The sequence below is a fragment of the Zeimonas arvi genome (assembly GCF_008039575.1).
Taxonomy (GTDB): Bacteria; Pseudomonadota; Gammaproteobacteria; order Burkholderiales; family Burkholderiaceae_E; genus Zeimonas; species Zeimonas arvi.
Genome location: NZ_VDUY01000005.1, coordinates 334,467 through 389,086, shown reverse-complemented (window position 1 = coordinate 389,086; position 54,620 = coordinate 334,467). Strand labels below are relative to the sequence as shown.

51 protein-coding genes, 1 tRNA gene and 1 pseudogene (1 of these 53 only partly in view) are annotated in these 54,620 nt (G+C 70.3%); 18 read left to right on the top strand and 35 right to left on the bottom strand.

Annotated elements, in window-relative coordinates; all coding sequences use genetic code 11:
* Positions 1–88: 88 nt before the first annotated feature.
* Both FHP08_RS14265 and FHP08_RS18830 read right to left on the bottom strand, forming a co-directional pair.
* The gene (locus tag FHP08_RS14265; protein WP_147705133.1) at positions 89–829 is read right to left on the bottom strand and encodes an arginase family protein; all 741 of its coding nucleotides are present in this window, start codon (positions 827–829) and stop codon (positions 89–91) included.
* A gap of 1 nt (position 830) precedes the next feature.
* Positions 831–1,205 carry a TY-Chap domain-containing protein gene (locus tag FHP08_RS18830; RefSeq protein ID WP_407704036.1) on the bottom strand — a complete coding sequence of 125 codons (375 nt, stop codon included), beginning with the start codon at positions 1,203–1,205 and terminating at the stop codon, positions 831–833.
* Here FHP08_RS18830 and FHP08_RS14260 point away from each other — a divergent pair.
* A pseudogene (locus tag FHP08_RS14260) lies at positions 1,161–1,340 on the top strand (ATP-binding protein); the annotation flags it as partial. The gene FHP08_RS18830 and the pseudogene FHP08_RS14260 overlap by 45 nt on opposite strands.
* A 117-nt stretch (positions 1,341–1,457) precedes the next feature.
* Here the strand turns inward: FHP08_RS14260 and FHP08_RS14255 are convergent.
* The 3 genes from FHP08_RS14255 to FHP08_RS14245 all read right to left on the bottom strand — a co-directional run bounded on the left by FHP08_RS14255 (position 1,458) and on the right by FHP08_RS14245 (position 7,290).
* Complete coding sequence (locus FHP08_RS14255; protein WP_147705132.1) at positions 1,458–5,063, bottom strand: DUF3427 domain-containing protein; 3,606 nt, start codon at positions 5,061–5,063, stop codon at positions 1,458–1,460.
* Positions 5,060–5,473: a SprT-like domain-containing protein gene (locus FHP08_RS18825; RefSeq protein ID WP_225879149.1), complete on the bottom strand. Its 414-nt coding sequence runs from the start codon at positions 5,471–5,473 to the stop codon at positions 5,060–5,062. The genes FHP08_RS14255 and FHP08_RS18825 overlap by 4 nt, the downstream gene beginning before the upstream one ends.
* A 224-nt stretch (positions 5,474–5,697) precedes the next feature.
* The gene (locus FHP08_RS14245; RefSeq protein ID WP_147705130.1) at positions 5,698–7,290 is read right to left on the bottom strand and encodes a DUF2779 domain-containing protein; all 1,593 of its coding nucleotides are present in this window, start codon (positions 7,288–7,290) and stop codon (positions 5,698–5,700) included.
* A 161-nt stretch (positions 7,291–7,451) separates the two neighbouring features.
* Between FHP08_RS14245 and FHP08_RS14240 the strand changes: the two genes are divergently transcribed.
* The 4 genes from FHP08_RS14240 to FHP08_RS14225 all read left to right on the top strand — a co-directional run bounded on the left by FHP08_RS14240 (position 7,452) and on the right by FHP08_RS14225 (position 9,091).
* Positions 7,452–7,667 (top strand): helix-turn-helix domain-containing protein, encoded by a 216-nt coding sequence (locus FHP08_RS14240; RefSeq protein WP_147705164.1) that lies wholly within the window; start codon positions 7,452–7,454, stop codon positions 7,665–7,667.
* A 6-nt stretch (positions 7,668–7,673) separates the two neighbouring features.
* Positions 7,674–8,381, top strand: coding sequence for an HAD family hydrolase (locus FHP08_RS14235; RefSeq protein ID WP_147705129.1), 708 nt, complete (start codon positions 7,674–7,676; stop codon positions 8,379–8,381).
* 207 nt (positions 8,382–8,588) lie between these two features.
* Positions 8,589–8,831, top strand: a complete 243-nt coding sequence (locus FHP08_RS14230) for a type II toxin-antitoxin system Phd/YefM family antitoxin (protein WP_147705128.1) — start codon at positions 8,589–8,591, stop codon at positions 8,829–8,831.
* On the top strand, positions 8,828–9,091 hold the full coding sequence (locus FHP08_RS14225; RefSeq protein ID WP_147705127.1) for a Txe/YoeB family addiction module toxin: 264 nt from the start codon (positions 8,828–8,830) through the stop codon (positions 9,089–9,091). Before FHP08_RS14230 ends, FHP08_RS14225 begins: the two co-directional genes overlap by 4 nt.
* Here the strand turns inward: FHP08_RS14225 and FHP08_RS14220 are convergent.
* From FHP08_RS14220 to FHP08_RS14205, 4 genes are all read right to left on the bottom strand, one after another.
* Positions 9,039–9,677, bottom strand: coding sequence for a 3'-5' exonuclease (locus FHP08_RS14220; RefSeq protein WP_147705126.1), 639 nt, complete (start codon positions 9,675–9,677; stop codon positions 9,039–9,041). The genes FHP08_RS14225 and FHP08_RS14220 overlap by 53 nt on opposite strands.
* A 47-nt stretch (positions 9,678–9,724) precedes the next feature.
* Positions 9,725–10,114: a type II toxin-antitoxin system death-on-curing family toxin gene (locus FHP08_RS14215; protein WP_147705125.1), complete on the bottom strand. Its 390-nt coding sequence runs from the start codon at positions 10,112–10,114 to the stop codon at positions 9,725–9,727.
* Positions 10,111–10,341, bottom strand: a complete 231-nt coding sequence (locus FHP08_RS14210; RefSeq protein WP_147705124.1) for a hypothetical protein — start codon at positions 10,339–10,341, stop codon at positions 10,111–10,113. The genes FHP08_RS14215 and FHP08_RS14210 overlap by 4 nt, the downstream gene beginning before the upstream one ends.
* Positions 10,342–10,407: 66 nt before the next feature.
* Entirely contained in the window at positions 10,408–11,835 is a 1,428-nt protein-coding gene (locus FHP08_RS14205) for a CoA transferase (RefSeq protein ID WP_147705123.1), read from the bottom strand.
* A gap of 45 nt (positions 11,836–11,880) precedes the next feature.
* Here FHP08_RS14205 and FHP08_RS14200 point away from each other — a divergent pair, with 45 nt between their 5' ends.
* Both FHP08_RS14200 and FHP08_RS14195 read left to right on the top strand, forming a co-directional pair.
* Positions 11,881–13,119 (top strand): MFS transporter, encoded by a 1,239-nt coding sequence (locus tag FHP08_RS14200; protein WP_456119747.1) that lies wholly within the window; start codon positions 11,881–11,883, stop codon positions 13,117–13,119.
* Between the two features lie 5 nt (positions 13,120–13,124).
* Positions 13,125–14,948 carry a nuclease-related domain-containing DEAD/DEAH box helicase gene (locus tag FHP08_RS14195; protein WP_147705122.1) on the top strand — a complete coding sequence of 608 codons (1,824 nt, stop codon included), beginning with the start codon at positions 13,125–13,127 and terminating at the stop codon, positions 14,946–14,948.
* A gap of 163 nt (positions 14,949–15,111) precedes the next feature.
* Here FHP08_RS14195 and FHP08_RS14185 read toward each other — a convergent pair whose 3' ends face one another.
* The 4 genes from FHP08_RS14185 to FHP08_RS14170 are packed head-to-tail and all read right to left on the bottom strand — an operon-like array spanning position 15,112 to position 19,826.
* Positions 15,112–17,001, bottom strand: a complete 1,890-nt coding sequence (locus FHP08_RS14185) for a TRAP transporter permease (protein WP_147705121.1) — start codon at positions 16,999–17,001, stop codon at positions 15,112–15,114.
* Between the two features lie 49 nt (positions 17,002–17,050).
* Positions 17,051–18,016 (bottom strand): TAXI family TRAP transporter solute-binding subunit, encoded by a 966-nt coding sequence (locus FHP08_RS14180; RefSeq protein ID WP_147705120.1) that lies wholly within the window; start codon positions 18,014–18,016, stop codon positions 17,051–17,053.
* Positions 18,013–18,405, bottom strand: a complete 393-nt coding sequence (locus FHP08_RS14175) for an AtuA-related protein (RefSeq protein ID WP_222707899.1) — start codon at positions 18,403–18,405, stop codon at positions 18,013–18,015. The genes FHP08_RS14180 and FHP08_RS14175 overlap by 4 nt, the downstream gene beginning before the upstream one ends.
* The gene (locus FHP08_RS14170) at positions 18,402–19,826 is read right to left on the bottom strand and encodes an acyclic terpene utilization AtuA family protein (protein WP_225879142.1); all 1,425 of its coding nucleotides are present in this window, start codon (positions 19,824–19,826) and stop codon (positions 18,402–18,404) included. The genes FHP08_RS14175 and FHP08_RS14170 overlap by 4 nt, the downstream gene beginning before the upstream one ends.
* A 125-nt stretch (positions 19,827–19,951) precedes the next feature.
* On the opposite strand from FHP08_RS14170, the gene FHP08_RS14165 reads away from it, so the two are divergent.
* A complete protein-coding gene (locus FHP08_RS14165; RefSeq protein WP_187272308.1) occupies positions 19,952–20,866 on the top strand; it encodes a LysR family transcriptional regulator in 915 nt (304 codons plus the stop codon).
* Here FHP08_RS14165 and FHP08_RS14160 read toward each other — a convergent pair.
* The 6 genes from FHP08_RS14160 to FHP08_RS14135 all read right to left on the bottom strand — a co-directional run bounded on the left by FHP08_RS14160 (position 20,799) and on the right by FHP08_RS14135 (position 26,500).
* Positions 20,799–21,239, bottom strand: coding sequence for a type II toxin-antitoxin system VapC family toxin (locus tag FHP08_RS14160; RefSeq protein ID WP_147705118.1), 441 nt, complete (start codon positions 21,237–21,239; stop codon positions 20,799–20,801). The genes FHP08_RS14165 and FHP08_RS14160 overlap by 68 nt on opposite strands.
* Positions 21,236–21,574 carry a ribbon-helix-helix domain-containing protein gene (locus FHP08_RS14155; protein ID WP_187272307.1) on the bottom strand — a complete coding sequence of 113 codons (339 nt, stop codon included), beginning with the start codon at positions 21,572–21,574 and terminating at the stop codon, positions 21,236–21,238. Before FHP08_RS14155 ends, FHP08_RS14160 begins: the two co-directional genes overlap by 4 nt.
* 78 nt (positions 21,575–21,652) lie before the next feature.
* Positions 21,653–22,861 carry an ABC transporter permease gene (locus tag FHP08_RS14150; RefSeq protein ID WP_147705116.1) on the bottom strand — a complete coding sequence of 403 codons (1,209 nt, stop codon included), beginning with the start codon at positions 22,859–22,861 and terminating at the stop codon, positions 21,653–21,655.
* A complete protein-coding gene (locus tag FHP08_RS14145) occupies positions 22,861–23,715 on the bottom strand; it encodes an ABC transporter ATP-binding protein (protein WP_147705115.1) in 855 nt (284 codons plus the stop codon). Before FHP08_RS14145 ends, FHP08_RS14150 begins: the two co-directional genes overlap by 1 nt.
* Entirely contained in the window at positions 23,715–25,007 is a 1,293-nt protein-coding gene (locus FHP08_RS14140) for an efflux RND transporter periplasmic adaptor subunit (RefSeq protein WP_407704033.1), read from the bottom strand. Before FHP08_RS14140 ends, FHP08_RS14145 begins: the two co-directional genes overlap by 1 nt.
* On the bottom strand, positions 25,004–26,500 hold the full coding sequence (locus FHP08_RS14135) for an efflux transporter outer membrane subunit (protein WP_147705113.1): 1,497 nt from the start codon (positions 26,498–26,500) through the stop codon (positions 25,004–25,006). Before FHP08_RS14135 ends, FHP08_RS14140 begins: the two co-directional genes overlap by 4 nt.
* Before the next feature lie 128 nt (positions 26,501–26,628).
* Between FHP08_RS14135 and FHP08_RS14130 the strand changes: the two genes are divergently transcribed.
* A complete protein-coding gene (locus FHP08_RS14130; protein ID WP_147705112.1) occupies positions 26,629–27,978 on the top strand; it encodes a lytic murein transglycosylase in 1,350 nt (449 codons plus the stop codon).
* Positions 27,979–28,162: 184 nt separating this feature from the next.
* A complete protein-coding gene (locus tag FHP08_RS14125) occupies positions 28,163–28,561 on the top strand; it encodes a type II toxin-antitoxin system VapC family toxin (protein ID WP_225879141.1) in 399 nt (132 codons plus the stop codon).
* Positions 28,562–28,600: 39 nt separating this feature from the next.
* Here the strand turns inward: FHP08_RS14125 and FHP08_RS14120 are convergent, their stop codons facing one another.
* On the bottom strand, positions 28,601–29,260 hold the full coding sequence (locus tag FHP08_RS14120) for a YceH family protein (protein WP_147705110.1): 660 nt from the start codon (positions 29,258–29,260) through the stop codon (positions 28,601–28,603).
* A gap of 76 nt (positions 29,261–29,336) precedes the next feature.
* Positions 29,337–29,600, bottom strand: coding sequence for a DUF4242 domain-containing protein (locus tag FHP08_RS14115; RefSeq protein WP_147705109.1), 264 nt, complete (start codon positions 29,598–29,600; stop codon positions 29,337–29,339).
* Between the two features lie 222 nt (positions 29,601–29,822).
* On the opposite strand from FHP08_RS14115, the gene FHP08_RS14110 reads away from it, so the two are divergent.
* On the top strand, positions 29,823–30,698 hold the full coding sequence (locus FHP08_RS14110; RefSeq protein ID WP_147705108.1) for a LysR family transcriptional regulator: 876 nt from the start codon (positions 29,823–29,825) through the stop codon (positions 30,696–30,698).
* Between the two features lie 29 nt (positions 30,699–30,727).
* Here the strand turns inward: FHP08_RS14110 and FHP08_RS14105 are convergent, their stop codons facing one another.
* Positions 30,728–32,788, bottom strand: a complete 2,061-nt coding sequence (locus FHP08_RS14105; protein WP_147705107.1) for a hypothetical protein — start codon at positions 32,786–32,788, stop codon at positions 30,728–30,730.
* A 246-nt stretch (positions 32,789–33,034) separates the two neighbouring features.
* On the opposite strand from FHP08_RS14105, the gene FHP08_RS14100 reads away from it, so the two are divergent.
* Together FHP08_RS14100 and FHP08_RS14095 are read left to right on the top strand one after the other, a co-directional pair.
* Positions 33,035–33,598, top strand: coding sequence for a LemA family protein (locus FHP08_RS14100; protein ID WP_147705106.1), 564 nt, complete (start codon positions 33,035–33,037; stop codon positions 33,596–33,598).
* Positions 33,599–33,623: 25 nt separating this feature from the next.
* Positions 33,624–35,645, top strand: a complete 2,022-nt coding sequence (locus tag FHP08_RS14095; protein WP_147705105.1) for a DUF2207 domain-containing protein — start codon at positions 33,624–33,626, stop codon at positions 35,643–35,645.
* A 40-nt stretch (positions 35,646–35,685) separates the two neighbouring features.
* Here the strand turns inward: FHP08_RS14095 and FHP08_RS14090 are convergent, their stop codons facing one another.
* The 3 genes from FHP08_RS14090 to FHP08_RS14080 all read right to left on the bottom strand — a co-directional run bounded on the left by FHP08_RS14090 (position 35,686) and on the right by FHP08_RS14080 (position 40,278).
* Positions 35,686–37,716, bottom strand: coding sequence for a TonB-dependent receptor family protein (locus tag FHP08_RS14090; protein WP_147705104.1), 2,031 nt, complete (start codon positions 37,714–37,716; stop codon positions 35,686–35,688).
* The gene (locus FHP08_RS14085) at positions 37,710–40,010 is read right to left on the bottom strand and encodes a putative bifunctional diguanylate cyclase/phosphodiesterase (protein WP_187272306.1); all 2,301 of its coding nucleotides are present in this window, start codon (positions 40,008–40,010) and stop codon (positions 37,710–37,712) included. The genes FHP08_RS14090 and FHP08_RS14085 overlap by 7 nt, the downstream gene beginning before the upstream one ends.
* A gap of 191 nt (positions 40,011–40,201) precedes the next feature.
* Positions 40,202–40,278 (bottom strand) — tRNA-Arg (locus FHP08_RS14080).
* Between the two features lie 90 nt (positions 40,279–40,368).
* Between FHP08_RS14080 and FHP08_RS14075 the strand changes: the two genes are divergently transcribed.
* Positions 40,369–40,809 (top strand): c-type cytochrome, encoded by a 441-nt coding sequence (locus FHP08_RS14075; RefSeq protein ID WP_222707898.1) that lies wholly within the window; start codon positions 40,369–40,371, stop codon positions 40,807–40,809.
* Between the two features lie 47 nt (positions 40,810–40,856).
* Positions 40,857–41,729 (top strand): c-type cytochrome, encoded by an 873-nt coding sequence (locus FHP08_RS14070; protein WP_147705102.1) that lies wholly within the window; start codon positions 40,857–40,859, stop codon positions 41,727–41,729.
* 86 nt (positions 41,730–41,815) lie between these two features.
* Here the strand turns inward: FHP08_RS14070 and FHP08_RS14065 are convergent, their stop codons facing one another.
* The 8 genes from FHP08_RS14065 to FHP08_RS14030 form a co-directional block, all read right to left on the bottom strand.
* Entirely contained in the window at positions 41,816–42,130 is a 315-nt protein-coding gene (locus FHP08_RS14065) for a hypothetical protein (RefSeq protein ID WP_147705101.1), read from the bottom strand.
* A 99-nt stretch (positions 42,131–42,229) separates the two neighbouring features.
* Positions 42,230–43,774: an acyl-CoA synthetase gene (locus tag FHP08_RS14060; protein WP_147705100.1), complete on the bottom strand. Its 1,545-nt coding sequence runs from the start codon at positions 43,772–43,774 to the stop codon at positions 42,230–42,232.
* 26 nt (positions 43,775–43,800) lie between these two features.
* Entirely contained in the window at positions 43,801–44,640 is an 840-nt protein-coding gene (locus tag FHP08_RS14055; RefSeq protein WP_147705099.1) for an enoyl-CoA hydratase/isomerase family protein, read from the bottom strand.
* Positions 44,637–45,722: a branched-chain amino acid ABC transporter permease gene (locus FHP08_RS14050; RefSeq protein WP_147705098.1), complete on the bottom strand. Its 1,086-nt coding sequence runs from the start codon at positions 45,720–45,722 to the stop codon at positions 44,637–44,639. Before FHP08_RS14050 ends, FHP08_RS14055 begins: the two co-directional genes overlap by 4 nt.
* Positions 45,719–46,702, bottom strand: a complete 984-nt coding sequence (locus tag FHP08_RS14045) for a branched-chain amino acid ABC transporter permease (protein WP_147705097.1) — start codon at positions 46,700–46,702, stop codon at positions 45,719–45,721. The genes FHP08_RS14050 and FHP08_RS14045 overlap by 4 nt, the downstream gene beginning before the upstream one ends.
* The gene (locus FHP08_RS14040; RefSeq protein WP_147705096.1) at positions 46,699–47,481 is read right to left on the bottom strand and encodes an ABC transporter ATP-binding protein; all 783 of its coding nucleotides are present in this window, start codon (positions 47,479–47,481) and stop codon (positions 46,699–46,701) included. Before FHP08_RS14040 ends, FHP08_RS14045 begins: the two co-directional genes overlap by 4 nt.
* Entirely contained in the window at positions 47,478–48,260 is a 783-nt protein-coding gene (locus FHP08_RS14035; RefSeq protein WP_147705095.1) for an ABC transporter ATP-binding protein, read from the bottom strand. The genes FHP08_RS14040 and FHP08_RS14035 overlap by 4 nt, the downstream gene beginning before the upstream one ends.
* Positions 48,261–48,605: 345 nt before the next feature.
* Complete coding sequence (locus tag FHP08_RS14030) at positions 48,606–49,742, bottom strand: substrate-binding domain-containing protein (protein ID WP_225879147.1); 1,137 nt, start codon at positions 49,740–49,742, stop codon at positions 48,606–48,608.
* A gap of 396 nt (positions 49,743–50,138) precedes the next feature.
* Here FHP08_RS14030 and FHP08_RS14025 point away from each other — a divergent pair, with 396 nt between their 5' ends.
* From FHP08_RS14025 to FHP08_RS14015, 3 genes are read left to right on the top strand one after another with little or no spacing between them, the layout of a single operon-like run.
* Positions 50,139–51,227 (top strand): hypothetical protein, encoded by a 1,089-nt coding sequence (locus FHP08_RS14025; RefSeq protein ID WP_147705093.1) that lies wholly within the window; start codon positions 50,139–50,141, stop codon positions 51,225–51,227.
* A gap of 21 nt (positions 51,228–51,248) precedes the next feature.
* Positions 51,249–52,538, top strand: coding sequence for a polysaccharide pyruvyl transferase family protein (locus tag FHP08_RS14020; protein WP_147705092.1), 1,290 nt, complete (start codon positions 51,249–51,251; stop codon positions 52,536–52,538).
* Complete coding sequence (locus FHP08_RS14015) at positions 52,535–53,755, top strand: MFS transporter (protein WP_187272305.1); 1,221 nt, start codon at positions 52,535–52,537, stop codon at positions 53,753–53,755. The genes FHP08_RS14020 and FHP08_RS14015 overlap by 4 nt, the downstream gene beginning before the upstream one ends.
* 53 nt (positions 53,756–53,808) lie before the next feature.
* Here the strand turns inward: FHP08_RS14015 and FHP08_RS18750 are convergent, their stop codons facing one another.
* Positions 53,809–53,940, bottom strand: coding sequence for a hypothetical protein (locus tag FHP08_RS18750; RefSeq protein ID WP_267285494.1), 132 nt, complete (start codon positions 53,938–53,940; stop codon positions 53,809–53,811).
* Between the two features lie 69 nt (positions 53,941–54,009).
* Positions 54,010–54,620, bottom strand: the 3' portion of a protein-coding gene (locus FHP08_RS18475; RefSeq protein ID WP_187272304.1) for a nuclease-related domain-containing protein. It continues 244 nt past the right edge of the window; only the last 611 of its 855 coding nucleotides appear in the window; the start codon falls outside the window, past its right edge; it ends in the stop codon at positions 54,010–54,012.

Below are 54,620 nucleotides of genomic sequence, written 5' to 3'. Positions count from 1 at the left end.
GGAGCGCTTGCCGACGTACCCGGCGCGCCGCATCGACGACTTGCTGCCGCATCGCTGGACCGCATCGCTCGCCGACGGCTGACATCGATCAGCGCGGCGGGAAAGATGGGTTGCCCGTACGGTTACGGTGCAACTGCCCGGTGGTCAGCCATCCGCCGAGCGGGTCGTCGACGTGCGGGTCGGCGCCGGCCTGGTAGAGGACGATGTCACAGTCCGCCATCGTGTCGACGATGGCCGGGACCTCCGCCAGGAAGCGTTCGGCCTGCGCCGGCGAGTGCCAATGCCGCCCTGCGCTGTAGTGGACGACCCAGTCGGCGCCAATCCGCTCGATGATCTCGTCGGTGCCGTCGCCGTAGTGCTCGTCGAAGTCGAGGATGCCGATCCGCGCGGCGCGCCCTTCCTGCTTCAGCACGCAGCCCGCGACCATCAGGCCGTTGAAGGTGCAGAAACCCGCGGCGCCGTCGTGCCGGGCGTGGTGGAAGCCCGAGCACGGCGCCGCCGCGACGCCGGCGAAGGGCGCGCTATCGCGGGCGCCGTCGATCGCCGCGCGCGCGGCCGCCAGCATCGCACCCGAGGTGAACGGCAGCGACGCCGCCACCGCCTGCGAGCGATTGCCGAAGCCGTTGGCGATGCGACCATCGAGCACGCCGTCGACGAAGGCGCGATCGTGCGCAAGCGCGAGCTGCTCACGGCTGACCGGCCCGGGCTCGACGAGCTCGATCGGCAGGCCGGCCTCGCGCCAGGCCTGCACGACCCACTCGGGCTTGGATGCGCTGGGCGAGAAGCTGCCGGAGTCGGCGACCATCCTCGGCGAGTAGAAGACCTTCATCTCAACGCTCCGCCGGGGCGAGGCCCAGGACCGGAAGCTCGATCCCGGCCCCGCATCGCGAGAAGGCCCTGTATTCGAGCTGCCGCGGAGCCTTCGCCCCGTACACCGACACGAGCGCCCCGATTGCGATCTCGGCGAGCATGCCGGAGTCCACCGGGGCCTCCATCATCAGGAAGTAGTTCGGCGATCCGCCCCACGCGCGCGGACCGGACTCCTCGGGCTCGTGCGTCGGCGCCCACCAGCCGAGCTGCAGCAGGCGGCAATGCGCGGCGTCGTCGAGCCGCTCGCCTCGCGGCAGGTAGTGATTCGACACGGCCTCCGCCAGCATGCCGAGCGCGGCAGCATGATCCTGGCCAGCAACCTGCCGTTCACGCAGTGGGCGAGCACCTTTGCCGACGACCAGGTGCTGGTCGCCGCGATGCTCGACCGGCTGCTGCACCACGCCCACATCGTGCAGATCACGGGCGAGAGCTGGCGACTGAAAGACAAGCGCCGAGCGGGGCACGCCCCGCTCGGCAAGGCATCGAAGAGCCGAATCGAACAGGAGTCGGGTGGGCCAGATTTACTCCGACGTTTCCACCGGAAGGTACGACCACCGGCTGCGGCGCGCCGCACTGCCAGATACACATCAGGAGGATGGAGCACTGAACTCCTTCGCCAAGCGCCCCGTCAGTGGTTGTTCGAGGCGCCAACGCACAGTAATCGGCTTCTCGCCCTCCCAGTCAACGAATGTCACCGGACCACAGTAGACGAACGGCGCGGCACCGCCACCAGCCAGCTTCTTCTCCGCCCTCACGAACAGTTCAACCCGCGCTCCTATAGCCTGGTGCTCCCGTATCAGGGTGCCGCTCTTGCTCTCTTGCTTCGTTCGATTCTGGCTCTGCCACTGGAACATGTCGGAAGAGAGAAAGTGATCGCCGTATTGAAAATTGCTCGTCATCCCGCCCTTCTGCAAGGTGACCAACAGGACGATGTGCTTCGGCTCACTCGGACTGACGACCACAAATCCAGCGTTCCAAATCGCCTCCGAAAACTCGGCGTCAAAGAGCCTGGGTATCTGCTCACGCGTATATCGTCTATGGATCTCCGCTTCATCTGAGTTGCGACGATTCGCTGGACGCAGAGTCCACTCGCCATCGGTACGTTCGCAAACCACCACATGGTTTGTACCGGGCAAGCCAGCATCATGTCCAAACCAGCTTCGCAAAATCGATGGAAGGGAGTTGTCCTGGCTGCCGGCGGCACGCAGTACGTTGACCGCAACTTCGACGAAGTTGGCTTCATACGACTTGCCGTCGATTAACACGCTCTGCCACCCCTCTGGCAGCCCTGCCGTCTTATCTCGGTCCGGCAGGAAAAGCATGGGGCGACCCTTCGCATGACTCACCTTCATCGTGAACGAGACCTCACCGACGGGCGGGCCTACGCGCGACAGATACTCCGCCAACCGCCACTCGGCGAGTTCTCGCACGAACGACTGGAAGTGTTCTCGCAACTGCTCCGGCACATCTTGTGCGTACCTGAACACGCCCGACTCGTATGTGAAAGCCGGGGCGTTGGACACCGCATGCTCCCCAGTCCATGCGGCGATCGGCCCCCGCTCAACCAGCGAACGCATCCCGCTAAGGTCATCAACGGGCACACCGAGATCGGCGACCAGCTTCGGATTCCGACTAGCAAGGCGACCGACCTCGCCCGCCAGCGCGTCCACCTCGATGCCCTGGCCAGGTATCGCGTCAGTGTTCAGCATTCCGAGAAGAACCAGCATCTTGAAACTGCGGGTCATCCTCGTCGACTCCAGCGCGTCGAGAAAGGCGCGAGAGTGCTGAAGGGCTCGCTTTTCGTCGGCGTCCAGGTCACCCATAGCATCGACCAACCCGAGCCACGACCCATACCTGCGGTTTCCCGACCGTGGCAAGTAACCGTCGTGATATACCTCGGTTGCCTTTGGCCGCTCACCGTTTCGATCTCGGAAGTCCACGTAGTAGTCGCGCAGCGCGTCACTTTGATCGGACGGAATCCGCAAGAGCGCGCGCATGATGTTGAGCGCCTCAAGGTCGTAAGTGACTTCGCAACCAGGCGGCAAGTCGAGCTCGTTGGCTTCCGCCTTGCTCAGTGCAGCATATAGATCGCGATCACTCCCCGCCGGCAACGCCAGGAGCGTCCGAGCCTTCAGCAGGAAACTGCGGTGATTACCGATGTAGTCGATGACCGTGAGCCGCTTATCCCCATGCTTACGCAGTCCGCGACCGAACTGTTGTAACCAAACAATCTGCGACTCGGTAGGGCGCAGCATCATCACCGTATCGATCGCCGGAACGTCCACGCCTTCGTTGAACATGTCGACGGCGAACACGACACTCAGCTCACCCGAGGCCAAGAGCTCGAGCGATACCGAACGGGCATCGGACTCGGCACCCGAATGGACGGCTGCGCATTTGACACCGTTGCTCTCGAAATAGCGGCGCATGAAATTCGCATGTCTCTGCGACACGCAGAACGCTAGAGTCCGCTCGCCCCCCCGCTTTCGCCACTGCTCGAGAATGTTCTGTGCTCGCCGCTGTGTCGCGACCGCCTCTGTCAACGCCTCTTCGTCGAAGCGAGTACTGCGCCAGGGAATGTTCGTGTAGTCGACGTCGTCCGGCACACCGAAGTATCGATACGCGCTCAAGAGCCCAACCTCGATGCCGCGCGGCACGGAGCAGCGATAGACAAGGTTTTCCTGGCAGAGCGCAAGTAGATCGCCACCATCCGAGCGCTCAGGCGTCGCCGTCAAGCCCAGGAGGAATCGAGGCTCGAAGTAGTCAATTAGGCGGCGATACGTCGCGGCAGCGGCATGATGGAACTCATCGACCACCACATAGTCAAAATCTTTTGGATCGAAACGGCGCAGGTGCTCGACACGGCTGAGCGTCTGAACGGAAGCGAACAGGATCTCGGCATCCGGCGCGCGCTCGCTCCCATTGAACAAGCCCATTGACGCCTGCGGTCGGATACGCCGGAAGGTGGCGACCGCCTGGCTTAATATCTCCTCGCGGTGAGCGATGAAGAGAATACGCGCGAAAGACTCGTTGGCAGTGTCGAATGCTGCGAGCCAGGTCTTTCCGAGGCCGGTGGCCATGACGACCAGGCCAGCTCGATACCCTTCTGCGCGCGTTCTCCGAAGCGCGTCTAGTGCTTCACGCTGGACCAGGTTCGGCTCCGGGGGCGGCAGCGGCGTCTCGACAGATTGATCCACCGGGCCCGAAGCGCCACTGATCGGCGCCCTTCGCCGCGACTGATAGGCGGCCAGCCAGCGCTCGTCCAAATCCGTCGTCGAAGAATGACTGAATAGCGCCTCGAACGCAGTGCGGACGCGACTCCAGCCGTCTGCATCGCGTGCGGACGCAACACGGTAATTCCACTCGATACCGTCTCCAAGTGCCGATCCGGACATATTAGAGCTTCCGACATACGCGACACCCCTGCCAACGGAATGGGTCAACACGTAAGCCTTCGGGTGGAAGCTATGGCCCTTGCTCTCGAAGATCCGGAGTACGCAGCGCTCTGAACCATATAGCGCTCGTAGATCCATCAACCTATGCAAGGCGTCCGGATCAGAGACATCAAGGTAATCGCCCGTTAAGAGTCGCAGCCGCCCACCTCGGGTAAGCAAGTCCTCAAAATGTGGATAAAGCCGGTCGACACCTGTCGGCATAACGAACGCGACTGCAATATCCAAGGTGAGGGCATTCGCTAGATCGCGCTCAAGCTGAGTCAGCAGCGGGTTATCGCCTCCGGTAGTCAGAACCGCCTCGACGATTCTCGGCTCCTGTGCCGTCAACAGAGTCGAAGGCGTCTCCCGGTTGACCAGATAATTGGCTTTCTCGGGGATCACATGCCTTACCCCGCCACGGGGATCGGAGACATCTCCATGACGACGGGGAATCACATGCAAATGCAGGTGCGGTACCGTCTGCCCTGCCGCTTCGCCCATGTTGATTCCGACATTGAACCCGTCCACCGGGCCCCTCGACCTAATGAAATCACAGACTCGCTCGATCGCACCGAAGATCTCCGCTCGTTCATCTAACGACGCATCGAACCAAGTCGGAATATGACGGCGCGGCACGATTAGCGCGTGACCGTCCGACACCGGAAACCCATCCCATAGGGCGCATATGTGAGTCCACTCAAGGAAGACTCGGTTCGCGTCAACGGCGCAGAACGGACAAACGCGAGGATCACTAGTCATGGGCGGTTTTCTTCGATAATGAGAACGCCATCCAGACCACTAACCACGCAGTCGGAACAGCGCCAACTGGGCATCGGTTTTCGCGCTCGGCGCGAGAAATCGCAAATTGGACAGCGATGCAAATACCGCCTCGATTCGGCATGGCGTGACGAGGGGGCGATGGTGTCGTCGGCCAGGCGCGCCGCAGAGCGATGACCGGCATCAGCGACGAGGCGTTGCCACGTCGGCCCGTGGGGGCGCTCGGAATGGCCGACGAGAATGTACGCCGCTATGTGGGCTAGCTCATGGCATAGGACCGCGTCGAGCAACTCTGCGTTGTTCTTCAGTTCGGGGGCCAGCGAGATGGTGTGCCGATCAAGATTGGTTCGCCCCCAACTTCGACTCAATCGGGCGGAATACCGGACTGACACGGTCTGGGCGAGCGTCGGCAGCGACCAGACAGCGGCAAAGCGCTCTACCTGAGGCCATTTGCCCTCACTCCTGCGATTCTGACGAGGCACTTTTGGATTCCGCTCCAAAGGGTTCACGGTCGATCATAGCCACGCGCGGATTCGTCGGACTAGGCCGAATGAGTGAGAGGGGCGGAGGCCTCGCCGATTTTGAGCAATGCAGACACTCTCCGATCGGAGTTGTCTTATTTCCGCACGCCTTCCAGGAACCTCGCCACCACCACCATCGCCCACGTATCCATCGCGCAATACCGCCTCAAGGCCCCCTCCAGCTCCGCCCGCCTGGCCTCCCCGGTCTCCGGATCGATCGCCTCCAGGTACGCCGCCTGCGCAGCCGCGCCGTGCTGCACTTCGTCGAGCAGGCCGTAGTCGGCGCCGCCGGGGATCGTGGGCAGCACCGCCTTGATCGAGCGCGAGCCTCGCATGTCGGGGTGGTAGTAGTGCGCGCGCACCAGCGGCAGCAGGTCCACCAGGCGCCGGGCGATCCGGTTGAGCGGGCGGGCCAGGTCGGGGAACTCGCCGGCCAGCGCGCGCAGCACGCTGCGCTCGAAGCCGGCGTTGTAGACGATGACCGGGCCGCTGGCCGGCAGCTCGCGCGCGAGCGCCTCGGCGCAGGCGCGGCGCGGGTCGGCGCCGCTCAGGTCCAGGAAGGCGGCCTCGCGCACCTGGCCTTCTTCTGACGGCCCTCCTTCCGGCGGCCCTCCTTCCGGCGGCCCTCCTTCTGACGGCTCTTTTCCCGGCGGCCCTTCCTCGATCTGGCACGACCACTGGAACGGCAGCTGCTGGTAGGGCCGGGTGCCGGGCCACTGGGGCACGGCGAAGCCGATCGTCTCGAAGTCCAGGTAGGCGCGCGGCCAGCCCAGGCCCGCGAGCTTCTCGGCGGCCTGCGGCTCGAGCAGCGGCGCGCCTTCGCGGGTCACGCGGGCGATCATGGCCAGCTCGGGGTCTTCGATGCGCTCGGGCGGCACGCTGCGCAGGTCATCAATGCCTTCGGCCAGCAGCTGGGCGGCCAGCTTCTTGCCCTGGGTGTTGGGCAGCAGCGTGACCGGGTACTCGGGCTGCGGGCCGGCCTGGGCGGCGCAGTGCGCCTGGAACGGGCAGTCGAAGGGCGTGCGGCACTGCTCGCCCATGGCGACGGCGGGCTCGTGGCCCTGCAGGATGCGTTCGGCCTCGCGCACCCAGCGCGGCACCTGGTCGAGCAGCGGCTCGGTGGCGGCGGTGAGGTCCTCGCGCGCGAACAGGCCCGCGTAGTCGGCGCCGCCGGGCCAGGTCCAGCCGGTGTTCACGTGCCAGAGCTCCACGCCGGCCAGCGGCGCCAGCGGGCCGGCAGCCCAGGAGTCGTCCTTCAGCTGTCCCTGCAGCACCCAGCGCTGGATCGTCACGTCGGCCAGGTGGTAGTCGCGCACCGAGCTGGTCGACTTGACCTCGGCCAGCCGCCAGCCGCCGGGCGCGGGCAGCAGCAGGTCGGCGCGCACCAGCACGCCGTCGCGCTCGAAGGTGGCCTCGTAGAGCGGGCGGCGCGGCGCGGCGGCCAGCAGCTCGCGGGTGAGGCGCAGCGCCTCGGCCAGGTCGGGCCGGTCGGTGCCGGGCACGCGCGGGTCGATCAGGATGCCGCCGGGCGCCAGCGTGCGCGCGACCTCGCCCACACGGTGGCCGGCGGCGAAGACCAGCTGCGCCACGGCCGAGTCTTCGCGCAGCTCGGGGTGGCGGACCTGCAGCCACAGGCGCCTGGGGCACTGCTGCAGGTCTTGCAGGCGGGATTTGGAGAGGCGGGGCATTCGCGAGCGGGTGGCCGGGTCAGGAGGGAGTATGGAGCGGGTGGGGCTCAGGGGGTGAGCCTGATGGGGTTATCTCATAACCGATATAAGCTGATGGGCTAGGTTCGCCAGCGTTCGAGACTGGCAGAGGAAATCGCGCGGGACGCACGAACATGAGCAGGATGAGAAGGGAAGTGATTGGCGGAACCGAGGTCCTGTGGAGCTCGGACAACATCTACGCGGACATGGGCATCCCCGATGCCGAGAGGTTCCGGATCAAGGCGAACCTGTCCGAGCGCAAGCTGATGGACTGCCTGACGCGGCTCGGTTACGACGTGGAGATCTCGGTGAGGCCGGCGCGCGAGGCGACGGGGCGGCTCACGGTAGCGAGGGGCTGACGCGACATGCCCGCACCCTGGCGCCCCCGCGCGATCACCCTCGACCTCGACGACACCCTCTGGCCGGTCGGCCCCACGCTGGTCGCCGCCGAGCAGGTGCTGGCCGACTGGCTGCGCGACCGCGCGCCGCGCACCGCGGCTGGCTACAGCCCCGAGACACGCGCCGCGATCCGCAGGCGCCTGCTTGCCGACCACCCGCGGCACGCGCACGACATGAGCTTCCTGCGGCGCGAGGGCCTGCGCCTGGCGATGGCCGACGCCGGCGACGATCCGGTCCTGGCCGACGAGGCCTTCGCGGTCTTCCTGGCGGCCCGCCAGCGGGTCGAGTTCTTCGAGGACGTGCTGCCGGTGCTGGCCCGCTGGTCGGCGCGCTACCGGCTGGTGGCGGTCAGCAACGGCAATGCCGACGTGCACGCAGTGGGCCTCGGTGCCTATTTCTCCGGCGCAGTGAGCGCTCACAAGGTTGGTTGCGCCAAACCCGATCCCGGGATATTCCACGAGGCCTGCCGGCTGGCCGGCGCCGCCCCGGAAGAGGTGCTGCACATCGGCGACGACCCGCATCTCGACGTGCTCGGCGCACGCCGGGCCGGGCTGCAGGCGACGTGGATCCGCCGGCCGGAGTTCGTCCATCGGCACCCGATCGAGGCGCTGGGGCCCGAAGTGGGGCCTGCGTTCGAGGACCTGCGCGCGATCGACGCGATGCTCGGGGGGTGATGGGCCGACGAGGCCGAGATGGCCCGGCGCATGCGCACGACGCGCGCGCAACTCGACAGGCTGCTCGACCCCGACAATCCGTCGACGACGCTGCAGACGCTGGTTCGGGCTGCGGGGGGGCAGTGGAAAAGCGCCTGCGGATCTCGTTGGTCAAGGCTTGATGGTACGTACGCTATCGCGTACGCTTACGACATCTCGGAGCCCCCAATGTCCACCCTGACCGCCAGCGAAGCCCGCGCGAACCTGTACCGCCTGATGGACGAGGCGGCGGAGTCGCATCAGCCCATTCACATCACCGGCAAGCGCACGAATGCGGTGCTGATCGCGGCTGAGGATTGGCAGGCGATCCAGGAAACGCTGTTCCTGCTGTCCGTGCCGGGCATGCGCGAATCCATCAAGGAGGGCATGGCGGAGCCGCTCGACGAAAGCGCCAGGGAACTCGACTGGTGACCTGGACGATCGTCTTTGCGAAACACGCGCTCAAGGACGCGAAGAAGCTTGCGGCCGCAGGCCTGAAGACCCGGACCGAGGAACTCCTGAAGCTGCTGGCGGAAGATCCGTTCCGGAGCCCGCCACCCTACGAAAAGCTGGTCGGTGACCTCGCGGGCACCTGGTCGCGCCGCATCAACATCCAGCACCGGCTGATCTACGAGGTCTTCACCGAGCAAAGAACCGTGCGCGTACTCCGGATGTGGTCCCACTACGAATGAACCGATCGAGCTCCCGCGCCGGCATCCCCTGGATCTCGCACAACAGCCCGTGCGTGACCGCCCCCAGCCGGAACCGGGCCACCAGCTCATCCTCGAGCCGAACCAGCAGGCTCGCCGCCATCTCGGCGTCGGCCAGCGCGCGGTGGTAGCGGCCGGCCACCGGCAGGCCGGCGAACTCGACCAGCGTGCCCAGCTTGTGGTTGGGCGCATGCGGGAGCAGCCTGCGCGCGAGCAGCATCGTGCAGGCGAAGTCCTGCGTGCGCGAGCGGCCCGCGCGGGCCAGCTCGGCGTCCCAGAACTTGCGGTCGAAGGAGGCGTTGTGCGCGGCCATCGGATGGCCGCCCACGAAGTCGGCCACCTCGCGCATCACCTTCGCGGCCGGCGGCGCAGCGCGCACCATCTCGTTGCTGATGCCGGTCAGCGCCTCGATGAAGGGCGGCACCCAGGCGCCTGCGTTCATCAGGCTCTGGTAGCGGTCGACGACCACGCCGTCGCGCACCAGCACCGCGGCGATCTCGGTGGCGCGCGCGCCGTGCTCGGGCGAGATGCCGGTGGTTTCGAAGTCGATGACGGCGATGGTGTCCATGGAGCGTGCGTGGCTTGAGCGATTGACCGTCTGCCGAGCCAGAGGGTTCAGTGGCGCTCGTCCTGCCTGACGAAGCCGCGCAGCCACGGTTCGATGTGTCGAATGTCGAAGCTGCCCTGGTCGAACATATCCATCATGTCCTTGTGAATCAGCATCGGCGCACGATCGACGCGATAGCCATTGATCCGAAGGAATACGTCGGCCGCCGCGAATGCGACCCGCTTGTTCCCATCGACGAACGGATGATTCACCGCCAGGCTCTCCAACAGCGCAGCCGCCTCGGCGACGATGTCCGCGTAGTAGCCGGTTTGGGGCCTGAACAACGCAGCCTCCAGCGCCCCGGGGTCGCGCAGGCCTGCGGCCCCGCCGTACCGCTTGATCAGCACCGCGTGCAGCGCAAGCACGTCGGCGACGCCGAGGTAATCCCGCCGGGTCACTTGGCCAGTTCGCGGTACAACTCGTCGAACTCACCGAGACTGTCGGCGAAGGCCTCCATCACGTGGCGACGGGGACGCCCCTTGGTCTTTCGCTCGATGTAGTCCCTCAGTGCTTCGTCCAGCACAGCCTGGAACTGCCTCCCCTCGGACTCCGCAATACTGCGAAGCGCGGAGAGCACCTCGGGGGAAGCTTGTGAGGAGAACTTTTCGCGGGTTTGCGCGGCCATGACTCTTGCCATCATGAAACATCTTGATGACTCATCATACACGCGCAATGCCCACGCGAGGCCCATTCAATCGTGCGACCATTCCGGCGAATGACTCCCCGGCGGCATCGACGGCCTGGCCCACCCCGCCGGCGTGCGCGACAGCTGCGCCGCGTGCCGAACCGCGGTCAACTCGCCGAAGCCCGACGCCGACGTTTCCAGGTAGGGCCCGAGCTCGGGCTTGCCGACCGAGAAACCGTCGGCGACTCTCCCCAGCCCGCGCAGCCAGTGCCCGGTCTGCGCGAGCGACACGCGCACCAGCCAGCTGCCGCCCTCGAGCTGCTGGCGGCGCAGCGCGGCCGCGGCGCCGAAGGCGATCAGGTAGCCGGTGGCCTGGTCGAGGATCTGCATCGGCAGGGCGCGGGGCTTGCCGTCGCCGGCCGCCTCGCCCTCGGCCCGGTTGAAACCCATCGCGGTCTGCACCAGCGAGTCGAAGCCGCGCCGTCCCGCCCACGGCCCCTGGGTGCCGTAGGCCGACAGCGACACGCAGACGATGCCCGGCCGCTTGCGAGCGAGATCCTCGGGGCCGTAGCCGAGGGCGTCGAGCCCGCCCGGCCGGTAGCCCTGCACGAACACGTGCGCCTTGGCCACCAGCCGGTCCATCGCCGCGCGGCCCTCGGGCTCGCGAAGGTCGATCAGCGCCGACAGCTTGCCGCGGCTGGTGTCGGCGATCGCCTCGATGTTGGGCAGGTGCGGCGCGTTGACCAGCATCACGTCGGCGCCATAGGCGGCGAGCGCGCGGCCGCCGACCGGGCCGGCCAGGATGCGGGTGAGGTCCAGCACGCGGAGGCCGGCCAGGGGCGGCGCGTCGCCCGAAAGCGGAGGCAGCGACAGCGGCGGCGCATCGGCGGCCGGCTCGCCGTGGCCCTGCCCCGGCCCGATCCGCTCGATCGTGAAGAGCGGCTGCGCCGCGATCGCCGCGGCCTGCGGCGTGGCGTCCCACTCGTCGAAGCCGCGCAGCGCCGTGGCGACCAGGCCGGCCTCGGCAGTGGCCGTCTCGAAATCCAGGGCGCGCCAGCCGAGCATCGCGCGCTCGGCATCCTCGCGGGTGGCGGTGGCCGGGTCGAGCCCCATCAGCCGCAGCGCGCCCTCGCGGTGGTGCGCGAAGTTGGCGTGCACCCGCACCCAGCCGTCGGCGCAGCGGTACAGGCCCGAGAACTTGTCCCACAGGTCGGGCACCTTGCCGTCGATCGCGAACCAGCCCAGGCACTCGATGGCCGCGTGCAGCATGTCGACCGAGACCTGCCGGCGGGCGGCGCGGGCTCGCAGCGAGCCCAGCTCGCAGGCGGCTAGCGCCGCCGCGGCGATCGTGGCCTGAGCCGCGGCGCCCACCGCGAACGACGATGGCAGCACCGGCTCGCTGCCGGTGAGGTGCACCTGCCCCAGGGCGTCGGTCGGCAGCCCCGCCAGCTGCCAGAGGTCGGCAAGGACCTTCGCGGAATCCGGATCGCGCATGGGTGCAGTCTGCCACCGGTTGGGGCTAGGCTGTAGCCTGTCGTCATGCCCGACGCTCCCGGCTTCGAAACTCGACCCATGTCCGACCGCACGCGCTGGACGATGCTGCTTGCGCTGACCGGCGCCTTCGCGCTGAGCCAGGCCTACCGGACCGTGGCCGCCATCATGGGTCCGCCCTTGCAGCGCGACTTCGGCCTGTCGCCGCAGGAGCTGGGCGCCTTCGCCGCGATCTTCCACTTCGCCTTTGGCGCGCTGCAGCTCGCCATGGGCATCGGCGTGGACATGCACGGCGTGAGGCGCACGGTGCTGGCCGCCTTTCCGCTCACGATCGCGGGCGCCGTGCTGTCGGCCATGGCGCCGAGCTTCGGCTGGCTGATGCTGGGCCAGGCGCTGATCGGCGTGGGCAGCGCGCCGGCTTTCCTCGTGTGCACCGTGTTCATCGCGCGTCAGTTCCCGGCCGAGCGCTTCGCGGCGGTGTCCGGCACGGTGCTCGCGATCGGCGGGGTGGGCATGCTGCTCACCGGCACGCCGCTGGCCTGGCTGATCGAATCCTGGTCGTGGCGGGCCGGCTTCGTGGTGCTGGCAGCGATGTCGGTGCTGGCCTGGCTGGCGATCCTGCGCTGGGTGCGCGAACCCGGCGCCGAAGACCATGGCGGGGTGGCGCGGCAGAGCTTCGGCGATGCGCTGCGCGGCTTCGCGCGCTTGTTCACGATGCCGCACACCTGGGGCATCCTGGCGCTGGGCGCGGTCACCTACGCGGCCTTCGTGTCCCTGCGCGGGCTGTGGCTGGGCCCGATGCTGGTGGACCGGCACGGGTTCTCGCTGGTGGCGGCGGGCAACGTGGCCGTCGCCCTCACGCTGCTGGCGCTGGCGGGGCCGCCGCTGTTCGGGCGCTTCGACCCGGGCGCTGCGCGGCGGCGCCGGATCCTCGCGTTCACGCTGGTGCTCGTCGGCTTCTTCGCGCTGATGGCCGCCGGCGCCGGTCCCGTCGTCGACGTGGCCGCGTCGCTCGTGCTGTCGCTGCTCTCGGGCTTCATCGTGCTGCAGTACTCGGACGTGCGTTCGTCCTACCCGCCCGAAACCGTGGGCCGCGCGCTGTCGCTGTTCACGATGGCGATGTTCCTGGGCGTGGCGCTGATGCAGTGGTTGACCGGCGTCGTGGCCTCGGCCGCGGCGGCGGCGGGCTGGCCGGTCTACGGGGCGGTGTTCGCGGCCATTGCGGCAATGCTCGCGCTGGGGGCGGCGGCGTTCGCTTTCCTTCCACAGCCGGCGGGCAGGCACTGACGACGATGGCGCGACTCGTTCCCGAGGAGCTCGACGCCGCGAAGGCCCGCGGCCAGGCGCGCCGCGAGATCGAGACGGTCGAAGCCCTCGAGCGCGAGCTGTCCGACGAGTACACCGTGTACCACGGCGTGCACTGGGCGCATTCCGACCGCTCGGCCGCCTTCTACGGCGAGATCGACTTCGTGGTGGTCAACCGCTACGGCCGCGCGATCGCGATCGAGCAGAAGAACGGCAAGCTGGTGTCGGACGGCCGGGACCTGCTCAAACCCTACGCGGGCGGACCGAAGCCGGTGGCCGCGCAGATGGGCCGCAACCTGCGTGGCCTGATGAGCGAATTCTCGCGCCGCTTCCCGAACAGCGGGCGGCTCGACATCGACCACTTGGTCTACCTGCCCGACCACGCGCTCGCCGGCCCCACGCCGGCTTCGGTGGACCCGACCCGGGTGGTCGACGCGCGCTCGCGCGAGTCGCTGGCGAAACGCATCGAGGCGCTGTTCGACGAGCGGCCGATGCCCGCGAGCCAGGGCGCCACCGGCCTGCGCCCCGCCGAGGCGACCGACGTGCACGCCTTCCTTTCCGAGCGGCTGAACGTGGTGCCGAGCATCGACGCGATCTCGCGCAATGCGCGCGAGCAGTATGCGCGGCTGTCCGGCGGACTGGCCACCTGGGCGCGCCGCCTGTCGATGCAGCCCTTCCGCCTGCGCGTGCGAGGAACGGCCGGATCGGGCAAGACACAGCTGGCGCTGGCCGAGCTGCGGGCCGCGCACGAGGCGGGCCGCAGCGCGCTCTACCTGTGCTTCAACCGGCCTCTGGCCGACGCGATGCGCAGCGCAGCGCCGAAGCACGGCACCTGCATGACCTTCCACGAGCTCGGCGACTGGCTGCTGAAGCAGCGCGGCGAGCCGGTCGACTACGCGCAGCCGGGCGCCTTCGAGCGGCTGGCCGAGGCGGTCGTGGCGGCCGCGGACCTGCGCGAGTCGGTCGACCTGCTGGTCGTCGACGAGGGCCAGGACTTCGAGCCGCGCTGGGCCGAAGCGCTGGCGCGCATGGTGACGCCCGATGGCCGGCTGCTCTGGCTCGAGGATCCATCGCAGAACCTGTATCGGCGCGAGCCGGCCGAGCTGTCCGGGTGGGTCACGCTGGAGTCGCCGGTCAACTATCGCTCGCCGCAGGTGGTGGTCACGCTGATCAATGCGCTGGGGCTGGTGGATCACGAGGTCGAGGCGGGCGGGGCGGTGCACGGCTTCGATCCGGAGCTGCTCGAATACTCGGATGCGGACGCGAACGCGGAAGCGGAAGCGGATGAAGCATCGGCCGAATCGGAGCCCATCGGGCTGGACCGGTGCCGAACGATCGCCGAGTCGCGGCCCGCGATGCAGGGCCGGCCGACGCCATCGTCCGCGCAAGCGGAGCCGCGCACCCTCACGCTGCACGCCCAGACCTCGGCCGCGGTCCGCGCGCTGCTCGCGGCCGGCCACGCCGCGGACGCCATCGCGGTGGTGTACTGGCATGGCCTGGCGAGCTCGCGGATCGCGGGCGCCGACGAGATCGCCGGGCTTCGCACCCGCCGCTTCAGCGGTCGCTACGACCCGGAGGGCCGCCCGCTCCTCACCGACGGCGCGCTTCAGCTCGAGACCCTGTTCCGCTTCAAGGGCCAGGCGGCCGACTGCGTCGTGATCACCGAGATCGACTTCGACGACTGGAGCGACGACGTGCGCCGCCGGCTGTTCGTGGCGCTGACGCGGGCGCGGCTGAAGGTGGCGCTGGTGGCGTCGGAGCGCGCGGCGCAGGCCATCGAGGGGCGGCTCGGCGGTCAGCCACCCGCGTAGCCCGCCTCCCGCTGGCTGCGGATCGCCAGCACGAAGATCGTGTCCACGGCTTCGAGGTAACGGTGCAGAGCCACGGGACCGCTTCTCCAGTCGCGAGGATTGCCGCGAACCGCCGCTCAGCGTCGTCGTGGAATCCGGCACGACGCTCCAGTTGCTCGGCCTTCTAGCCGAGCGTCACAGCCGGATCTGCGGCCCGGGCGCCTCCGCGCAGCCTGTCCCGCCGCCCCACCCACAGCGCGAGCAGCGCCGCGGTGGCCACCCCCAGCCCGTACCAGGTCGGAAACACCGACAGCCCCGCGATCGCCAGCAGAACCACCGCGTTGAGCGCGCGCGAATCGAACAGCCGCGCGCCGCCGAACAGCATCGCGAAGGCCATGGTGAACACCAGTCCCGAGACCACGGCCTCGAGGATGTCGAGCCAGCCGCCCGACAGCAGCATGCCCGGGTAGGCGATGAACATGAAGGGGATCACGTAGGTGACCGCACCGAGCTTGACCGCCTCGAACGCCACCTCGGTCCATCGGGTCTGCGCGATGCCGGCGGCCACGAACACCGCCACGCAGACCGGCGGCGTGATCACCGAGATGGTCGCGTAGTAGAAGACGAACATGTGCGCCACGATCGGTTCGATGCCCACCTTGGTAAGCGCCGGCGCAAGCACCGCGGCCACCAGCACGTAGGCGGCGGTCGTCGGCATGCCCATGCCGATCACCATGCACACGATGCCCGTGACCAGCGCCACCAGCCACACCGAGCTGCCGGCCAGCGCCACGATCATCGTGGACAGGGTCACACCGAAGCCGGTGAGGTTCACCATGCTCACCAGGATCTGCGCGCCGGCCAGCAGCACGCCGATCATCACCAGCGCCTTGCCGGCGTCTTCCAGGCTGTCGAGGATCACGCGCAGCGAGGTTTTCAGGTCGGCGAGCGAGCGCACGTTCAGCAGCAGGTAGGGCACGAACAGGCCGATCACGCCGAAGAAGGCGGCGGTCTGCACCGAGCGGCCGCTCACGATGCCGAAGATCAGCGCGGCGAAGGCGGCCACGATCGGCACGGTGCGCTTCGGCGCACGCACGGCCGCCCAGGACGGCATCTCCGACTCGGGCACCACCTTGAGCCCGCGGTTGATCGCGATGAAGTGGATGGTGGCGAAGCAGCCCAGGTAATAGAGGAAGGCGGGGAGGAAGGCCGCCGCAGCGATGTCGAAGTAGCTGCGGCCGATGATCTCGGCCATCACGAACGCGGCCGCCCCCATCACCGGCGGCGCGATCTGCCCGCCGGTTGAAGCGACCGCCTCGATGCCGCCGGCCAGCGCCGGCGGATAGCCCAGGCGCTTCATCAGAGGGATCGTGAAGTTGCCGGTGGTGGCCACGTTGGCCACCGCGCTGCCGCTGATCGTGCCGAACAGGCCCGAGGCCACGGTGGCCATCTTGGCGGCGCCGCCCGGGCTGCGGCCGCTCACGCGGATGGCCAGATCCATGAAGGTCTGGCCGCCGCCGGTGAACAGCAGCACGCTGCCGAACAGCACGAAGGCGCCGATCGTGGTGCTGGCCACGCCCACCAGCAGGCCCCAGATGCCCAGGTCGCCGAGCAGCAGGGTCTCGGTGACGAAGTAGACGTCGAAGCCACGGTGACCCAAGGGCCCGCTGATGTACTGGCCGAGGAACGCATAGGCGATGCCGGCCAGCGCGATGACCGGAAAGATCGCGCCGATCGCGCGGCGCGACACCTCGAGCACGGTGATCACCAGGCCGGCCGTGAGCGCGATGTCGAGCGCGGTGGCCGTGGGCAGGCTCTCCATGATCTCGTCGTAGCTGACGATCACATAGGCGCAGGCCGCGAGCGTGACTACCGCCATCGCCGCATCGACCGCCACGCCGGCGGGGCGCCAGCGCCGCCCCTCGCCCAGCGGGAACATCAGCAGACCCAGGCAGACCACCAGCGCCAGGAAGATCGCCCGCTGGATCAGGCTTTCGAAGGCCCCGAAAGCCGAGGTGTAGAGGATGAACAGCCCCAGCAGGGCCGCCAGCGTCTTGCTTGCCCAGGCGCGCATGCTTCGGTGTCGCGGATCGGTTGGCGCGAGTCTTCGTGGCGGGTGCCGATCACTTCGGCATCAGCTTGGCCGGGATCTCGACGCCCTTCTCCTTGATGTAGCGCGCCACACCCGGGTGCAGCGGGATCGTGCCCTGCTCGAGCGTGAGCTTCATGATGTCGATGCCCTTCAGGCTCGACAGCGCGCCGACCTGCACGGTCTTGTCCTCGAACACCGCCTTGGCGATCTGGTAAGCCATCTCCTCGGACAGGTCGGGGCGGGCCGAGACGGCCAGGCCGAAGCTCCAGGTGCTGTAGGCCGGAATCCCGTCGGCGGCGCCGGCCGGGATGTCGACCACCGCGATGTCGGGCATCTTGTCCCGGAGCAGCTTCTTCTGCGCGTCATCGAGGCCGAGCACCTTGACCGGCGTGAAGGTCGCGATGTCGAGCGAGGAGCCGTCGAGCTTGTTGCCGGCGCCGGACTTCACGTAGCCGATCACCCGGTTGTCCTTGATCGAGTTGACGATGTCGGTGGTCGAGCCACGCACCCAGTCGGGCGCGATGCCCAGGGTCTTGAACACCGCCTCGGCCGTCTTCTCGGTGGCCGAGCCCTTCAGGCCCGGGTTGAAGCGCTTGCCGGCGAGCTCTGCCAGCGTGCTCACCTTGCTGTCGGCACGCACGACCACGTTCTGCGGGGCCGGCGAGTAGACGAACATCAGCCGGTTGTCGACCTTCTTGCCTTCGAAGGCCTGCTGGCCCACGTAGGCGTGATAGCTGACGTTGGTGGTGACCAGGCCCAGGTCGACCTGCTTGCGGTCCATGCGGCGCAGGTTGTCGACGGTCGCGCCGGTCTCCACGACCGAGCTCTCCACGTTGGGCACCTTGGCGTTGATCAGCTGCGACAGCGCCACGAAATAGCCGTACTGGCTGGACGAGGCCGAGGTGGAGCCGATCAGGATCTTGTCCTTGGCCAGCGCCGGGGTGGCGAGGGCGACGGTGGCGCAGGCGGCCAGGGCCGCGACGAGTTTGCGTTTCATGCTCCGGTTCCTTCCTTTTGCTTGCGTGAGGTGTGACGGGTGTCGGTGTCGTCGAGGCGGGCGCGCGGAATCCGCACCGGCAGCGACAGCACCAGGAACGAATGGGTCTTGCCGTGCCCGTCGAGGTTCAGCGCGTCGTTCACGCCGCCTTCGAGCACGTCGTCGATCACGAAGTTCAGCGCCCACAGGCGCGGCAATTCGTAGCGCTGCACCCGGGTGGCGCCCCGGTGGGCGAAGAGCGCATGCACGCGCTCGCCGGTGAGCTGCTCGCGAATCAGCGGAAAGTCCGCTTCGCGGTAGACGATCACGCTCACGTTCAGGCGGTCTCCCTTGTCGCCGGCGCGGGCGTGGGCGATCCGGTGCAACGGCACTTCCACGAAATCGTTCATTCGACGAACTCCACCGTGTGCCGCACCAACTCTCGGCGGATGTAGCCCGAAGTGGTGGAGATGCGGCGGCGCAGGCTGCTGCGGATGCCGCCGCCGCCGGCAGGCCCCGCGCAGTAGAGCGCGAGCACTTCCTCGGGGGCGCGGGCGGCGGTCGCGCGGTCGGGGGCGCTGATCGCGATCCGCAGGCGGACGTCCTGCAGAAGGCGCGACGCGGCGCCGGCAGCGGCGCCGGCATCGCCGCGGCGCGAGAGCGTGGCATCGCCGCCGCGGGCCGCGAGCCATGCGCCGTCGTCGTCGTTGAACACGCTGGCCACGCCGATCAGGTCGCCGCGCATCCGGATGTCCGAGGGCAGCCGCTTGCGGACCACGTCGAGCGCGAGGCGCGCGCGGTCCAGCGCGTTGGGCCCGGCGTAGGAGATCTCGGCTTCGCCGAACCAGCCCGCCTCGTGGCCGACGGTGACCTTGAGCGTTCGCGGCTTCTCGCGGCCGCGGGCGCCCTCGACGCGCACCTGGTCGGATCCGATCTCTGAAAGCGCCACTTCGGTGATGTCCAGCGTGACGTCGGGGGTCAGGTAGCTGGAAGGGTCGTGGATCTCGTAGAGCAGTTGCTCGGTGACGGTGTGGCGATTCACCAGTCCGCCGATGTCGTCGCCCTTGCCGACCACGAAGCGTCCGTCGGCCTGCATGGCCACCACCGGGTAAGCGATGCGCTCGGGGTGGGGCACGTCCTTGAAGCCGGGGTCGGCGTAGTAGCCGCCGGTGACCTGGGCGCCGCACTCGAGCAGATGGCCGGCGGCGGTGCCGGCGGCGGCCATCATCGGGTCGTCGAGCGACCAGCCGTGGAAGTGCGCGAAGGGCGCCAGCGCGAGCGAGGGGTCGGCCACGCGGCCGGTGACCACCACGTCCGCGCCGGCGGCCAGCGCCTCGACCAGGGGCGCGGCGCCGAGGTAGGCATTGGCGCAGATCACGTTGCCCAGCGGCAGGGGAGTGCCGTGCCCGTCCTCCAGGCCGGAGACGGCGCCGCTGGCGACCAGGTCGTCGCCGGTGACGACCGCGATCCTCATCGGCCGGCAGCCCAGCCGCTTGCCCAGCGCGCGGATCGCGCGGGCCGCCGCGCGGGGATTGGCCTGGCCGAAGTTGCCGAGAATGCGGATGCCGTGCGCCAGGCAGGGTTCCAGGATGGGCTCGAGCATGCGCTCGAGCAGCGGCTCGTAGCCGTGATCGGGGTTCTCGAGGCGCGCGAGCTGGGCCAGCGCCAGCGTGCGCTCGCCGAGCGTCTCGAACATGATGGCCGCCGGGCCGCCCGACGCGATCAGGCTGCGCACCACCGGCAGCGGCGCGTCGAGCCGGTCTCCCGAGAAACCGGCGCCGCAGCCGACCCTGACCGTGTCGTGGGCGCCGATTGCACCCTGATTCGGCACGTTTCGTCTCCTCTGTCGTTGTTCTGGACTCGTCGGCGCCAGACTGCCTCAGCAGGCGCCGTTCTGGCAAACTGATTTATCCGATCGATTCATAAACGGCGTTTATGCACCTGAGCATCCGGCAGATGCAGCTGTTCCGCACCGTCGCCGAAGCCGGCAGCTTCAGCGAGGCGGCGCTGCGGCTGCACCTGTCGCAGCCCGCGCTGAGCGCGGCGATCCGCAAGCTCGAGGAGACGCTCGAGGTGCGGCTGTTCGACCGCACCACGCGGCGCATTGCACTCACCCCCGAAGGGCAGGAGCTGCTGCGGCTGTCGGCGCGGCTGATCGACGAGTTCGAAGCGGTGACCGGCGACCTGCGCGACTACCTGGCCCGCCGCCGCGGCCGGGTGGTGGTGGCCGCGCTGCCCTCGCTGGCGGCGGTCACGCTGCCGCCGGCGCTGGCCCGCCTGAAGGCGATGCACCCCGGCATCGACGTGACGCTGCGCGACACCCTGAACGACGAGATCCAGGAACTGGTGCAGAGCGGCGCGGCGGACTTCGCCCTGACCGTGACCCCGCAGGCCGGGCGCGGGCTGGCCTTCCGGCCGCTGATCGTGGACCGATTCGTGATGCTGTGCCCGCGCGACCACGAGCTCGCGGCCCGCAAGCAGGTGAGCTGGACGCAGGTGGTGCGCTACCCGATCGTGGGCATGGCCCGGACCTCGAGCGTGCGCCAGCACATCGACGCGGCCTGCGCCCAGGCCGGCATCGCGCTGCGCAACGAATACGACGTGGAGCACCTGGCCACGGTGGGCGCGCTGGTTCGCGAGGGCCTGGGCGTGGCCGCCCTGCCCTCGCTGACCACGCCGCTGCTGCGCTTCGCCGATCTGGCCGAAGTGCCGATCGTGCGGCCGCGGGTGGAGCGGACGATGGGGATCGTGACTCGGGCGGGACGCAGTCTTTCGGTGGCGGCGAGTGCGCTGGTGGAGGTGCTCAGCGAGGGAGCTTTCGCCGAGCCGGCTTCCGAGCCGACACGCGTTCGGCGACGGGCCAGCGCTTAGGATGCACGACGGTCTGGAGATCGGATGAGAGAAAGTCCTCGTCCAGCGTCATCAGCGGCTCGCGGCGCAGTGAAGCGTGAGCGTAGGCGAAGCAGTCACCGAAATTGAGGGGGAATCGCGAACGCGCCCCGATCGCCGCGCCGAGGATCTGAAAATCGACCTCGAGCGCCTCGACTCCAAGCGCTCTCAGTGCCCCTTCGAGTTCGACCGAGGCGCCTCCCGTTGCGCGCTCGAGAACCATTCCGGCCTCTGCGATGTTGACCCAGGACATCCGAAGTCGCTCATGCGGATGCGCTTCGAACGCCCTGTGTATCCAGACGCAACTTGCCTCCCGGGCCGCGAGGGCAACGATGATCGAGGTGTCGACGATCACGCACGCGCCTTTCTTCTCGCACGCGCGGCGCCGCCTTCTACCGAGCCGCCTCGCCCTGGACGCACCTTGGGGGTATGGAGTGCTTGCTCCATCTCCGTATCGAGCTCCCGCTCGAGTTCGGCAACCGGACGATGTTTCGCGCCACTCTCACGGTGACGATCCAGAAGACCCTCGAGAAGCGAGAAGTCGCGCCTGGGCACGGCAAGATAGGGCGCGGCTGCCTCCTGCACCGCATAGCGGATGGCCTCCGACTTGCTGGGCAGATGCTTGCCCTTCACCAAGGCGTCGAGCGCCGCCTCGAAGTCGGGCGTAACGTGGAGGTTGATCTGCGGCATGGCCGGCCTCTGTCGGATTCTGTACATGTACAGACTTTATGCAAGGACATGCAACTTGGCAAGGCGTTTCACGCAATGCTATTCGTGCCGCAACGCGTCGATCGGTTTCATCCGCGCCGCTCGCCGCGCCGGGAAGTAGCCGAAGACCACGCCGATCGCCGCCGCGAACAGGAAAGACGCCAGGTTCACGGTGGGATCGAACAGGAAGGGCACGTCCATCAGGCGCGCCAGCACCACCGACGCGCCCGCGGCCAGCACCACGCCGACCAGGCCGCCGAAGGCGGCCAGCACCACCGCCTCGATCAGGAACTGCAGCAGCACCTCGCGCTCGAGCGCGCCGATGGCCAGGCGCAGGCCGATCTCGCGGGTGCGCTCGGTGACGCTGACCAGCATGATGTTCATGATGCCGATGCCGCCCACCAGCAGGCTCACCGCCGCCACCGCGCCGAGCAGCATCGTCATCACCCGGGTGGTGCCCGACAGCGTGTCGGCGAGCTGCTGGGTGTCGAGGACGTTGAAGTTGTCGTCGTCGGTCGACGCGAGCTTGCGCCGCTCGCGCAGCAGCTGGCGCAGGCCGGCCTTGACGCTCGCGGGGTCGCTGCCGTCCTTCATCGACACCAGCAAGGTCGATACGCGGGTGTTGCCGGTCACGCGCCGCTGCAGCGTGGACAGCGGCACCAGCACCAGGTCGTCCTGGTCGTTGCCCATGGCGCCCTGCCCCTTGGCGGCCAGCAGGCCGACGACCTGGCAGGAGAACTGCTTGACGCGCAGCATCTCGCCCACCGCATCGCGACCGCCGAAGAGCTCGCGCCGGATCGTGTTGCCGAGGATGCACACGGCCGCGCCGGCCCGCAGCTCCTCGGGCGTGAACGCCCGCCCCGACGCGAGCCGCCAGTTGCCGGTCTGAAGCCAGGTGTTGGTGCTGCCGGTGACGTTGGTGGTCCAGTTGTTGCCGCCGGCCACCACGGTGGCGCTCGCGCGCGCCTCGGGCGCCACCGCCTGCACGCCGCCGATCTGCGTGGCCACGGCCTCGGCGTCGGCCTCCTTGAAGGCCGGCGCCGAGGTCCCGCCCATGCCGGGCCCCAGCCGCTGGCCGGGGCGGATCATCAACAGGTTGGTGCCCAGGCTGGAGATCTGGTTCTGCACCGCCATCGTGGCGCCGTTGCCGAGCGTGACCATGGTGATGACCGCGCCCACGCCGATCACGATGCCCAGGATGGTCAGGAAGGACCGGAGCAGATTGCGCCGGATCGAGCGCAGGGCGAGCAGCAGCGTGTTGAACAGCATCAGGCCTCTCCCGCGGCGCCTGCCGGCGCCGACGCGGCATCGGGCGAAGCCTTCCCGGCCGCGGCGCGCGCGGAATCCTCGAGCACGCCAGTCGGCTCGGGATTGCGGGTGTCGTCGGCCACCATGCCGTCGACGAAGCGCACGATTCGCCGCGCCCACGCGGCCATGTCGGGCTCGTGCGTGACCATCAGCACCGTGATGCCGCGATCGACGTTGAGCCGCCACAGCAGCGCCATGATCTCGCGGCCACGCTGCGTGTCGAGGTTGCCGGTGGGTTCGTCGGCCAGCAGCACCGCAGGCTCGGTGACGATGGCGCGGGCGATCGCCACCCGCTGCTGCTGCCCGCCCGACAGCTCGCCCGGCGTGTGATGCTCCCAGCCCTTCAGGCCCACCGAGTCCAGCGCCCGGGCAGCCGCCGCGTGGCGCGCGCGGGCCGGCTCGCCGCGATAGAGCAGCGGCAGCTCCACGTTCTCCTGCGCCGAGGTGCGCGCGAGCAGATTGAAGCCCTGGAAGACGAAGCCGAAGTAGCGCCGGCGCAGGCGGGCGCGCTGGTCGCGGCTGAGCGACTCCACGTGCGCGCCCTTGAACCGGTACTCGCCGGCGCTGGGCGTGTCGAGGCAGCCGATCAGGTTCATCGCGGTGGACTTGCCCGAGCCGCTGGGCCCCATGATCGCCACGAAGTCGCCTTCGTCGATGTCGAGGTCCACGCCCTCGAGCGCCTGGAAGGCGGTCGGCCCTTCGCCGTAGACCTTGCTGATGCCGCGCAGGCGGATCAGCGGCAGCGCGCCGGCCGGCGCGGCGCCGGCAGGCGCGGCGTCGGCCGGGGCCGGCCGCGCGACGGTGGCCTCGGCCATCACTTCGCCGCCCCGCCTGCCAGCTGGGCGACGATGACCGCCATGCCGGGCTGCAGCTCGCCGCCGGTGATCTCGGTCATGCGCCCGTCGGTGATGCCGGGCACGACCGTCACGCGTTGCGGCGCGCCGTCGCGCAGCACCCACACCTGGCGGGCGCCGCCCGCGGATGCGTCGGGGCGCGCCCCGCGGCTGCCTGTGCGTGGCATGCGCGGCACCAGCTTCGACACGATCCCGCCGCCCGAAGAAGCCTGGCCGCCCGCGGCGCCGTTGCCGGCCTGCGCCGGGTTGAAGCGCAGCGCGGTGTTCGGCACCAGCAGCACGCCCTGCCGTTCGGCGGCGGTGATCGTCGCGGAGACGGTCATGCCGGGGCGCAGGCTCAGGTCGGCGTTGTCGACCTCGAGCCGGGTGGCGTAGGTGACCACGTTCTCGGTGAGCGTGGAGCCGTAGGCCACACGGGCCACGGTGGCCGGGTAGCGCCGCTGCGGATAGGCGCTCACGGTGAAGCTCCCCTTCTGGCCGATCTGCACCGCGCCCACGTCGGCCTCGTCGACGCTGACCTCGACCAGCAGGCGGGTCAGGTCCTCGGCGATGCTCATCAGCGTGACCGCCTGCAGCGTGGCCGCCACCGCGTTGCCGGGCTCCACCGTGCGCGAGAGCACCATGCCGTCGATCGGCGACTTGATCGCGGCCTTGGACAGGTTGGTCTCGTCGGTGGACAGCGCGGCCTTCGCGTCCTGCACGTTGGCGCGGGCGCTGTTCTCGTCGGCGCGGGCGCGGGCCAGCGCAGCGCGCGCGGCGTCGAGCTCGGCGGCCGAGGGCACCTTGCCGCCGGACAGGCGGGCGACCTCCTGCAGGCGCTTGAGGCTCGCCTCGGATTCCTTGACCGTGGCAGTGGTCTGCGCGACCCGGGCCTGCGCAGCGGCCAGCGAGGCACGCGAGCGCGACACCTGGGCGGAAAGCTTGGCCGTGTCGAGCTCGACCAGCACCTGGCCCTGCTTGACCCGGTCGTTGACGTCGACGTGCACCTTGCGCACCGTGCCCGACAGCTCGCTGCCGATGTTCACCGTGCGCGTAGCCTGCAGCTTGCCGTTGGCGGTCACGGTGAGGGTCAGGTCGCCCAGGCGCGCTTCCTCGGTCACGAAGCGGGGTGCGGCCGCGGTCTGCTGGCGGCCCATCCACCACCAGGCGCCGCCGGCGGCCGCGGCCAGCAGCAAGAGCGCGATCCACAGCGCAGACCGCTTCCACCAGCGCGGGCTCGCGCCTTCGAGAAGCTCGTCCACCTTCGTGTTCATTTCCATCCTCCGCCGAGCGCCTTGTACAGGCGCACGTGATCGGCGCTGACGTTGGCGAGCGTGCTGGCCACGCTGTCCTGGGTGTTGAGCAGCGTGCGCTGGGTGTCGAGCACGACCTGGAAGTCGATCAGGCCGCTGGCGTAGCGGTTCTGCGCGAGCAGCGCCGCGTTGGCGGCGGCATCGGCCGCGTTCTGCAGGCGGGCGAGCCGCTCGCGATCGCCGCGCAGCGCGACCAGTGCGTCCTCGACCTCCTTCAAGGCGTTCAGCACCGTGGCCTGGTAGCCGACGCGCGCCTGTTCGAGCGCGGCCTCCTGCGCGCGGACCTGGGCCTGCAGCGCGCCGCCGTCGAAGAACGGGATCGACAGGCCGGCCAGCAGCGAATTGACGATCGCCGCGCTGCCGCCGAGGCCGCTCAGCGTGAGCGCGCTCAGGCCGATCGACCCGCCCAGCCGGAAGCTGGGGTAGCGGGCCGCGTCAGCCTGCGACACGCGGGCCAGCGCCCCCGCGATCCGCTCCTCGGCCTGGCGCACGTCGGGGCGCTGGCGCAGCGTTTCGGCCGGAATCGCAAGCGCGAGGTCGGCGGCAGGCCGCGGCACCGGGCGCGCGGCCTCGAGCGCGGGCTGCGACGCGCCGGCCGCCTGCCCGGTCAGCACGGCCAGCGCGTGGCGGGCCTGAGCGATGCCGGTCTCGAGCGTCGGCACCTGGGCGGCAGTCTGCTCGGCGGCCGCGCGCGCCTGCTCGACCTCGACCGAGGTGGTCAGGCCCGCCTGGGCGCGCCACTGCGCGAGTTGCAGCGTCTCGTTCTGCGCGGCCAGATTGCGGCGCGCGATCTCGAGCCGGCCCTGCAGGCCGCGCAGCTCCAGATAGGCCAGCGCCACCTCGGCGGCGAGCGAGACCTGCACGTCGGCCAGGCCCGCCTGCGCGGCGCGGGCGTCGGCCTCGGCGGCCTCGAGCGCGGCGCGGTTGCGGCCGAACACGTCGAGCTCCCAGCTGGCGTCGAGCCCGGCCTGGAAGCGGTTGGACGCGTCGCCGCCGGCCGGCCGCGCGCGCTGCGCCGAGGCCGAGCCGTCGACCGAGGGCAGCAAGCCGGCTGCCTGCACGTCGCGCACCGCGCGCGCCTGGGCCAGCGCGGCCTGGGCGCTGCGCACGCTGGTGTTGACCTCGAGCGCGCGCGCGACCAGCGACGCGAGCTCGGGATCGTCGAAGTTGCGCCACCACTGGGCGAGATCGGCGGCGCGGGCGGCCGGGCTCGCGCTCGACGGTTCGGCGGTGTCGGCGGCCCTGGCTTCGGACCAGGCGGCCGGCACCGGGGTCTCGGGCAGCGCGCGGTCCGGCGCGGCCATGGTGGCGCAGCCGGCGAGCAAGGCCAGCGCGGCGAGGGTGAGCGCAGCGAGGCCAGCGGAGGCGCCGCGGGCGCGAGCGGCGACGCGGATCGGTCGGGCCACGCCGCGGGCCGCGAAAGGCAGGCAGGCGGGAAGAGGATCGGGGCTCATGGCCCGATGGATTCTGCCTTTCAGGGCTGCAAAGAACCTTGAGGCAGATGCAAGTTTGTGTAAACGGGAAGGGCCTGCTCGTCGAAGCATCGGCAGCGCGCTTGACCATGTCAACTAAGATTGGGGCCATGCCCATCGACCTGCACCCCCAGCCTCGACATCGCGCCGGCGTGGCGACCGGCCTGCGCTTCGCGATCGCGCTTCTGGCCACCGCATCCGCGGGCGCGCTGGCCCAGGGCACGGCAACGAGCGGCGCGCCGGCCGGCCCGACGCCTCCCGCGGCAGCCGCCGAGCCGCGCCCTGCCGACTTCGCCGCCTGCCTGGCCCGCCTGCGCCCCGATGCGCTGGCCAAGGGCGTGAGCGGCGAGGCCTTCGACCGGCACACCGCCGCGCTGGCGCCCGACATGGCGGTGCTCGGCTTCCTCGACGCGCAGCCCGAGTTCGTGACGCCGATCTGGGACTACCTGGCCGCCCTGGTCGACGACGAGCGGGTGGCCGATGGCCGCGCGATGCTCGCGCAGTGGGCCGAGGTGCTGGCGAAAGTGCAGGCCGAGTACGACGTGGACCCAGCCACCGTGGTGGCGGTGTGGGGCGTGGAGAGCGACTTCGGCCGGCGCTTCGGCAAGCGGCCGCTGCTCGAATCCTTGTCGACGCTGTCCTGCTACGGACGCCGGCAGTCCTTCTTTCGCGGCGAGTTCTTCACGACGCTGAAGATCCTGCAGGAAGGCCACGTGGCGGCCGACAAGCTGAACGGCTCCTGGGCCGGCGCCTTCGGGCACACGCAATTCATGCCGTCGACCTTCATGCGGCTGGCGGTGGATTTCGACGGCGACGGCCGGCGCGACCTGGTCGACAGCGTGCCCGACGCGCTGGCATCGACCGCGAACTTCCTGAAGCGCGCCGGCTGGCGCAGCGCCCTGCCCTGGGGCTTCGAGGTGAAGCTGCCGGCGGGCTTCGACGCGTCGGCCGTGGGCCGGCGCAGCAAGCAGCCGGCTTCGGTGTGGGCCTCGCGGGGCGTGAAGCGGGCGGACGGCAGCCCGCTGGTCCAGCCGCGCGAAGCGAATGCGGGCCGTGGCGACGCCGCGCTGGGCGCCGACACGCCGTCGGCGATCCTGCTGCCGGCCGGCCCGCAAGGCCCGGCCTTCCTGGTCACCCGCAACTTCGACGCGCTCTACTCGTACAACGCGGCCGAGAGCTACGCGCTGGCGATCGCGCACCTTTCGGACCGGCTGCGAGGCGGCGGCCCCTTCGCGGCCGCCTGGCCCACCGACGACCCGGGCCTGTCGCGGGCCGAGCGCCGCGAATTGCAGACGCTGCTGGTGAAGCTCGGCCACGACATCGGCGAGATCGACGGCGCGATCGGGGCGCGCACCCGCGAGGCGCTGAAGGCCGAGCTGGCGAAACGCGGGATCGAGTCGGACGGGCGGGCGGGAAGAAAGGCGCTGGAAGCGCTGCGCCAGACCGCGCATGCGCGCTGACGGAACACGGGGCTTTCGCGCCACGCGGCCCGGGAAGCGGCGCACCTGCCGGTCGATCGCGGCGCGGCCTTGCTCGAGGCCTTGTCAGCCTTCGACGAGGATTTCGTGGTACTGCTCGAGGAGGACCGGCGCGAAATCGTGCCGCTGCAGGACCGGGAAGCGCTGTGAGGTCGCCGTGCGGTACATGCTCGACACCGACACGCTGATCTACCTGATCGAGCGTCGTCCCGAGTCGGTGGCCCGCAGGGTCGGCTCGCTAGGCGCAGACGATAAGCTCTGCATGTCCTTCGTGACCTACGCCGAGTTGCTCAAGGGCGCCGAGCGCAGCACCAGGAAGGATGCAGTCGTTCGCCAACTCGAAGGGCTGGCGCGGCAAGTGCCCGTGCTCTATGCGATCGGCCGCTCGCTCTGCGAGCACTATGCCGTGCAGTTCAATCGCCTGAAGGGTGCAGGAACGCCAATCGGCGCGAACGATCTCTGGATCGCCTGCCATGCGCTGGCCGAAGGCGCGACGCTGGTCACGCACAATCGGCGCGAGTTCTCGCGGGTGGCTGGCCTGAAAACAGAAACCTGGGTGGCATGACAACGCGTCGAGGCGAAACCGCGCCGCGCGGCACCCGGGTCAGCGAGCGTTCGCTAGCGCGGCCAGCGCTTCCCTGAGTTCCGCGACTTCGCGCTCCAGCTGCGAGAGCCGCGCTTCGAGGGACTGCCCGTCGGCAATCGCGATACGCCCCGGCTCGGCCACCGGCGACCCGGCAGCGAGCATCTCCGGCGCCGGCGCGCCGCCCAGCAGATGCATCCACCGCGCCTCGCGCGCCCCCGGCTGACGCGGCAGCAACATCACGAGGGCTCCATGCGGCCGCGCGGCCATCTCGTCGAGGAAGCCCTCGACCGACGAAATGTCGGCGAAGCGCTCGAGCCGCTCGCAGTTGCCGCGCAGCTCGGCCGCGGTCTGCGGCCCGCGCAGCGCCAGCATTGCCAGCAGCGCCACCGACTGCGAGGGCAGCCCGAACACCCGCTTGACGTTGTGCGAATAGCGCATCGTGCGGCTGCCGCTCGACTCGATGACCAGCGAGTGCCGGCGCAGCGTGTCGAGCGCGGCCTGCACCTCGGACTCGGCGGCGTCGATCACCGGATTGCGGCTGGTCTTCTGGTTGCAGCCGGCGGTGAGCGCGTTGAGCGAGAGCGGATAGGTGTCGGGCACCGTGCGCTCCTTTTCGACCAGCACGCCGAGCACGCGGGCCTCGAGGAGCGACAGCGGGGGGAGCGGGGCTTCGGGCATCGGGAATCCAGAGGGGCGAGGAGTCCGCCCAGTCTAGACCCGGACGCCGGGGCCCCGCGTCACCCCCGGCTCTGCCCTACGGCGTGAGATCCAGCGCTTCGCTGATCCGGTCGAAGGGGATGCCCGCCTGCTCGTTGACGCGACGCACCGTTTCGGGATCGCTCGCGTCGAACAGGCACATGCAGGCGCCGGTGCCCGGCACGAAGGTGGTGCGGATGTAGCGAACCGGGGTGCCGCCGGCGGTGAACTGTTGCGAGGTGTCGATCGCGCGCTTCTGCGCGGCGGCCAGGTCGGGCATCGCAATGCCCGCGAGCGAACGCTCGACCATGTAGACGCTCATGTCTGTCTCCCATCTGTGGGCGCGCCTCGTCGGCGCCGCGGCCGGACCCTTCCGGTCGCTCGAGGGGCGCTCTGCCCCCTTGCCAGACTAGGCCGGCCCCTGCGACGAGGGAAGCGCGCCCCGGTTATGGATCGATGATCGCCGGTAGAGGCTCCGGGCCTTCCGCTGCGGCGGCATGCCGCCTAGACTGCTCTCGAGGAAAGCAGAGTCGGGGGACACGCGATGGAGCTTCGCCAGATTCGATACTTCCTTGCCATCTGCGAGCACGGCAGCTTCTCGCGCGCGGCCGAGGCCTGCGACCTGACCCAGCCGGCGCTGACCAAGGCGATCAAGGGGCTCGAGGAGGAAGTCGGCGGCGCGGTCTTTCATCGCGAGGGCCGGCGCCTGGTGCTGACCGAGCTGGGGCGCATGATGCGGCCGCACCTCGAGCGACTGGCCGGCGAGCAGGAGGCGGCGCTGACCGTCGCGAAGAACTTCCGGCTGCTGCGCCAGACGCCGCTTCGGGTCGGCATCCTGCCGACGATCGGGCCGGCGCGCATCGGCGGCTTCCTGCGCGAGTTCCGCGACGCGAACCCGGGCGTGGAGACCGCGATCTCGGAAGGCTCGGCCGAGTCGCTGGCCCGCCGCCTCGAAGCCGCCGAACTGGACCTCGCGATCGCCAACCCGGCGGCCGGTTTCGGCGACGGGTTTCGCAGCGAGCCGCTCTATCCGGAGCGCTACGTGGTGGTCTTCGCGCCGGGCCACCCGTTCAGCCGCAAGGACGCGATCAGGCTTGCCGACGTGCACCGGGCCCACTACGTGGATCGGCTCGCCTGCGAGATGCGCGAGACGGTGATGCAGGTGCTCGGCGCGCGCGAGATCGAGCTCTACGCGAAGTTCCGCAGCGATCGCGAGGATTGGGTCCAGGCGATGGTGCTGTCGGGCCTGGGCTTTGCGTTCATGCCCGAGTACTCGATCACCGCCAGCGGGCTCGTGTCGCGCCCGCTGGTCGAGCCGGCGGTCAGCCGGGAAGTGCACGCGATCGAGGTGCGCGGGCGGCCGCGGCCGCCGGCCGCGTCGCTGTTCCTGAAAGCGCTCACCGGCTTTCGCTGGGAGTAGCGCGCGCGGGAGGCGTCGGCCGGTGCCGCTCAGGCGGCCTCCGGCGTCCGCCCGCCCGGCAGCAGCGCGCCCAGCTCGCCGCGCCGGCGCTCGTTCTCGGCTTCGAGCTCGGCGACCAGCCGGTCGATGCCCGAGAGCGTGCCCTCGGCGGCCTGCAGCTCGCGGACCATCTTCAGGCGCACCTCGCCTTCGTCGCCGCCGGCGGCGAGCGCCCCGATGTTGCGGCGGACGTGCTCCTGGCGCGCCAGCAGCTGCTTGCGCTGCTCGGCGAGCTGGGCGATGCGCCGGCGATTCTCCTCGATGAGCGCCAGCTCGGCGCGCAGGGCCTCGAGCGCGCGCCGGGTGTCGGGGGTGAGGCCGGCGTCGGCCAGGAAGCGGGCGAGCTCGTCGAGGCCGAGGTCGACGAGTCGCTGTTCGCGCACCGCCAGCCGGCGCGAGCGCATCGCGAAAGTGACCGTGGCGCCTGCCGGGCAGTCGACGTTCCATCGATAGACGCCATCGCCGCAGGCGGCGGGCGGCGGGGTCTCTAACAGCTCGCCGGGCAGCGTGTCGACCGACCGCTCGATGGTGAGCGTCTGCGCGTCGGCCGTTCGATTCACGATCTCGTAGCGATGAGTGCGCCCCCAGGCCATCTCACGGTGCAGCAAGCCGCCCGCGAGTCGCAGACGATGGTCCTCGACGCTGCGGTCCGACTCGACGCGCACCGAGATGCCCAGCTCGACGGCGTAGGGCAGGTAGAGGCTGCCATCGCGGCCCGTGAAGGGCACGATGGCCTCGCCGCGGTAGCGGCCGTCCTCGACCAGCGTGGCCGGCCCGCGCTCGAGCACCAGGCCCGAGCGGTTCTCGCAACGCAGCGCGGCCACCGGATGGCCGGGGTGCTTTTTCTCGTTGAACAGCAGCTCGCGCCGGTAGGCGAGCTTTGCCTGCAGCACTGGCACCAGCGCGCTGGCGCCACGCGGAATGGACACCGGCCGCAACACCTCGTAGGCGAAGGTTTCGCGCTGGTCGCTGCTCGCGCTGGCCGGCCCGGCGGCCTCCAGGTCGGCGATGCGGGCGGAACGCAGGGGCCGGCCGGCGAGCGCCACTTCGGACCCGACGCGCGGGTCGTCGACGTCGCCGACGATGTCGGCGGCGAGCAGCGAGCCGCGTTCGTCGTCGAACTCGGCGCTGGCCATGTCGAACGAGGCGGCGCCGGCCATTGCAGCGGAGCGGGCGGCAGCGCGCGCGACCAGGCCCGAGGCGAAGCCGACCGGGTCGGCGGCCACACGCGATTCGTCCTGAACCCGCTTGCGCGCCGGCGCCCGCGAGGTGGTCAGGTCGTAGACGAAGGAGATCGGCTGGCCGGCGACCAGCGTCAGCCGGACGTTCTCGAGGTCTTCGTCGAAGCGGTTGTCGACCAGGCCCCAGCCCTGCAGCAGCAGGCGGCCGGTGTCGGCGCCCTCGTCGGACTCGGCGACCACGCGATAACTGACCCGCCAGCTGGGCGCGGGCACCAGGCAGGAAACGGCCAGATCGTGCTCGCCCGGGGTGAGTCGCAGCGACACCGACCGCGTCCCGCCGGCCCGCTTTCCGGCATCGAGGAAGCGGGCGAGATCCTCGCCGATCCGGCCCTCGAGCGGCACGATCCGCACGAGCTCGGCGGCCGGCGCGGCCTGCACCGCTCCGGCGGCATCGTCCAGCAGCATCAGCGTGGCGCCTTTCAGGCGGCGGCGCTCCCTCGCGTACTGCAGCCCGGTGACGCGGCCCTCGAGGGGTGCGCTGCGCCCGGCGAGCTCCACGCGCACCCGCCAGCCGACCAGCCGCTCGAGCAGGTCGAGCATGCCGGTGCCGGGGTCGAGCGCCAGCGCGTCTTGCTCGCGGCTCGCGGAGGCCGGCAATTCGTAGTCCGCGCAGACCACCTGGCCGCCGGCCCGGTCGATCACGGTGAGGCTCTTCAGCGCGTCGTCCATGTCGCCGGCGCGGAAGACCAGCGGCAGGACTTCGCCTTGAACGCGGCCCTCGCGCTCGACCATGGCCACGCCGTGCTTGTAGAAGGCGACACGGCGGATCGGAAGCTGGGGTAGGTCCGGATGCTGGGCGGGCTGGCTCATGCGGCTGCTCCTCGGGAAGGGGGATGGGCGAGTATCCGGAGGGAGAGGCTCAGGGGGTGAGCCTGTCGAGTCGCGCTGGCGGAGCCGACGGGCGGCCCACCGAGCGGCTTGCCCTTCGCGTCATCCCGCGCCAATATCCGGGCGAACGCCACGACGGAGACCGGACATGGAACCTGGACCTGCATTCGCGCGGCTCGTCGCCCGCGTCGCGATGCGCGTCGACCGATCATCGAAAGGATCCGCACGATGACCTGGATCGTCCTCGCCGCAATCGTCGCCGCGCTCGCCGCCTGGGGCGTGAGCATCTACAACGGACTGGTGAAGCGGCGCAACCTGGCCGAGGAAGGCTGGAGCGGCATCGACGTGCAGTTGAAGCGCCGCGCCGACCTGGTGCCCAACCTGGTCGAGACGGTGAAGGGCTACGCCACGCACGAGCGCGAGCTGCTCGAGAACGTGACCGAGCTGCGCAACCAGGCCCGGGCCGCGCCGGCCGGCGACGTGGCCGCGCGCAGCCAGATCGAGGGCATGCTGTCCGGCGCGCTGGGCCGGTTGCTGGCCATCGTGGAGAACTACCCGGAGCTGAAGGCCAACCAGAACTTCCTGGCGCTGCAGGAGTCGCTGCAAGGCGTGGAGCACGACATCCAGATGGCGCGCCGTTACTACAACGGCGCCACCCGCGACCTGAACGTGATGGTGGAGTCCTTCCCGAGCAACCTGGTGGCCGGCTGGTTCGGCTTCGGCAAGAAGCCCTTCTTCGAGATCGAGGACGCGGCGGCGCGCGAGGCGCCCAAGGTGTCGTTCCCGCAATAGCGCGGCGGGCGGCGGCGTGAGGCCCATGCGTCCTTCGCTCGAGGCTGCGACGGCCTGGGCGCGCGGCTTGGCGGTGGCCTTCGGGCTCGCCCTGTCGCTGCCCGGCGCCGCGCGCGCCGACGAGACCATCGAGCGCTACCTGGCCACCATCGAGGTGCAGCCCGACGGCGACCTGCTGGTCAGCGAGTCCATCACGGTGCGCGCCGAGGGTCGGCAGATCCGCCGCGGCATCTACCGCGACTTTCCGCTGCAGTTCGAGGACGCCGAGGGCCGGCTGCGCTCGGTGTCCTTCGACCTGATCGCGGTCACCCGCGACGGACGCACCGAGCCGAGCTTCACCCGAACCAGCGCGCGCGGCGTGCGGATCTACGCCGGCGACGAGAACGTGCTGCTCGAACCCGGCGTGTATCGCTACGAGATCCGCTACCGGACCGGCCGGCAGATCCGCCACCACGACGGCCGGGCCGAGCTGTACTGGAACGTGACCGGCAACGAGTGGGCCTTCCCGATCCAGTCGGCCCGGGCGCTGGTGCGGCTGCCGGGCAATGCGGCGCCGGTGCGCTGGACGGCGTACACAGGCCGCTTCGGGGAACGGGGCGAGGACTTCCGCGCCCGGCTGCGCGACGACGGACAGCTCGAGTTCGAGGCCACCCGCGCGCTGGCGCCGGGCGAGGGGCTCACGCTGGTCGCCGAGCTGCCGGCGGGCGCGGTGGCCGCGCCGTCGCAGGCCCAGCAGTTGCAGTACGCCTTCCTGGACAACCGCCGCTGGATCCTGAGCGGCCTGGGGCTGCTGGCGGTGGCGGCCTTCTACCTGATCGTCTGGCGGGCGGTGGGCCGCGACCCGCCCAAGGGCACCATCATTCCGCTCTTCAACCCGCCCGAGGGCATCTCGCCTGCGCTGGCCGGCTACGTCCGCAACTGGGGCTGGAGCGGCGACTGGCGCGAGTTCACCGCGGCGGCGATCTCGCTGGCGGTCAAGGGCCTGGTGATCTTCGACGACAGCGGCGGCGGGCTGATCCTCAAGCGCAAGCTCTCGGGCGCGGACAAGGGCAAGGTCGGCGCAGCGGCGCCCTTCCCCGAGTATCACGCGCTCCCCGCCGGCGAGCGCGCCCTGCTCTCCTGGATCGACGGCAGCGGCGGCGTGGCCTTCGTGGACCGCGCCAACGGCGAGAGCCTGGCCAGGGCGCTGAAGAGCTTCCGCTCGTCGATCGAAAAGGAGAACCGGCACCGCTTCTTCAAGCGCAACCTGGGCTGGTTCGCCGCAGGCCTGTTCCTGACGGGCATCGCGATCGGCGCGGTGCTGGTGTTCGGGCAGCTGCGCGAAGCCGAGATCGGGCTGCTGATCGCGTCGGTGGTCATCGGCGCGTTCGCGGGCGTGTTCGTGGCGCAGATCGTCCGGGCGCTGATGCCGGGCTGGAGGTTGCGCACGATCATCGCCTCGGCCATTCACCTGGCGGTGCTCGCTTTCATGGCGACCACCTTCCTGACCCAGCTCGGCGACCGGGGACCGCTGTCGCCGGACTTTCGCGACTTCTTCCTCGATGCTGTGGTGGACAACGCCTTTCCGCTGGTGCTGGTGGCCGGCTTCGCCGCGCTGAACGGGCTGTTCTACTACCTGCTGCGCGCGCCGACCGCCGCCGGACGGCCGGTGATGGACCGGATCGAAGGCCTGGAGATGTACCTGCGCACCGCCGAGACCGAGCGCTTGAACCTTCAGGGAGCGCCCGAGATCACCGCCGAACGCTTCGAGGCATTGCTGCCCTACGCGATCGCGCTCGAGGCGGAGAAGCCCTGGTCGGAGGCCTTCGAGGCGGCCTTCGCGCGCGCGCACCCTGGCAGCGACGTGAGCGCTTCGTATCGACCCGGATGGCACGGCGGCAGGGCATGGTCCGGCCGAACCTTCGCCAGCGGGCTGACCGGCGCGGTGGCCGCGGCGCAGGGCTCCTTTGCCAGCGCGATGCCGGCGCCCAAGTCCTCGTCGTCCGGCTTTTCCGGAGGCGGGGGCTCGGGTGGCGGGGGCGGCGGGGGCGGCGGCGGGGGCTGGTGACCCGCCCGGGACGAACCGGCTCGCCCGCGGTGCCCGCGGCTCAGAAGGCCAGCGACGCCTTCACGCCGCCGAACCACGACCGGCCCGGCGCCGGCTCGTAGTAGCGGCCGTTGGCCGCGTTCACGATCACCGAGCCCACGTGGCGCTCGCCGAACAGGTTGTCGACGCGCAGGTAGGGCACGATCCGCCAGCCGGCGTAGCGCAGGTCGTAGCCCAGGCGCCAGCTGGCCACCGCGTAGGCGTCGGCGCGGGCGGTGTTCGCGTCGTCGACCCAGACCGCGCCGTTCCACTGGGCCTCGATCGCGGTCGAGAAACCGGTGGGCGCGTGGCGCCAGGCCAGTTCGGCATGGAGCGAATGTTTCGGCACGCCGGGCAGCGCTCGGCCCGACAGGTCGGCGCCCGCCAGGCTCGCGTAGTCGCGGAACTCGGCGTCGATCCAGGTCCAGGCCAACCAGGCCTCGAAGCCGCCCCCGAACCGCGATTCCAGCGCCAGCTCCACGCCTTGCCGCCGGGTGCGGGCCGCGTTGCGGAAGGTGGCCCGGCCCGCCACGTTCGCGTCGGGCACGATGTCGTTGCGGGTGCCGGTGCGGAACAGCGCGAGGTTCAGTCGGTGATCTTGCGCAAGCTGCGCCTTGAGGCCCAGTTCGAGATTGGTGCTGGTGCTGGCGTCGAGCGCGAAGTTCAGCCCAGGCTGGCCGTCGGGCCGGTAGGCCAGCTCGGCGAAGGTGGGCGTCTCGAAGCCGCGGCCCGCCGACGCGTACAGGTTGACCGTGTCGCTCGCCGCGAAGAGCAGGCCGACGACCGGCCGCGTGGCCGAGTAGTCTCGCCGGCCCGAGTCGTCGGGATTGACGGCAGTGACGAAATCGTCGCGCACCCGGAAGCTCACCCGCGAGTGCCGCACGCCGCCGGACAAGCGCCAGCGCTCGGCGAACCACCACTCCGCGATCGCGTACTGGTCGACGTTCCAGACGCTGTCCCTCTCGTTGCGGCGCAGCTCGCCGGCCGCGCCGAAGTCGTTGACGAAGCCTTGGCGGCGCTCGTCCATCCGGTCGTAGTCGATGCCCAGCGTGAACGAGAACGGACCCCAGGCGGTGCGGCCGGCGCGGGTCCACCGCAGGCCCAGGCCGCCGAAGCCGCGGTCCAGGTCGACCGCGCCCCCCGACGAAGTCGGCGCGGCGCCGCTGAAGGCCAGGAACTGCGTGACCCGCCGGTCGCCGGCGTAGCCGCGCAACTTGAGCGTGTCCCGGGGGCCCAGCCGGTGCGCCCATTCGAGCCCGGCCTGCCGGTGTGCGACGCTCTTGCGCGTGTCGAAGGCCAGCGCGCCGGCGCCGGCCTGGCCGGGGTCCCGATCGAGCTGCTCGCGGGTCAGGCCCAGCGGATCCTGGGTATCGGGCTGGTCGAGCGCGGTGGCGGTCAGCGTGAAGCGCGACGCTTCCGGTTCGCCCCAGGCGAGCTTGGCGCCGAACAGGTCGCGCCGGGTGCGGCTGTGCTCGCGCCAGCCGTCGGTGGCGAAGCGCGACAGCTTGCCGGTGAAGCCGGGGGGCGCGTCGCCGAAAGGCACGCCGAAATCGACGCCGGTCTTCCAGCTGCCGAAGCTGCCTGCGCCGCCATGGATCCGCAGCGTGGGCGCCGCGGGCGGATCCTCGGTGAAGAGCGACACCACCCCGCCCGCCGAGTTGCCGTACAGCGCGGCGAAGGGCCCGCGCAGCACCTCGATGCGCGCGGCGGCGTCGAGGTCGAAGAGCCCGGTCTGGCCCTGGCCGTCGGGCATGGTGAACGGGATGCCGTCCTGCATCAGCCGCACGCCGCGCACGCCGAAGGCGGCCCGGGCGCCGAAGCCGCGCGAGGAGACCTGCAGGTCCTGCGCGTAGTTCTGGCGGTTGCGCACCACGATGCCCGGAGCGCGACCGAGCGCCTCGGACAGGTTCACGCCGGGCGCCTGCGCGGCGGCCGGATCGATGCCGATGACGTCGACCGAGGCCGGCGTGTCGAAGCTCGGCTGCTCGATGCGGGTGGCGGTCACGGTGACCGCCTCGAGCCCGGCGACTGCCGCGGCGGCAAGCGTCAGCATCGGCCGACCGCCTGGGCCATGAAGCCGTCCGCGTCCACCGGCCGGCCGAAGCGCCAGCCCTGGAAGACCTCGCAACCGAGCGAGCTCAACAGCGCGAGCTGCTCGTCGGTCTCCACGCCTTCGGCGACGACCGCCAGGCCCAGGGTGTGGCCGAGACTGACGATGGCGCGCAACAGCGCCTGGTCGCGCGGCGCATGCGCGGCGTCGGCCACGAAGCTGCCGTCGATCTTCAACTCGTCCACCGGCAGGCGCTTCAGGTAGCTGAGCGAGGAGAAGCCGGTGCCGAAATCGTCGATCGCCACGCGCATCCCGGCGGCGCGAAGCCTGGCCAGCACCGCGCTGATCGCGTCGAAGTCGTCGATCAGCTGGCTCTCGGTGACTTCGAGGATCAGCGACTGCGGCGGCAGCCGGTACTCGGCGAGCAAGGCGACGATCCGGTCCGGCAGGTCGGGCTGCCGAAGCTCGCGCGCGGCGAGGTTCACCGCGACCGGGATCGCGCAGCCGGCTTGCGCGAGCCTTGCGGCGAGCTCGAGCGCCTGGCGGCGCATCCGCTCGCCCAGCTCGGCTTCGAGACCCAGCGCTTCGGCCATCGGCACGAAGACCGCCGGCGACACGGTGGCGCCGTCGGCGCGCCGCCAGCGAGCCAGCGCCTCGGCGCCCACGATGCGCCCGTCGGCGCTGCACTTGCACTGGAAGTGCGCGTGGATCTCGCCGGCGGCGAGGCCGAGCCGCAGATCGGCCGCCAGCCGCAGCCGGGCCTCCGCCTCGGCCTGCATGCCGCGCGCGAAGAGCGCGAAGCCGCCGGGCCCGCCCTGCTTGGCCCGCGACAGCGCCTGTTCCGCGTGGTTCAGCGCATCGGCCGGCCCGCGATCGTCGGCATCGAACAGATGGACCCCGATCGACACGGTGAGCGCGCCGCTTGCCGCGGGCACCTCGTCGAGCTGACGGATGCGGGCACGCAGGCGCTCCGCATAGGCGCCGACCGCCTGCAGCAGGCTCTCGCCCGATCCCCCGCCCGGCGGCATGAAGGCCACCGCGAAGATGTCCGAACTGATGCGCGCGAGCTGCTGGCCTTCGGTGCCAGCGAGTTGCACGAGCACGCGGGCGATCGCGCGCAAGACCTGGTCGCCGGTCTCCATGCCCAGGCCCTCGTTGACCACGTGGAAGTCATCGACGTCGATCAGCATCAGCGCGCCTGAGGACGAGACTGGGGCCCCAATCGACGGCTCAGCTGTGGACGCTGCCGCGGGCGTGCCCGGGAACGCCAGTGCGAGGCGCTCCAGCAGCGAGCGGCGATTGGGCAGCCCGGTCAGCAGGTCGAGGTGCTCGAGCTCGTCGATGCGCGCCTCGATCTCGCGTCGCTCGGTCAGGTCCGTGATGTGCGCGACGAAATAGGCGATGGCGCCGCGATCGTCGCGCACCGCGCTGATCGACTGCCACTGCGGATAGGGCTTGCCGGCCCGGTCGAGGTTCCAGAGCTCGCCCTCCCAGTGGCCGGTCTCGAGCAGCCTGTCCCACATGCGGCGATGGAACGCCGCGTTCTGCCGGTCCGACTCGAGGATGCGCGGGTTCCTGCCGATCAGCTCCTCGGCCCGATAGCCGGTCAGCTCGCAGAAGGCGCGATTGACGCGCAGGATGACGCCCTGCGCATCCGTGACCAGGATGGGCCCACGGGTCTCGAAGGCCACCGCGGCCAGGCGCTGCTCCGTCGCGGCTCGGCGGGCGACGCTCACGTCCTCGACCAGCAGCATGCTGCCGCGCGCCTCGTCTGCAACGCCGGCCTGCCCGGCAAGCGGCGCCTCGAGCGCGACGCGGCGAATCTCGAAAGTGCGCGGGTCGCGCCCCCGGGCGGCCGGCATCGGGATCTCCACGCAGAGGCCGTCGGCCGGCAAGTCGACGCGACGCCCCAGCAGCGCGGGCACCGTGCGGCCTCGCAGGGCGGGCTCGGGCCGGCTCAGGAGGGTGGCCAGCGCAGGATTGGCGATCTCGACGCGGCCCTGCGGGTCGAGAAGCGCGATGCCGGTCGGGCTTTCCTGAAAGCTCACCCGGAACTGGCGGTCCAGCGCCCGCAGCCTGCGGTTGCGCCAGTCCAGCGCCTCGACCAGCCCGTAGATCAGGATGGCGGTCAGCAGGACATAGACCCAGCCCTTCAGGTTCTGCAGCAAGGTCAGAGTGTCGGGGTCGGCGGCCAGCTTGCGGACCGCGTCGTCGCTGAACGCGATCCACAGGCAGCCGAGCAGCACGTAGACGAGCGCCGCGAGGACACTGGGACGGAATCGCCGCTCGAGTCTCACGGCCGCAACGGAGCGGAGGCGTCCGCTCGTGTAAAGGGGGAATCCTGATTCTAGCGTCAGACAGCGGGATTCGTGCGCCTTGAATCGCGACGGCCGACGAGCGCCGTCATCGCGACGCAAGCCGCAAAGGCAGGCCGCCCCCAGGAACACGAAAGCCCCGCCATTGCTGACGGGGCTTGCTGGCGAATCTCTGGCGCGCCCGAGACGATTCGAACGTCCGACCCCTGCCTTCGGAGGGCAGTACTCTATCCAGCTGAGCTACGGGCGCGAAGCCTCGATTGTACCCGAGGCCGGCCCCTGGCCGCGTGGCCAAGGCGATGCTTCGCTAAGATGCCGGCTGAAACAGGAGCCCTCCAAGGTGAAAGCCAAGCATTCGATCCGCGCGTTGGCGCTGGCACCGGTCGTGCTGGCGCTCGGCGCCTGCGTGTCCGGCGGGCCGTCCGGATCCGACCACGTGCCGGTTGCCGGCGGCAAGTCCGGCGAGGCCGTCTACCAGCAGGTCTGCAGGGCCTGCCACGAGACCGGCGTGGCCAAGGCGCCGAAGTTCGGCGACCGCGAGGCCTGGGAAGGCCTGATCGAGGAAGGCCAGGACGTGCTGACTGCCCACGCCTGGGTCGGCGTGCGCGGCATGCCGCCGCGGGGCGGCGACCCGAGCCTGACGCTGGCCGAGTTCTCTCGCGCCACCGCCTTCATGGCCCGGGCCGCGGGCGGCGACTGGCGGGACCCGGACACGCGAATGCTGGAACGGATTCGCCACGAGGAGAAGAAGCGCCTCAAGGAGATCGAAAAGAAGAAGTAGCGAGCGGCTATAATTCCCGGCTTTGAATCCAAACGGCTGGCGTCAGCATGAGCGACGAACACGAAGCATTCATCAAGACCCCCAAACAGTTGATCACCGTCGTGGTGCTGGCCTTCGTGGTGCCGATCCTCGTGATCGTCCTGCTGGTCAAGTACGTGGGCAGCAGCACGCGCACCGGGGCAGGCGCCGATTCCATGACCGCCGAGGCGATCGAGGCGCGCATTCGTCCGGTGGCCGGCTTCGAGCTGGCGGGCGCCAGCGGCCCGCGCCCGGCACGTTCCGGCGAAGAGGTCTACAAGGCCCAGTGCGCCACCTGCCACGCGGCGGGTGTGGCCGGCGCGCCCAAGTTCGGCGACACCGCCGCCTGGGCCGACCGGATCAAGACCGGCCTGCAGGCGCTGGTCAACTCCTCGCTGAAAGGCAAGGGCGCGATGGCTCCCCAGGGCGGCGGCGCCTACAGCGATCTCGAGATCACCAAGGCCGTCGTGCACATGGCCAATGCGGCCGGTGGCAAGTTCGAAGCGCCGAAGGGCGAGGAAGCGTCCAAGTCGGCCGACGCCGCGCCGGCCGCTGCCGCTGCCGCTGCCGCTGCGCCCGCTGCCCCGGCGCCCGCTGCGGCTCCCGTCGCCGCTGCGGCCCCTGCCGCGCCCGCCCCGGTGGCGGCTGCACCCGCCGCATCGGTCGACGGCAAGAAGATCTACGACGGCACCTGCATGGTCTGCCACGCCACCGGCGTGGCCGGCGCGCCCAAGTACGGCGACAAGGCCGCCTGGACCGACCGTGTGGCGGCCGGCATGGACACGCTGGTCTCGCATTCGATCAACGGCCTGCGGGCGATGCCCCCGCGCGGCGGCAATGCCAAGCTGACCGATGCCGAGGTGCGGGCCGCGGTCGAGTACATGGTTGCATCGGTGAAGTAGTCGTCGCGCAGCGGGCCCCGGGCCCGCGCCGAACGGATAGCCCCGGCGCCTGGCGCCGGGGCTTTTTTCGTCGGGCCGGGGCTTTCCTACTGGATCACGATCGCCGGCGGCTGGATCACCAGCGACGGCGGGGTCAGGTACACGCCGGCTGCCGGGGCGGGCGCCGCGTAGTACGCCGGCGCCGGGTAGTGCGCGGCGTAGCCCCCCTTGCACTTGCGCTCTTCCTTGTAGTGGCCCTTGCGGTTCCACTTGCGCTCGACCTTGCAGGGGCCGTCCCAGTAGGTTTCCTTGTACTTGCCGTGACGATGGTGGTGGCGATCGTCGTCGTCGTCGGCGAAGGCCGGCATCGATACGGCCAGCACGGCGGTGGCTGCAAACAGCGCGAGCATCAGGCGGCTCATGGGGCTCTCCTCGGAACTCTGTACGAGTGCGAGGCTACCGGCTCGACGCCGGCTCAGGTGTAAGCGATTGCTACGGGTGGTAACAGGCGGCGAGCGCGCTCAGGCGTCCGCGTAGCGCTGCCGCAGCAACGGCTTCTCGACCTTGCCCGCCGGCGTGCGCGGCAGCGCGTCCACGAAACGCACCCGCTTCGGCACCTTGTAGCCGGCCAGCCCGGCCCGGCAGTACTCGCGCACGGCTTCTTCGGTGAGCTGCGCGCCCGGCGCGGGCACGATCACCGCCAGGCCGACCTCGATCCAGCGCGGATCGGGCACGCCGATCACCGCCGCCTCGGCCACGCCGGGCATCCGGTACAGCAGGTTCTCGATCTCGGCCGGATAGACGTTCTCGCCGCCCGAGATGTACATGTCCTTGACCCGGTCGACGATCCAGTAGTCGCCGTCGACATCGAAGAAGGCCACGTCGCCGGTGTGCAGCCAGCCGTCGCGCAGGGCCTCGGAGGTGGCCTGCGGATTGCGCCAGTAGCCCGGGGTCACGCCCGGGCCACGGACCAGCAGCTCGCCGCGCTCTCCGGGGCCGCAGTCACGGCCCTCGCGATCGACCACCCGGGTCAGCATCGAGCCGACCGGCTTGCCCACGCTGCCCGGCTTGGCGCGGGCGGTGGCCTCGTCGGGGATGAAGACGGTGGGCCCGGTCTCCGTCATGCCGAAGCCGAAGCAGAGGGTGATGCCCCGGGCGGCGTAGGCCTCCAGCAGGGCCTGCGGCATCGGCGAGCCGCCCGCCGACCAGTGGCGCATCGCAGCGAAGCGGGCGCTCGCAAACTCCGGATGCTGCGAGATGAACAGGTAAACGGCCGGCACGCCGAGGAACTGGGTGATCGGCAAGGGAAGGCCGGCACCTCCGGTGCGGCCCCGCCCATCCAGCCAGCGGATCGCCTCGCCGGCGTCGAACTGCTTCTGGATCACCACGGTCCCGCCGGCGTGGAGGATCGGGTTGGCATAGAGGTTGAGCCCGCCGGTGTGGAAGAAGGGCAGCACGGCCAGCAGCACGTCGTCGCCGGAAAGCTTCGTGGCCAGCATCGCATTGACTGCGTTGAAGAAGGCCATCCCGAAGGTCTGGATCACGCCCTTGGGCCGGCCGGTGGTGCCCGAGGTGTACAGCAGGTACCAGGTCTCGTCCATGCCGCGGGTCGGCATCTCGACGACCCCGCCACTGGCGGCGGCCAGGGCCGATTCGTAGTCGGGCCAGTCGGCGCCGGGCGGGCCGGACACCAGTCCGGGGAGCCCCTGGAAGACCTGGCGCGCAACCGCCACGAGCTCCTCGCTGCAGACGAAGGCGGCCGGCGCCGCGTCGTCGACGATCGGCTGCAGTTCGGCCGCCGGCAGGCGCCAGTTCAGGCAGACCATGACCACTCCGGCCTTCGCGCAGCCGTAGAGCATCTCCAGGTAGTCGCTGCCGTTGTGCGCCAGCACCGCCAGCCGGTCGCCGGGCGCCAGGCGCCAGCGCTCGCGGAGCCACTCGGCGAAGCGGCTGGCGCGCTCGTCGAAGTCGCGATAGCGGAAGCTGCGGCCGCTCGCGACGTCGACCAGAGCGAGCTTGTCCGGATGGTGCTGCGCCTGCTTGTGCAGCCAGTCGATGACGAACATCCCGCCGCCCCGCCCCGTTCCGGCGCTCAGCCCGCCCCGCGCACCGGCTCGGCGACTGCCGGCGCGTGCGGATCCGGATAGCCGGTGAAGCGGCGCAGGAAGTCGGCGACACCGGCGCGCGCCGCCGGCTCGACGATGGCCGCCACGAAGCGCTGGCGCTCGGCCTCGAGCGCGGCCTCGATGCCGGCGAGCGCCGTGTCGGGGGCCAGCAGGCGCTTGGCGGCGCGCATCGTGGCCTCGGGCGAGGCGGCGATCCGCTCGGCGGCGCGCTGCGCGGCCGCCGCGACTTCGGACGAAGGCGCAAGCTGGTTGACCACGCCCCAGTCGAGCGCCTGGCGGGCATCCAGGCTGAGGTTCAGCATCAGGCAGGCCGCCGCCCGGCGCGTGCCGACCAGGCGCGGCAGCAGCGCGGTCCAGCCGCCGTCGGGCGTGAAGCCGGCGGTGGCGTAGTGGGCCTTGAGCACGGCGTCGTCGGCCATGACCGCCAGGTCGCAGGCCAGCACCAGGCCCAGCGAGCCGCCGGTGACGTGGCCATGCACCGCCGCCACCACCGGCTGCGGCAGGCGCAGCAGCGCGAGCACCGCCTGGTTGAGCAGGCCGACCAGCTCCGCGGCGTAGGTCTGCAGCGCGGGGCCGGCCATCTCGGCCGCGAAGCGCCGCATGTCCCCGCCGATCGAGAAGGCCTCGCCCTCGGCCGCCAGCACCACCGCGCGGGTCTCGCTGCGGCGGCCGATCTGCTCGAGCGCCACGCAGAGGTCCAGCAGCAGGTCGGGCACCAGCGCGTTGCGCATGGCCGGCCGGGCCAGCGTCAGCGTGGCCACCGGGCCGGCGTGCGCGACCCGGACCAGCGCCCTTCGGGCGCTCATTTCCCGCCCCCGCGCGCCCGCTCGATCGCGCGCGCCCGCAGCCGGCCCACGATCCCGGTCGGGAAGTGGTAGACCGACAGCACGAACAGCAGCCCCAGCCACAGCAGCCAGCGGTCGGGCGAGAACAGCGCGGCCAGCAACGGCACCGACTCCAGCCCGCCGGAGATCCATTTCATCATGTCCTGCAGATAGCTCTGCGCGAACACGAAGAGCGCACTGCCGATCACCGCGCCGTACATCGTGCCCATGCCGCCGATGACCACGATCAGCAGCGTGTCGAGCATGATCTCGAAGGACAGCGAGGTGTCCGGCCCGTTGTAGCGCAGCCAGATCGCCAGCAGCGCGCCGGCCAGCGTGGCGAACAGCGCGGCCAGCACGTTGGACACGGTGCGGAACACCACCGTGCGATAGCCGATCGCCTCGGCGCGGAAGTCGTTCTCGCGGATCGCCTGCAGCACGCGGCCGAAGGGCGAGTTCACGATGCGCAGCAGCATCAGGAACAGGACCAGCACCGCGAAGAACAGCAGGTAATAGGTGATCACGCGGCCGTCGACGTCCAGCCCCAGGATCGGGTTCTCGAAGGGCTCGAACGAGGGCCGCAGCAGCCGCGGCACCTTGAAGCTCAGGCCGTCCTCGCCGCCGGTGACCTCCGAGAGCTGCGAGGCCAGGGTCTGGAAGGCGCTGGCCACCGCCAGCGTGATCATCGCGAAGAAGATCGCCTTGACCCGCAGGCTGAACAGGCCGATCACCAGCGCCAGCAGGGCCGACAGCGCCAGCGCGCAGAGGATGCCCACGGCCAGCGCGCCCCAGGTGGCGTCGAGCCGCGTGCTCGCGATGGCCACGCCGTAGGCGCCGATGCCGAAGAACATCGTGTGCGCGAAGGACACGATGCCGGTGTAGCCCAGCAGCAGGTCGTAGCTGGCCACCAGCAGGACGAAGACCAGGATCTTGGCGGCCACCGACATGGAGCGCGCGCCGGGGAACACGAAGGGCACCAGCGCGAGCAGCACCACGATGGCCAGCAGCATCGCCGCCACCAGGCGGCTGCGCGGATAGTCGGCCGAGAGCAGGCTGCGGATCATTGCTTGCTCCCCGCGTACAGGCCCTGCGGTCGCCAGAGCAGGATCAGCACCATCAGCAGGATGTTCGAGAACAGCGCCACCTTGGGCGCCAGGAAGCCGGTGTAGTTGGCCATCAGGCCCACCAGCAGCGCGCCCACGAAGCAGCCGCCGACCGAGCCCAGGCCGCCGATGATGATCACGATGAAGATCAGGATGTTCACCTGCGCGCCCATCTGCGGCACCAGGTTCTGCTGGTACAGCCCCCACATCACGCCGCCCAGCCCGGCCAGCGCCGAGCCGGCGACGAACACGCCGACGAACATCCGGCGGATCCGGTAGCCCAGGCTCTCGACCATCTCGCGGTCCTGCACGCCGGCGCGGATCAGCAGGCCGATCTTGGTGCGCGCGAGCACCCAGAGCATGGCCGCGAACACCGCCAGCCCCACGCCCACCGCGATGACCCGGTACTTCTCGATCGCGGCGTCGCCGAACAGCCAGGCGCCGCGCAGGCCCTCGGGCAGCGGCAGCGGGATCTGCTGCGGGCCCCAGATCACCTTGATGATCTCCTCGCCGATGATCATCCCGCCCATCGTGATCAGGATCTGCTTCAGGTGCTGGCCGTAGACCGGCCGCACGATCGCGCGCTCGAAGGCCCAGCCGATGGCGCCGGCCACCGCCATGGCGACCACCATCGCGCTCGCGATGGCGACCAGGTTCAGCAGCATCGACGGCGAGGTGGTCAGGGCGGCCATCGGGCCGAGCACCGACATCGCCACGAAGGCGCCCAGCGCGATGAACAGGCCGTGGCCGAAGTTCAGCACGTCCATCAGGCCGAAGATCAGCGTGAGGCCCGAGGCGATGATGAACACGATCATGCCCATGGCCAGTCCGGCCACGGTCAGCGTGGCCCAGCTGGACAAGCTGCCGACCAGCGGCAGCGCAAGCAGGGCGAGCGCCGGCGCGAGCAGCAGCGGCAGGCGGTTGCGAAGCGCGGCGCTCATTGATGCGCTCCCAGGGAGAGGCCCAGCAGGCGCGACTGCAGCGCCTCGTCCTCGGCGAGCTCGGCCATCGCGCCGCGGTGCACGACGCGGCCGTCGTCCATCACCGCCACCGTGTCGCCGAGCTGGCTCGCGAACGCGAAGTTCTGCTCGACCAGCAGGATCGTGGCGCCGTCGGCCTTGAGCTCGCGAAACGCCGACAGCATGTTGCGGATGATCGAGGGCGCCAGGCCCTTGCTGGGCTCGTCGATCAGGATCAGCTTGCGCGGCTCGACGATCGCGCGCGACACGGCCAGCATCTGCTTCTGGCCGCCCGACAGCAGGCCGGCCGGATGGTTCCAGAACTTCTGCATGGCCGGGAACAGGCCGAAGATCCAGCGCAGGCGCGCGGCGTCGATGTCGGCCTCGCGGCGCGCGCCGCGCGCGGCCAGCACCATGTTCTCGCGCACGGTGAGCTCTCCGAAGATGCCCATGTTCTCGGGCACGTAGGCGATGCCGCGCTGCGAGATCTCGGGCGTGGGAAGCTTCGAGATGTCGTCGCCGTCGAAGGCGATGCCACCGGCCGAGGCCTGCCACAGGCCCATGATCGTGCGCAGCGTGGTGGTCTTGCCCGCGCCGTTGCGGCCCAGCAGCAGCGTGGTCTGCCCGGCCGGGACCTCGAGGTCCACGCCGTGCAGGATGTGATACGCGCCGATGTGCGTGTGCACGCCGGCGAGGGACAGCAGCGGCCGCGCGGCTGCGTTGCCGCCGGCATGCGGCGAAGCCTGCACCGCGTTGCTCATCGCGCGGCCTCCGCTTCTTCCTCGTCCTCGGCGGCCATGCCCAGATAGGCCTGCTGCACGACCGGCGAGGCGATCACTTCTGCCGGCTCGCCGTCGGCCGCCAGCTTGCCGTTGTGCAGCACGATGATGCGGTCCGACAGCTCGCGCACCACGTCCATCTTGTGCTCGACCAGCAGGATCGTCTTGGTCATGTCGCGCTTGATCTCGCGGATCAGGTCGAGGATGACCGGCACCTCGTCCACGCTCATGCCCGCGGTGGGTTCGTCGAACATGAACACGGTGGGCTCGAGCGCGATCAGGATGCCCACCTCGAGCTTGCGCTGGTCGCCGTGCGGCAGGCTGGCCGCCGGCGCATCGCGGCGCGCGGTCAGCGCGATCCGCTCGAGGATCGCCTCGGCCTCGGCGATCAGCGCGCGGTGATTCGACCAGATCGACCACAGGTTCAGCCCCATGCCGCGCCGCGCCTGGATCGCCAGCCGGATGTTCTCCATCACCGACAGGTTCGGGAACAGGTTGGTGAGCTGGAAGGCGCGCCCGAGCCCGCGCTTGGTGCGCTCGGGCGCGGGCAGGGACGTGATGTCGTCGCCGCCCACGAACACGCGCCCGGAGCTGGCTTTCAACTGCCCCGAGATCAGGTTGAAGTACGTCGTCTTCCCCGCGCCGTTGGGCCCGACGATCGCCGTCAGCGTGCCAGGCCGGAACGCGCACGACACCGCGTCGACGGCCACGTGGCCGCCGAAGCGGATCGTGAGATCCCTTGTTTCGAGAGAAAAGCTCATGAGATCGGCAGGCGATTGGGTTCAGCGGGCAAGCGAGGGGTGATTGCCGTCGCGCACCGCACGACCCCTCGCAGGGCCGGCGGGCGGGTGAGTGCTTCGCGGGCGCCGGGCTTACGAGCCGCCGAGCAGCACAGCCCTCGCGGGGGCCGTCGGCGAGCACTGTCCGAGCTCCGAGGCGCAAGGTCCGCAGGACCGCCGCGACGAGGGCGAGTTGCGCAGCCGCCCGCGAGGGCGAGCAGCGCAGGGCAGCCGAAGGCGGGCTCGACCCCGGCGCCCGCGAAGCACTCACCCGCCCGCCGGCCCCGCCACCGTCACCGAAGCGCGACGTCGGTCACCCCGCGCGCATCACCGCTTGTTGCGAATCGGCACCTGCATTTCCTCGGGTTTGATCTCCCGAACGAGTTCAGGAACGGCCCAGGTGAACGCCGGGTCGACCTTGATCTTGAAGTGATACATCGACTGCATCGCCTGGTGGTCTTCCTTGCGGAAGGTCATCTTGCCCTTGGGCGTGTCGAAGCTCATCCCTTCCATCGTCTTGATCAGGGTGTCGGTCTTCGTGTTGCCGTTGGTCTTCTCGAGCGCCCGGACGATCGCCATGCCGGCCGACATGCCGCCTGCGGTGAAGAAGTCGGGCGGGCTCTTGAAGCGCTTGTAGTGCTCGGTGATCAGCCAGTTGTTGGCCGGATTCTTCGGGATGTCGAAGTAGTAGTAGGTGGCGCCTTCCATGCCCGGGAAGTTCTTGTAGGCCGCCATCGCCGGCAGGATGTTGCCGCCGGTGGAGATCTCGATGCCGTAGCGCTTCGGATCCAGGTCGGCGATCTTGAACGGGTTGCCCGCGCCGGCCCAGACGATCCAGATCACCTTGCGGCCCGGCTTGTCCTTCAGTGCGTCGAACAGCCGCTGCGCGCCGGCGGTGAAGTCGGTGGTGTTGGTCGGCAGGTATTCCTCGTGGACGATCTTGGCCTTCTTGATCGCGTCCTTGAAGGCCTTCACGCCGTCGCGGCCGAAGGCGTAGTCCTGGGCGAGCGTGGCGATGTGCACGTTCTCGTGGTCGAGCGCCACCGCGTTGGAGATCGCGTCCTGCGACGAGTTGCGGCCGGTGCGGAAGATGTACTTGTTCCACTTGTCGCCGGTGATCGAGTCGGCCACCGCCGGCTCGACCAGCAGGATCTTCTCGTACTCCTCGGCCACCGGCAGCATGGCCAGCGCCACGCCCGAGCTGGTCGGCCCCACGGCCAGGTCGACCTTGTCGTCGCCGTAGGCGGCCTGCAGCAGCGACTTGCCGACGTCGGGCTTGCCCTGGTCGTCCTTCTCGATGACCACGATCTTGCGGCCGTTGACGGTCATCGTGCCGCCGGTGGCGTACTCCAGGCCCATCAACAGGCCGGTGGCGGTCTGCTTGCCGTAGGCCTCGAGCGGGCCGGTCTTCGAATAGATGTGGGCGATCTTGATGTCCTTGGCCACGGCGGCGCCGGCCAGCATCGCGCCGGCGACCAGCGGCAGGGCCAGCCTGGCGGCCTGCTTCAGAAGCGGGAAGGGCTTCATCTCGGTTGTCTCCTCAGGGTGATGGACGGCCCCGGGGGCCGGGGCATGCACCAGGACAGAGCAGGATGCGTGCCTGCGAAGTCGATTTCGACAAGTCATTGATTGCAAAGGACGCGGGCTGGCCGGCCCGAGATCTGGCACGGCGGGATGTCCGGTTTGTGGACAAGACCAAGGCACAGCGGGTGTCTGTTCATCGGTCATCGCGCCCTGGATCGGCTTTCGTGTCCTTGAATTGGACATACCCCGATCCGGCGCTGACCCTGCCGGCTGGACGATAATCGACAGGCGTGCCGGTCCGTCCGGAGCCGGGCCGCATAACGGAGTCCGCACCCCGTGGCCATCGCCCGTCGTGGTCTCTTCGCGATCCTGCTGTCGGCGACGCTGGCGCTGGCCGGCTGCATCGTGTTGCCGATCCCCACGAGCGAGGACAAGGTGCTCGCCGGCACGCCGGTCGCCGAGGCACAGCTCGCCTTCATCGGGCCGGGGGTCACGACGCAGGCCGAGGTGGTCGGGCGGCTGGGCCAGCCCGCGCTGGTCTGGGAGGACGCGCGGGTCTTCGTCTACCAGTGGGACATGCGCCAGGGCATCCTGCTCTGGGCGATCGGCGCCCATGTGACCGGAGCCGCCGGAAAGACCGACCTGCCCAGCCACCATCAGTTGCTGATCCGGTTCGACGAGGGCGGACGCGTGCAGCGCTTCGAGCATCGGAAGCGGCCGTCGGGGGTCAGCGTGGCGCAATCGATCCGCGAGTGGCTCGGTTTGCCGATACCGGAGCCGGCGGGCGGGGACCGGGTCCTGGCGCCGGTCCTGGTCCGGATCGATCTCACGATCGACGGCGCCCCCGAGACCCCCTTCCCCCGGCCGACATTCACCGTGGACCCGCTCTTCGCATTCGGGCTCGGCAATCTCGAGACGGCCGAGCGGCTGTCGGCCGCCATTCGCCATCGTCACCTCTCGGACGCCTCGCGCAGGGCCGGATGGGTCGTCTTCGACCTGGCGCCGGGCACCTGGTACCTGGGCGTGATCGGCCCCGAGTCGAACCCCACCCCGTCGTGGCAGGGGCTTGCGCGGCAGGCGGAGGCCGCGCGACAGGCCGAGAGCATCCCGCGCTGGCGGATCGACGTGCCGGGCGACGCCCGGGCCGTGTATGCCGGCACCCTGCGCGTGGCAGGCAGGACCGGAGGCAAGCTGATGTTCGGCAACCGCATCATTCGGCCGGTGCCGGGAGACGAGCCGCTCGTCGTCGACGAGAGCGGGCTCGCCGCGGCGCTGCTCGCCGCCGAAGCGCCGCAGGCCGGCCCGCCGCGCTCGGTCCTGATGCAGCGCTGGCGACCCGGCGAGCCGCTGGTCTTCCGCTCGCCGCTGCCCGCAGCGTCGGCCCCGACTTCGACCCCTTCCCCGGCTCCGTCCTCGACCCGCTAGTCCGCCAGCACGCCCACCGCCATGCAGCGGCCCCCCACGATCCTCTTCGGCGCCTTCGATCGCCACAACCTCGGCGACCTGCTGTTCCCGCACGTGGCCGCGGCGCTGCTGCCCGGCCGCGAGTTGCTGTTCGCCGGGCTGGCCGATCGCGACCTGCGCGCGCTCGGCGGGCATCGGGTCCGGCCGCTGGGTACGGTCGCCGCCGAGCTCGCCACCCGCCCGGACGCGGCACCAGCCACGCTGATCCACGTGGGCGGCGAGATCCTTTGCTGCGACGCCTGGCAGGCCGCGGTCATGCTGCTGCCGGACGACGAGGTCGCGCCGATCATCGCCCGGCTCGACGCGCAGCCTGCCGCGCGAATGGCCTGGGCGCAGCAGCGGCTGGCCGATGCCACCGGCGACCCGCGGGCGCGCGCGCCCTACGTCGCGGCGCGCGCTCGATTCCCCGCGATCGCCCGCGTGCTGCACGCCGGCGTCGGCGGCGCCGACCTGGATCGCCGCGACCCGGCCCTGCGCGCCGAGGTGCTGGCCAAGCTCGCCTCGGCCGACGGGGTCGCCGTGCGCGACCAGCGCAGCCTGGCGCAGCTCGAGGCGGCCGGTCTCGCGCCGCGGCTGGTGCCCGACCCCGCCGTCATGGTGGCCGAGCTGTTCGGCGCGCGGATCGCCGAGCGCCGGCGCGCGGGCGAGCCGGCGCGCGTGCAGCGCGCCTTCCCGCGGGGCTACCTGGCGGTGCAGTTCGCGGCCGAGTTCGGCGACGACGCGACACTTGCGAACAGCGCCGGGCAGCTCGATCGGATCGCCGCCGCAACTGGCCTGGGCATCGTGCTGTTCCGCGCCGGAGCCGCGCCCTGGCACGACTCGCTCGAGGTGCTGCAGCGTGCGGCGAGCCGGTTCCGGACCGCAGCGGTCGCCATTTTCGAGTCGCTGGACGTCTGGGACCTCTGCGCGCTGATCGCAGGGAGCCGGGGATTTTGCGGCAGCAGCCTGCACGGCCGAATCGTCGCCATGGCCTTCGGGCTGCCGCGGGTGAACCTCGCGATCGGGGCCGGCGGCCCGCCCGCGCGCGCCGGCGAAGAAGGCCCCGCGAGCGACGAAGCTTCCGCGAGCGACCCGGATCCCGCCGCCAAGCACCGCGCCTTCGCGGAAACCTGGGAGCTGCCCGGCCTGCCCGGCGTCGTGGACATCGGCCAGCTCGCCGAGGGCCTCCACGCCGCGCTGGCGGCCGACCCCGAGCAGCTCGCGCGATTGTCGCGCCGGCTCGTCGAAGCGTACCGGCCGGGCTTCGACGCGATCCTCGCCGCGGCGCGATGAGGTTGCTGCTGCCCGCGGGGACTGCCCCCCATGCCGGGCCCGTGCTGGTCGCCAGGGCCCTGCGCGCCTTCGCCGACGGCTACGTGGCGGTGCTCCTGCCGGCCTACCTGCTCGCGCTGGGCCTCGGCACGCTCGAGGTGGGCATCGCGGGCACCGCCACGATGCTCGGCTCGGCACTGGCCACGCTCGCGGTGGGCGCCTGGGGGCATCGCTTCGCGCGGGCGCGGCTGCTGCGCGCCGCCGCGCTGCTGATGCTCGCCACCGGCATCGGCTTCGCCGCGTCGACCGCCTGGTGGCCGCTGCTGGTCATCGCCTTCGTGGGCACGATGAACCCGAGCTCGGGCGACGTCAGCGTCTTCCTGCCGCTGGAGCAGGCCACGCTCGCGGGCATGGCCCGCGGACACTCGCGCACCGCGCTCTTCGCCCGCTACAGCGTGCTCGGCGCGCTGTGCGCGGCAGTGGGCGCGCTGGCGGCCGCCGTGCCCGACTGGCTGAGCGCGAGCTTCGGCCTGGCGAGCGTCGACGCGCTGCGGATCATGTTCGCCGGCTACGGCGCGATCGGCGCGATCGTTTGGTGGCTCTATCGGCGGCTGCCGGAGCCGGCCTCACAGGCCGATGCCGAACCCGCACAAGCCGCCGCGCTCGGCCCGTCGCGCGCGATCGTGGTGCGGCTCGCGGTGCTGTTCAGCGTCGACAACTTCGCGAGCGGCCTGGTCGTGCATTCGCTGCTGGCACTGTGGCTGTTCGAGCGCTTCGACCTGTCGCTGGCGCAGGCCGGGCAGTTCTTCTTCGTGGCGGGCCTGCTGAGCGCGGCCTCGCAACTCGCGAGCCCGATCGTGGCGCGGCGCATCGGCCTGGTGAACACGATGGTGTTCACGCACATGCCGGCCAACCTGTTCATGATCCTCGCGGCCTTCGCGCCCACGATGCCGGTGGCGCTGGGCCTGCTGCTCGCCCGCAGCGCGTTGTCGCAGATGGACGTGCCGCCGCGCACCGCCTACGTGATGGGCGTGGTCACACCGGCCGAGCGCGCCGCCGCCGCGAGCTTCACCGCGGTGCCCAAGAGCCTGGCCGCAGCGCTGAGCCCATCGCTGGGCGGCGCGATGCTGGCGGCCGGCTGGCTGGCCGCGCCCTTGCTGTGCTGCGGAGCCTTGAAGCTCGCTTACGACCTGACGCTGTGGCGGATGTTCAGCAAGCATCCGCCGCGGGAGGAATGACGCGAAGCCGCCGATGGGCCGAGCGACCCGTTCATCGGCCAGGCGCTACCCGATCATCGACCGCCGGCCGGACGAATCGGGTCGCTCGCGGCCTTCTTCTTCGCCTCCTTGGCCGCCTTCTTCTCCTTGGGCGTCGACTGCGGTTGCTTCTTCGTTTCCTTGTTGCTCTGCCTGACCTTGCCCATGGTGCTGCTCCTGGAGGGCGACGGCGAATGCGCGACGCTGCTTCAGTATAGGCCGGTGCGCGCGACCGATCAGGAAGCGTCGCGCTCCTGAACTCGAATCATCCGCGAAAGATGCGTGCTCGCAAGGGCCACGTCCTCTGGAGCCAGCACATGCGGGGCCTTAGAGAGGAAGGCCGGCAGAGCCTTCGGCTCCAGCACCCAGATTCCACGCGTGGCACCGGGCCCTTGCTCGACGAACCAACCGGGGAACAGCACGATCGGACGAACGGGCATCCGCTTGCCAGTGCTGTCGGCGAGCAGGCCACGCAGCCACCTGGCCTGAGCCAACGCCTGCACCGCGACGCGATCGTCTGGTTCCCGACCGCCTATGGCCATCCGCGCCCCGTCGAACACGACCCGAGCGTCCCCACGCCGGGGCTTCGACCAGGTCTTAGTCTCCACCGTGAACACGCCCGCCGGACCGATCAGGACGTGGTCGACGTTGAAGCCTATGCCAACGACGTCATGAAATACCCGGTACCCGCTGACTCGCAGTCCCTCGAGATACTGGCCAACCGCCTTCTCTCCCTCCGCGGCGAGGCGAAGCGCGTGCAATCGAGGGCGCAGACGGTGAAAGCGCCACGCCGCGGCGGCGACGGCCACCAATGCAACCGCGGTCATGAGCCGAGGAGCGGGCGGTG

Bases quoted from the DNA above. Each gene is read 5' to 3' on its own strand.
- FHP08_RS14265 (WP_147705133.1), bottom strand. From the start codon at position 829: ATGAAGGTCTTCTACTCGCCGAGGATGGTCGCCGACTCCGGCAGCTTC.
- FHP08_RS14255 (WP_147705132.1), bottom strand. From the start codon at position 5,063: ATGACTAGTGATCCTCGCGTTTGTCCGTTCTGCGCCGTTGACGCGAAC.
- FHP08_RS14245 (WP_147705130.1), bottom strand. From the start codon at position 7,290: ATGCCCCGCCTCTCCAAATCCCGCCTGCAAGACCTGCAGCAGTGCCCC.
- FHP08_RS14240 (WP_147705164.1), top strand. From the start codon at position 7,452: ATGAGAAGGGAAGTGATTGGCGGAACCGAGGTCCTGTGGAGCTCGGAC.
- FHP08_RS14235 (WP_147705129.1), top strand. From the start codon at position 7,674: ATGCCCGCACCCTGGCGCCCCCGCGCGATCACCCTCGACCTCGACGAC.
- FHP08_RS14230 (WP_147705128.1), top strand. From the start codon at position 8,589: ATGTCCACCCTGACCGCCAGCGAAGCCCGCGCGAACCTGTACCGCCTG.
- FHP08_RS14220 (WP_147705126.1), bottom strand. From the start codon at position 9,677: ATGGACACCATCGCCGTCATCGACTTCGAAACCACCGGCATCTCGCCC.
- FHP08_RS14210 (WP_147705124.1), bottom strand. From the start codon at position 10,341: ATGGCCGCGCAAACCCGCGAAAAGTTCTCCTCACAAGCTTCCCCCGAG.
- FHP08_RS14205 (WP_147705123.1), bottom strand. From the start codon at position 11,835: ATGCGCGATCCGGATTCCGCGAAGGTCCTTGCCGACCTCTGGCAGCTG.
- FHP08_RS14200 (WP_456119747.1), top strand. From the start codon at position 11,881: ATGCCCGACGCTCCCGGCTTCGAAACTCGACCCATGTCCGACCGCACG.
- FHP08_RS14195 (WP_147705122.1), top strand. From the start codon at position 13,125: ATGGCGCGACTCGTTCCCGAGGAGCTCGACGCCGCGAAGGCCCGCGGC.
- FHP08_RS14185 (WP_147705121.1), bottom strand. From the start codon at position 17,001: ATGCGCGCCTGGGCAAGCAAGACGCTGGCGGCCCTGCTGGGGCTGTTC.
- FHP08_RS14180 (WP_147705120.1), bottom strand. From the start codon at position 18,016: ATGAAACGCAAACTCGTCGCGGCCCTGGCCGCCTGCGCCACCGTCGCC.
- FHP08_RS14175 (WP_222707899.1), bottom strand. From the start codon at position 18,405: ATGAACGATTTCGTGGAAGTGCCGTTGCACCGGATCGCCCACGCCCGC.
- FHP08_RS14165 (WP_187272308.1), top strand. From the start codon at position 19,952: ATGCAGCTGTTCCGCACCGTCGCCGAAGCCGGCAGCTTCAGCGAGGCG.
- FHP08_RS14155 (WP_187272307.1), bottom strand. From the start codon at position 21,574: ATGCCGCAGATCAACCTCCACGTTACGCCCGACTTCGAGGCGGCGCTC.
- FHP08_RS14150 (WP_147705116.1), bottom strand. From the start codon at position 22,861: ATGCTGTTCAACACGCTGCTGCTCGCCCTGCGCTCGATCCGGCGCAAT.
- FHP08_RS14145 (WP_147705115.1), bottom strand. From the start codon at position 23,715: ATGGCCGAGGCCACCGTCGCGCGGCCGGCCCCGGCCGACGCCGCGCCT.
- FHP08_RS14140 (WP_407704033.1), bottom strand. From the start codon at position 25,007: ATGAACACGAAGGTGGACGAGCTTCTCGAAGGCGCGAGCCCGCGCTGG.
- FHP08_RS14135 (WP_147705113.1), bottom strand. From the start codon at position 26,500: ATGAGCCCCGATCCTCTTCCCGCCTGCCTGCCTTTCGCGGCCCGCGGC.
- FHP08_RS14130 (WP_147705112.1), top strand. From the start codon at position 26,629: ATGCCCATCGACCTGCACCCCCAGCCTCGACATCGCGCCGGCGTGGCG.
- FHP08_RS14125 (WP_225879141.1), top strand. From the start codon at position 28,163: ATGCTCGACACCGACACGCTGATCTACCTGATCGAGCGTCGTCCCGAG.
- FHP08_RS14120 (WP_147705110.1), bottom strand. From the start codon at position 29,260: ATGCCCGAAGCCCCGCTCCCCCCGCTGTCGCTCCTCGAGGCCCGCGTG.
- FHP08_RS14115 (WP_147705109.1), bottom strand. From the start codon at position 29,600: ATGAGCGTCTACATGGTCGAGCGTTCGCTCGCGGGCATTGCGATGCCC.
- FHP08_RS14110 (WP_147705108.1), top strand. From the start codon at position 29,823: ATGGAGCTTCGCCAGATTCGATACTTCCTTGCCATCTGCGAGCACGGC.
- FHP08_RS14105 (WP_147705107.1), bottom strand. From the start codon at position 32,788: ATGAGCCAGCCCGCCCAGCATCCGGACCTACCCCAGCTTCCGATCCGC.
- FHP08_RS14100 (WP_147705106.1), top strand. From the start codon at position 33,035: ATGACCTGGATCGTCCTCGCCGCAATCGTCGCCGCGCTCGCCGCCTGG.
- FHP08_RS14095 (WP_147705105.1), top strand. From the start codon at position 33,624: ATGCGTCCTTCGCTCGAGGCTGCGACGGCCTGGGCGCGCGGCTTGGCG.
- FHP08_RS14090 (WP_147705104.1), bottom strand. From the start codon at position 37,716: ATGCTGACGCTTGCCGCCGCGGCAGTCGCCGGGCTCGAGGCGGTCACC.
- FHP08_RS14070 (WP_147705102.1), top strand. From the start codon at position 40,857: ATGAGCGACGAACACGAAGCATTCATCAAGACCCCCAAACAGTTGATC.
- FHP08_RS14065 (WP_147705101.1), bottom strand. From the start codon at position 42,130: ATGAGCCGCCTGATGCTCGCGCTGTTTGCAGCCACCGCCGTGCTGGCC.
- FHP08_RS14060 (WP_147705100.1), bottom strand. From the start codon at position 43,774: ATGTTCGTCATCGACTGGCTGCACAAGCAGGCGCAGCACCATCCGGAC.
- FHP08_RS14055 (WP_147705099.1), bottom strand. From the start codon at position 44,640: ATGAGCGCCCGAAGGGCGCTGGTCCGGGTCGCGCACGCCGGCCCGGTG.
- FHP08_RS14050 (WP_147705098.1), bottom strand. From the start codon at position 45,722: ATGATCCGCAGCCTGCTCTCGGCCGACTATCCGCGCAGCCGCCTGGTG.
- FHP08_RS14045 (WP_147705097.1), bottom strand. From the start codon at position 46,702: ATGAGCGCCGCGCTTCGCAACCGCCTGCCGCTGCTGCTCGCGCCGGCG.
- FHP08_RS14040 (WP_147705096.1), bottom strand. From the start codon at position 47,481: ATGAGCAACGCGGTGCAGGCTTCGCCGCATGCCGGCGGCAACGCAGCC.
- FHP08_RS14035 (WP_147705095.1), bottom strand. From the start codon at position 48,260: ATGAGCTTTTCTCTCGAAACAAGGGATCTCACGATCCGCTTCGGCGGC.
- FHP08_RS14030 (WP_225879147.1), bottom strand. From the start codon at position 49,742: ATGCTGGCCGGCGCCGCCGTGGCCAAGGACATCAAGATCGCCCACATC.
- FHP08_RS14020 (WP_147705092.1), top strand. From the start codon at position 51,249: ATGCAGCGGCCCCCCACGATCCTCTTCGGCGCCTTCGATCGCCACAAC.
- FHP08_RS14015 (WP_187272305.1), top strand. From the start codon at position 52,535: ATGAGGTTGCTGCTGCCCGCGGGGACTGCCCCCCATGCCGGGCCCGTG.
- FHP08_RS18750 (WP_267285494.1), bottom strand. From the start codon at position 53,940: ATGGGCAAGGTCAGGCAGAGCAACAAGGAAACGAAGAAGCAACCGCAG.